This window comes from Streptomyces sp. NPDC104313 (assembly GCF_055583985.1).
The window spans coordinates 55433-110092 of record NZ_JBVJMW010000015.1; the positions used below are offsets into that span (position 1 = coordinate 55433).

Annotated in this window: 58 protein-coding genes and 2 pseudogenes (2 of these 60 only partly in view); 39 read left to right on the top strand and 21 right to left on the bottom strand. The window is 71.6% G+C overall.

Annotated elements, in window-relative coordinates; translation table 11 throughout:
* Together resB and ccsB are read left to right on the top strand one after the other, a co-directional pair.
* Positions 1-1591: the 3' portion of a cytochrome c biogenesis protein ResB gene (resB, locus tag ACZ60Q_RS28895; RefSeq protein ID WP_469640361.1), read on the top strand. 230 nt of this gene lie to the left of the window's left edge; the window shows 1591 of its 1821 coding nt (coding positions 231-1821); its start codon lies beyond the left edge, outside the window; its stop codon occupies positions 1589-1591.
* The gene (ccsB, locus tag ACZ60Q_RS28900; RefSeq protein ID WP_469640363.1) at positions 1588-2673 is read left to right on the top strand and encodes a c-type cytochrome biogenesis protein CcsB; all 1086 of its coding nucleotides are present in this window, start codon (positions 1588-1590) and stop codon (positions 2671-2673) included. The genes resB and ccsB overlap by 4 nt, the downstream gene beginning before the upstream one ends.
* 230 nt (positions 2674-2903) lie before the next feature.
* Here the strand turns inward: ccsB and ACZ60Q_RS28905 are convergent, their stop codons facing one another.
* The gene (locus ACZ60Q_RS28905) at positions 2904-3260 is read right to left on the bottom strand and encodes a PLD nuclease N-terminal domain-containing protein (protein ID WP_469640566.1); all 357 of its coding nucleotides are present in this window, start codon (positions 3258-3260) and stop codon (positions 2904-2906) included.
* Positions 3261-3467: 207 nt separating this feature from the next.
* Between ACZ60Q_RS28905 and ACZ60Q_RS28910 the strand changes: the two genes are divergently transcribed.
* Both ACZ60Q_RS28910 and mqnP read left to right on the top strand, forming a co-directional pair.
* Positions 3468-4925 (top strand): menaquinone biosynthesis decarboxylase, encoded by a 1458-nt coding sequence (locus tag ACZ60Q_RS28910; protein WP_469640365.1) that lies wholly within the window; start codon positions 3468-3470, stop codon positions 4923-4925.
* Positions 4922-5842: a menaquinone biosynthesis prenyltransferase MqnP gene (gene mqnP / locus ACZ60Q_RS28915; protein ID WP_469640366.1), complete on the top strand. Its 921-nt coding sequence runs from the start codon at positions 4922-4924 to the stop codon at positions 5840-5842. Before ACZ60Q_RS28910 ends, mqnP begins: the two co-directional genes overlap by 4 nt.
* Before the next feature lie 13 nt (positions 5843-5855).
* Here the strand turns inward: mqnP and ACZ60Q_RS28920 are convergent, their stop codons facing one another.
* Positions 5856-6482, bottom strand: coding sequence for a rhomboid family intramembrane serine protease (locus tag ACZ60Q_RS28920; protein ID WP_469640368.1), 627 nt, complete (start codon positions 6480-6482; stop codon positions 5856-5858).
* Between the two features lie 121 nt (positions 6483-6603).
* Here ACZ60Q_RS28920 and ACZ60Q_RS28925 point away from each other — a divergent pair, with 121 nt between their 5' ends.
* A complete protein-coding gene (locus ACZ60Q_RS28925; RefSeq protein ID WP_469640370.1) occupies positions 6604-7290 on the top strand; it encodes a UbiX family flavin prenyltransferase in 687 nt (228 codons plus the stop codon).
* A gap of 7 nt (positions 7291-7297) precedes the next feature.
* On the opposite strand, the gene ACZ60Q_RS28930 is transcribed toward ACZ60Q_RS28925, so the two are convergent.
* Entirely contained in the window at positions 7298-7444 is a 147-nt protein-coding gene (locus ACZ60Q_RS28930) for a hypothetical protein (RefSeq protein ID WP_007460445.1), read from the bottom strand.
* A gap of 121 nt (positions 7445-7565) precedes the next feature.
* Here ACZ60Q_RS28930 and ACZ60Q_RS28935 point away from each other — a divergent pair, with 121 nt between their 5' ends.
* From ACZ60Q_RS28935 to ACZ60Q_RS28955, 5 genes are all read left to right on the top strand, one after another.
* Positions 7566-8021 (top strand): Lrp/AsnC family transcriptional regulator, encoded by a 456-nt coding sequence (locus tag ACZ60Q_RS28935; RefSeq protein ID WP_469640567.1) that lies wholly within the window; start codon positions 7566-7568, stop codon positions 8019-8021.
* A 93-nt stretch (positions 8022-8114) separates the two neighbouring features.
* Positions 8115-9278, top strand: coding sequence for an aminofutalosine synthase MqnE (gene mqnE, locus ACZ60Q_RS28940; protein ID WP_469640569.1), 1164 nt, complete (start codon positions 8115-8117; stop codon positions 9276-9278).
* Between the two features lie 175 nt (positions 9279-9453).
* Positions 9454-9990, top strand: coding sequence for a GNAT family N-acetyltransferase (locus tag ACZ60Q_RS28945; RefSeq protein WP_469640373.1), 537 nt, complete (start codon positions 9454-9456; stop codon positions 9988-9990).
* 123 nt (positions 9991-10113) lie between these two features.
* The gene (locus tag ACZ60Q_RS28950) at positions 10114-10407 is read left to right on the top strand and encodes a DUF4229 domain-containing protein (protein ID WP_469640374.1); all 294 of its coding nucleotides are present in this window, start codon (positions 10114-10116) and stop codon (positions 10405-10407) included.
* Between the two features lie 475 nt (positions 10408-10882).
* Positions 10883-12253 (top strand): dicarboxylate/amino acid:cation symporter, encoded by a 1371-nt coding sequence (locus tag ACZ60Q_RS28955; protein WP_469640376.1) that lies wholly within the window; start codon positions 10883-10885, stop codon positions 12251-12253.
* A gap of 90 nt (positions 12254-12343) precedes the next feature.
* Here ACZ60Q_RS28955 and ACZ60Q_RS28960 read toward each other — a convergent pair whose 3' ends face one another.
* On the bottom strand, positions 12344-13585 hold the full coding sequence (locus ACZ60Q_RS28960) for an alpha/beta hydrolase family protein (RefSeq protein WP_469640378.1): 1242 nt from the start codon (positions 13583-13585) through the stop codon (positions 12344-12346).
* 199 nt (positions 13586-13784) lie between these two features.
* Between ACZ60Q_RS28960 and ACZ60Q_RS28965 the strand changes: the two genes are divergently transcribed.
* Positions 13785-14429 (top strand): TetR/AcrR family transcriptional regulator, encoded by a 645-nt coding sequence (locus tag ACZ60Q_RS28965; RefSeq protein WP_469640380.1) that lies wholly within the window; start codon positions 13785-13787, stop codon positions 14427-14429.
* Here the strand turns inward: ACZ60Q_RS28965 and ACZ60Q_RS28970 are convergent.
* Both ACZ60Q_RS28970 and ACZ60Q_RS28975 read right to left on the bottom strand, forming a co-directional pair.
* A complete protein-coding gene (locus tag ACZ60Q_RS28970; RefSeq protein ID WP_469640571.1) occupies positions 14426-15274 on the bottom strand; it encodes a MaoC/PaaZ C-terminal domain-containing protein in 849 nt (282 codons plus the stop codon). The genes ACZ60Q_RS28965 and ACZ60Q_RS28970 overlap by 4 nt on opposite strands.
* Before the next feature lie 17 nt (positions 15275-15291).
* A pseudogene (locus ACZ60Q_RS28975) lies at positions 15292-15846 on the bottom strand (3-oxoacyl-ACP reductase); the annotation flags it as partial.
* Positions 15847-15996: 150 nt separating this feature from the next.
* Here ACZ60Q_RS28975 and ACZ60Q_RS28980 point away from each other — a divergent pair.
* Together ACZ60Q_RS28980 and ACZ60Q_RS28985 are read left to right on the top strand one after the other, a co-directional pair.
* Positions 15997-16129 (top strand): annotated as a pseudogene (locus tag ACZ60Q_RS28980) (acetyl-CoA C-acetyltransferase); the annotation flags it as partial.
* A 134-nt stretch (positions 16130-16263) separates the two neighbouring features.
* Positions 16264-18222, top strand: coding sequence for an AMP-dependent synthetase/ligase (locus ACZ60Q_RS28985; RefSeq protein WP_469640382.1), 1959 nt, complete (start codon positions 16264-16266; stop codon positions 18220-18222).
* A 91-nt stretch (positions 18223-18313) separates the two neighbouring features.
* On the opposite strand, the gene ACZ60Q_RS28990 is transcribed toward ACZ60Q_RS28985, so the two are convergent.
* Positions 18314-18934 carry a hypothetical protein gene (locus ACZ60Q_RS28990; protein WP_469640384.1) on the bottom strand — a complete coding sequence of 207 codons (621 nt, stop codon included), beginning with the start codon at positions 18932-18934 and terminating at the stop codon, positions 18314-18316.
* Between the two features lie 180 nt (positions 18935-19114).
* On the bottom strand, positions 19115-20527 hold the full coding sequence (locus ACZ60Q_RS28995; protein WP_469640386.1) for an MFS transporter: 1413 nt from the start codon (positions 20525-20527) through the stop codon (positions 19115-19117).
* Positions 20528-21034: 507 nt separating this feature from the next.
* On the opposite strand from ACZ60Q_RS28995, the gene ACZ60Q_RS29000 reads away from it, so the two are divergent.
* Positions 21035-21787 (top strand): phosphotransferase family protein, encoded by a 753-nt coding sequence (locus ACZ60Q_RS29000; protein ID WP_469640388.1) that lies wholly within the window; start codon positions 21035-21037, stop codon positions 21785-21787.
* A 157-nt stretch (positions 21788-21944) separates the two neighbouring features.
* On the opposite strand, the gene ACZ60Q_RS29005 is transcribed toward ACZ60Q_RS29000, so the two are convergent.
* The gene (locus ACZ60Q_RS29005) at positions 21945-22367 is read right to left on the bottom strand and encodes an ATP-binding protein (RefSeq protein WP_469640390.1); all 423 of its coding nucleotides are present in this window, start codon (positions 22365-22367) and stop codon (positions 21945-21947) included.
* 194 nt (positions 22368-22561) lie between these two features.
* On the opposite strand from ACZ60Q_RS29005, the gene ACZ60Q_RS29010 reads away from it, so the two are divergent.
* Both ACZ60Q_RS29010 and ACZ60Q_RS29015 read left to right on the top strand, forming a co-directional pair.
* Positions 22562-23416 (top strand): helix-turn-helix domain-containing protein, encoded by an 855-nt coding sequence (locus ACZ60Q_RS29010; protein ID WP_469640392.1) that lies wholly within the window; start codon positions 22562-22564, stop codon positions 23414-23416.
* Complete coding sequence (locus ACZ60Q_RS29015; RefSeq protein WP_469640394.1) at positions 23413-23637, top strand: DUF397 domain-containing protein; 225 nt, start codon at positions 23413-23415, stop codon at positions 23635-23637. The genes ACZ60Q_RS29010 and ACZ60Q_RS29015 overlap by 4 nt, the downstream gene beginning before the upstream one ends.
* Before the next feature lie 113 nt (positions 23638-23750).
* On the opposite strand, the gene ACZ60Q_RS29020 is transcribed toward ACZ60Q_RS29015, so the two are convergent.
* Entirely contained in the window at positions 23751-24185 is a 435-nt protein-coding gene (locus tag ACZ60Q_RS29020) for an NUDIX domain-containing protein (RefSeq protein WP_469640395.1), read from the bottom strand.
* 383 nt (positions 24186-24568) lie between these two features.
* On the opposite strand from ACZ60Q_RS29020, the gene ACZ60Q_RS29025 reads away from it, so the two are divergent.
* The 3 genes from ACZ60Q_RS29025 (at position 24569) to ACZ60Q_RS29035 (ending at position 25503) form a co-directional block, all read left to right on the top strand.
* Complete coding sequence (locus tag ACZ60Q_RS29025; RefSeq protein ID WP_469640397.1) at positions 24569-24841, top strand: hypothetical protein; 273 nt, start codon at positions 24569-24571, stop codon at positions 24839-24841.
* A gap of 6 nt (positions 24842-24847) precedes the next feature.
* On the top strand, positions 24848-25255 hold the full coding sequence (locus ACZ60Q_RS29030) for a hypothetical protein (RefSeq protein ID WP_469640399.1): 408 nt from the start codon (positions 24848-24850) through the stop codon (positions 25253-25255).
* 77 nt (positions 25256-25332) lie between these two features.
* The gene (locus ACZ60Q_RS29035; protein ID WP_469640401.1) at positions 25333-25503 is read left to right on the top strand and encodes a hypothetical protein; all 171 of its coding nucleotides are present in this window, start codon (positions 25333-25335) and stop codon (positions 25501-25503) included.
* Between the two features lie 349 nt (positions 25504-25852).
* Here the strand turns inward: ACZ60Q_RS29035 and ACZ60Q_RS29040 are convergent, their stop codons facing one another.
* Together ACZ60Q_RS29040 and ACZ60Q_RS29045 are read right to left on the bottom strand one after the other, a co-directional pair.
* Positions 25853-26692: an aldo/keto reductase gene (locus ACZ60Q_RS29040; protein WP_469640402.1), complete on the bottom strand. Its 840-nt coding sequence runs from the start codon at positions 26690-26692 to the stop codon at positions 25853-25855.
* A gap of 74 nt (positions 26693-26766) precedes the next feature.
* Positions 26767-27210 carry a VOC family protein gene (locus ACZ60Q_RS29045; protein WP_469640404.1) on the bottom strand — a complete coding sequence of 148 codons (444 nt, stop codon included), beginning with the start codon at positions 27208-27210 and terminating at the stop codon, positions 26767-26769.
* A 251-nt stretch (positions 27211-27461) separates the two neighbouring features.
* Between ACZ60Q_RS29045 and ACZ60Q_RS29050 the strand changes: the two genes are divergently transcribed.
* The 6 genes from ACZ60Q_RS29050 (at position 27462) to ACZ60Q_RS29075 (ending at position 34280) form a co-directional block, all read left to right on the top strand.
* The gene (locus tag ACZ60Q_RS29050) at positions 27462-28406 is read left to right on the top strand and encodes an LLM class F420-dependent oxidoreductase (RefSeq protein ID WP_469640406.1); all 945 of its coding nucleotides are present in this window, start codon (positions 27462-27464) and stop codon (positions 28404-28406) included.
* A gap of 11 nt (positions 28407-28417) precedes the next feature.
* Complete coding sequence (locus tag ACZ60Q_RS29055) at positions 28418-29215, top strand: SDR family NAD(P)-dependent oxidoreductase (protein WP_469640408.1); 798 nt, start codon at positions 28418-28420, stop codon at positions 29213-29215.
* Between the two features lie 162 nt (positions 29216-29377).
* Positions 29378-30499: an LLM class flavin-dependent oxidoreductase gene (locus tag ACZ60Q_RS29060; protein ID WP_469640410.1), complete on the top strand. Its 1122-nt coding sequence runs from the start codon at positions 29378-29380 to the stop codon at positions 30497-30499.
* A 261-nt stretch (positions 30500-30760) separates the two neighbouring features.
* Positions 30761-32500, top strand: coding sequence for an N-acyl-D-amino-acid deacylase family protein (locus ACZ60Q_RS29065; protein ID WP_469640412.1), 1740 nt, complete (start codon positions 30761-30763; stop codon positions 32498-32500).
* Positions 32497-33993 carry an aldehyde dehydrogenase family protein gene (locus ACZ60Q_RS29070; protein ID WP_469640414.1) on the top strand — a complete coding sequence of 499 codons (1497 nt, stop codon included), beginning with the start codon at positions 32497-32499 and terminating at the stop codon, positions 33991-33993. The genes ACZ60Q_RS29065 and ACZ60Q_RS29070 overlap by 4 nt, the downstream gene beginning before the upstream one ends.
* 62 nt (positions 33994-34055) lie before the next feature.
* Positions 34056-34280 carry an SCO4225 family membrane protein gene (locus ACZ60Q_RS29075; RefSeq protein WP_469640416.1) on the top strand — a complete coding sequence of 75 codons (225 nt, stop codon included), beginning with the start codon at positions 34056-34058 and terminating at the stop codon, positions 34278-34280.
* Here ACZ60Q_RS29075 and ACZ60Q_RS29080 read toward each other — a convergent pair.
* Complete coding sequence (locus ACZ60Q_RS29080; protein ID WP_469640417.1) at positions 34265-34993, bottom strand: siderophore-interacting protein; 729 nt, start codon at positions 34991-34993, stop codon at positions 34265-34267. The two genes, ACZ60Q_RS29075 and ACZ60Q_RS29080, sit on opposite strands and share 16 nt — an antisense overlap.
* Positions 34994-35119: 126 nt before the next feature.
* Between ACZ60Q_RS29080 and ACZ60Q_RS29085 the strand changes: the two genes are divergently transcribed.
* Positions 35120-38035, top strand: coding sequence for a GNAT family N-acetyltransferase (locus tag ACZ60Q_RS29085; RefSeq protein WP_469640419.1), 2916 nt, complete (start codon positions 35120-35122; stop codon positions 38033-38035).
* 102 nt (positions 38036-38137) lie between these two features.
* Here the strand turns inward: ACZ60Q_RS29085 and ACZ60Q_RS29090 are convergent, their stop codons facing one another.
* Positions 38138-38614, bottom strand: coding sequence for a sel1 repeat family protein (locus tag ACZ60Q_RS29090; RefSeq protein WP_469640421.1), 477 nt, complete (start codon positions 38612-38614; stop codon positions 38138-38140).
* Between the two features lie 120 nt (positions 38615-38734).
* Between ACZ60Q_RS29090 and ACZ60Q_RS29095 the strand changes: the two genes are divergently transcribed.
* Positions 38735-39580: an LLM class F420-dependent oxidoreductase gene (locus ACZ60Q_RS29095; protein ID WP_469640423.1), complete on the top strand. Its 846-nt coding sequence runs from the start codon at positions 38735-38737 to the stop codon at positions 39578-39580.
* A gap of 214 nt (positions 39581-39794) precedes the next feature.
* Positions 39795-41279, top strand: a complete 1485-nt coding sequence (locus ACZ60Q_RS29100) for a peptidoglycan D,D-transpeptidase FtsI family protein (RefSeq protein ID WP_469640424.1) — start codon at positions 39795-39797, stop codon at positions 41277-41279.
* Positions 41280-41363: 84 nt separating this feature from the next.
* On the opposite strand, the gene ACZ60Q_RS29105 is transcribed toward ACZ60Q_RS29100, so the two are convergent.
* From ACZ60Q_RS29105 to ACZ60Q_RS29120, 4 genes are all read right to left on the bottom strand, one after another.
* The gene (locus tag ACZ60Q_RS29105; protein WP_469640426.1) at positions 41364-41573 is read right to left on the bottom strand and encodes a DUF397 domain-containing protein; all 210 of its coding nucleotides are present in this window, start codon (positions 41571-41573) and stop codon (positions 41364-41366) included.
* Positions 41574-41647: 74 nt separating this feature from the next.
* Complete coding sequence (locus ACZ60Q_RS29110; protein ID WP_469640428.1) at positions 41648-41857, bottom strand: DUF397 domain-containing protein; 210 nt, start codon at positions 41855-41857, stop codon at positions 41648-41650.
* Between the two features lie 259 nt (positions 41858-42116).
* Complete coding sequence (locus ACZ60Q_RS29115) at positions 42117-42326, bottom strand: DUF397 domain-containing protein (protein ID WP_469640430.1); 210 nt, start codon at positions 42324-42326, stop codon at positions 42117-42119.
* Positions 42323-43150 (bottom strand): helix-turn-helix domain-containing protein, encoded by an 828-nt coding sequence (locus ACZ60Q_RS29120; protein ID WP_469640432.1) that lies wholly within the window; start codon positions 43148-43150, stop codon positions 42323-42325. The genes ACZ60Q_RS29115 and ACZ60Q_RS29120 overlap by 4 nt, the downstream gene beginning before the upstream one ends.
* A 106-nt stretch (positions 43151-43256) precedes the next feature.
* Here ACZ60Q_RS29120 and ACZ60Q_RS29125 point away from each other — a divergent pair, with 106 nt between their 5' ends.
* From ACZ60Q_RS29125 to ACZ60Q_RS29145, 5 genes are read left to right on the top strand one after another with little or no spacing between them, the layout of a single operon-like run.
* Complete coding sequence (locus tag ACZ60Q_RS29125; RefSeq protein WP_469640433.1) at positions 43257-43523, top strand: hypothetical protein; 267 nt, start codon at positions 43257-43259, stop codon at positions 43521-43523.
* Positions 43520-43771 (top strand): hypothetical protein, encoded by a 252-nt coding sequence (locus ACZ60Q_RS29130; protein WP_469640435.1) that lies wholly within the window; start codon positions 43520-43522, stop codon positions 43769-43771. Before ACZ60Q_RS29125 ends, ACZ60Q_RS29130 begins: the two co-directional genes overlap by 4 nt.
* Positions 43768-44151 (top strand): hypothetical protein, encoded by a 384-nt coding sequence (locus ACZ60Q_RS29135; protein ID WP_469640437.1) that lies wholly within the window; start codon positions 43768-43770, stop codon positions 44149-44151. Before ACZ60Q_RS29130 ends, ACZ60Q_RS29135 begins: the two co-directional genes overlap by 4 nt.
* A 29-nt stretch (positions 44152-44180) precedes the next feature.
* Positions 44181-44603 carry a hypothetical protein gene (locus tag ACZ60Q_RS29140; protein WP_469640439.1) on the top strand — a complete coding sequence of 141 codons (423 nt, stop codon included), beginning with the start codon at positions 44181-44183 and terminating at the stop codon, positions 44601-44603.
* A complete protein-coding gene (locus ACZ60Q_RS29145) occupies positions 44600-44743 on the top strand; it encodes a hypothetical protein (protein WP_469640587.1) in 144 nt (47 codons plus the stop codon). The genes ACZ60Q_RS29140 and ACZ60Q_RS29145 overlap by 4 nt, the downstream gene beginning before the upstream one ends.
* Before the next feature lie 41 nt (positions 44744-44784).
* Here ACZ60Q_RS29145 and ACZ60Q_RS29150 read toward each other — a convergent pair whose 3' ends face one another.
* Positions 44785-45528 carry an HAD family hydrolase gene (locus tag ACZ60Q_RS29150; RefSeq protein WP_469640573.1) on the bottom strand — a complete coding sequence of 248 codons (744 nt, stop codon included), beginning with the start codon at positions 45526-45528 and terminating at the stop codon, positions 44785-44787.
* 160 nt (positions 45529-45688) lie between these two features.
* Here ACZ60Q_RS29150 and ACZ60Q_RS29155 point away from each other — a divergent pair, with 160 nt between their 5' ends.
* Together ACZ60Q_RS29155 and ACZ60Q_RS29160 are read left to right on the top strand one after the other, a co-directional pair.
* Positions 45689-48277: a bifunctional FO biosynthesis protein CofGH gene (locus tag ACZ60Q_RS29155; protein WP_469640441.1), complete on the top strand. Its 2589-nt coding sequence runs from the start codon at positions 45689-45691 to the stop codon at positions 48275-48277.
* A 143-nt stretch (positions 48278-48420) separates the two neighbouring features.
* Positions 48421-49086, top strand: coding sequence for a class I SAM-dependent methyltransferase (locus ACZ60Q_RS29160; RefSeq protein ID WP_469640443.1), 666 nt, complete (start codon positions 48421-48423; stop codon positions 49084-49086).
* A 23-nt stretch (positions 49087-49109) separates the two neighbouring features.
* Here the strand turns inward: ACZ60Q_RS29160 and ACZ60Q_RS29165 are convergent, their stop codons facing one another.
* A complete protein-coding gene (locus tag ACZ60Q_RS29165) occupies positions 49110-50063 on the bottom strand; it encodes a DUF5996 family protein (RefSeq protein WP_469640445.1) in 954 nt (317 codons plus the stop codon).
* 196 nt (positions 50064-50259) lie between these two features.
* On the opposite strand from ACZ60Q_RS29165, the gene ACZ60Q_RS29170 reads away from it, so the two are divergent.
* On the top strand, positions 50260-50982 hold the full coding sequence (locus ACZ60Q_RS29170; RefSeq protein WP_469640446.1) for a flavodoxin family protein: 723 nt from the start codon (positions 50260-50262) through the stop codon (positions 50980-50982).
* Positions 50983-51143: 161 nt separating this feature from the next.
* Positions 51144-51503, top strand: coding sequence for a UBP-type zinc finger domain-containing protein (locus ACZ60Q_RS29175; protein ID WP_469640448.1), 360 nt, complete (start codon positions 51144-51146; stop codon positions 51501-51503).
* 85 nt (positions 51504-51588) lie between these two features.
* Here ACZ60Q_RS29175 and ACZ60Q_RS29180 read toward each other — a convergent pair whose 3' ends face one another.
* A complete protein-coding gene (locus ACZ60Q_RS29180) occupies positions 51589-52176 on the bottom strand; it encodes a hypothetical protein (RefSeq protein WP_469640450.1) in 588 nt (195 codons plus the stop codon).
* 164 nt (positions 52177-52340) lie between these two features.
* On the opposite strand from ACZ60Q_RS29180, the gene ACZ60Q_RS29185 reads away from it, so the two are divergent.
* Positions 52341-52574: a sulfatase gene (locus ACZ60Q_RS29185; protein WP_469640452.1), complete on the top strand. Its 234-nt coding sequence runs from the start codon at positions 52341-52343 to the stop codon at positions 52572-52574.
* A gap of 49 nt (positions 52575-52623) precedes the next feature.
* Positions 52624-54660, top strand: the 5' portion of a protein-coding gene (locus ACZ60Q_RS29190; protein ID WP_469640454.1) for a tetratricopeptide repeat protein. 375 nt of this gene lie beyond the right edge of the window; only the first 2037 of its 2412 coding nucleotides appear in the window; its start codon is at positions 52624-52626; the stop codon falls past the right edge of the window.

Consider the following 54660-nt stretch of genomic DNA (forward strand, 5'->3'; position numbering starts at 1 on the left):
CATCCCGGGGTCGCTGATCCCGCAGACCAGCGTCGACGACATGAAGGTGCAGGCCTTCAAGGACCAGCACACCACCCTCACCCCGATCTACGAGAAGCTCCAGCTCTTCGACGTCTACAGCTCCGTGTGGTTCTCCGCGATCTACATCCTGCTGTTCGTCTCGCTCATCGGCTGCATCGTGCCGCGCACCGGCCAGTTCGTGGGCCAGCTGCGCAGCCGTCCGCCGGGCGCGCCGAAGCGGCTGACCCGCCTGCCCGCGTACACCACCTGGCGCACCGGGGCCGAGCCCGAGGAGGTCCGTGAGGCGGCCCTCGCCGTCCTGCGCAAGCGGCGCTTCCGGGCGCACGAGGTGGGCGACGCGGTCGCCGCCGAGAAGGGCTACCTCCGCGAGACCGGGAACCTGGTCTTCCACATCGCCCTGATCGTGATGCTGGTGGCCTTCGCCTCCGGGCAGCTCTTCAAATCCGAGGGCGGCAAGCTGATCGTCGAGGGCGACGGCTTCTCCAACACGCTCACCCAGTACGACGACTTCAAGTCGGGCTCGCTCTACGACTCCGACTCGCTGGCCCCGTTCAGCTTCGTGCTCGACGAGTTCGTCGGTACGTACGAGAAGAGCGGTCCCCAGCGCGGCACCCCGCGCACCTTCGAGGCCCGGGTGACGTATACCGAGGGTGCCGACGGCGCGGAGCGCAAGGACGTCATCAAGGTCAACGAACCGCTCGTCGTGGACGGCACCAAGATCTATCTGATCGCCCACGGCTACGCGCCCGTCGTCACCGTCCGGGACGGCAGGGGGAAGGTCGTCTCGCGGTCCGCGGTCCCGCTGCTGCCGATCGACAACAACGTCACCTCGTCCGGCGCCATCAAGGTGATGGACGGCTACAAGGACAAGAACGGCAAGAAGACCCAGCTGGGCTTCAAGGCCTTCTTCGTGCCGACGTTCGCCGGCGAGGGCAAGGGCCAGATGTTCTCGCAGTTCCCCGGCCTGGACTTCCCCGTGCTGGCGCTCAGTGCCTACCGGGGCTCCCTGGGCGTCGACTCCGGGCTGGCGCAGAACGTCTACCAGCTCGACACGTCCAAGATGAAGGAGTTCAAGGGCGAGGACGGCGAGCTCCTCAAGAAGATGCTGATGCCGGGCGAGAAGCTGGACCTGCCCGACGGTGCCGGTTCCATCACCTTCGAGGGAACCGAGGAGTGGGCCAGCTTCCAGATCTCGCAGCAGCCGGGCAACGGCTGGGCGCTCGGCGGATCCGTCGCCGCCATCGCCGGCCTCGCCGGCTCGCTGTTCATCCAGCGCCGCCGGGTGTGGGTGCGGGCGGTCCGGGGCGCCGACGGCGTCACGGTGGTGGAGATGGCGGGGCTGGGTCGCAGCGAGTCCGCGAGGCTCCCCGAGGAACTGGGCGACCTGTCGGCCGCTCTGGTCGCCACGGCACCCGTCGCCCCCGCCGCCGCCAAGGCCCCGGACACGCCGGAGAAACCGGTCACGCCGGACGGGCCCGGTACGACCGACGCCACGACCGACGCCACGAACGAGGCCGGGAGCCGGCCCGTACATCCTGCCGAAGCACCTGCCGAAGGGGCTGAGAAGTGAATCTCGCCGCCGCGACCAACGAGAGCCTGGCGAACACCAGCAATGTGCTGATCTATTCGTCGATGGCCGTCTACACCCTGGCCTTCTTCGCGCATATCGCGGAGTGGGTCCTCGGCAGCCGCAGCAAGGTCGGCCGCACCGCCGCCGCGCTGTCCGCCCCCGGGGCCGGTGCCTCCGCCTCCGCCGCCACCGCGGGGAAGGCGCGCGCCGGTGGCACGGCCGTGCTGGACCGGCCCGAGGTCATCACCCGCTCCGCCACCGGTACGCGTGACGTGCCCGACGGGCCGGGTGCGGCCGGCGGCACGTTCAAGGGCGACCTGTGGGGCCGGATCGCCGTCTCGCTGACCGTGGTGGCGTTCCTCGTCCAGGCGAGCGGCGTCGCCACCCGCGCCCTGTCGGTGCAACGGGCCCCCTGGGCCAACATGTACGAGTTCTCCATCACCTTCTCCACGGTGGCGGTCGGCTCCTACCTGGTGCTGCTCGCACTGAAGAAGAACGTCCGCTGGATCGGCCTCCCGCTGGTCACCACCGTCCTTCTGGACCTCGGCATCGCGGTCACGACGCTCTACACCGACAGCGACCAGCTGGTGCCCGCGCTGCACTCGTACTGGCTGTGGATCCACGTCTCGACCGCCATCATCTGCGGAGCCGTCTTCTACCTCGGCGCGGTCGGCACGGTCCTCTACCTCTTCCGCGACAGCTACGAGAACAAGCTCGCCTCCGGTGGCACGCCCGGGAAGTTCGCGACCTCGGTCATGGAGAGGCTGCCCTCGGCGTCCTCGCTGGACAAGTTCTCCTACCGGATCAACGCGGCCGTCTTCCCGCTGTGGACGTTCACGATCATCGCCGGCGCGATCTGGGCGGGCGACGCCTGGGGCCGGTACTGGGGCTGGGACCCCAAGGAGGTCTGGTCCTTCATCACCTGGGTCGCCTACGCCGCCTATCTGCACGCCCGCGCCACCGCCGGCTGGAAGGGCCGCAAGGCCGCCTACCTGGCGCTCGTCGCCTTCGCCTGCTGGCTGTTCAACTACTACGGCGTGAACATCTTCGTCTCCGGCCTGCACTCCTACGCGGGGGTCTGAGCCGCGACCACACACGGCAGCCCCCGGACGGGAATCCGTCCGGGGGCTGCCGTGTGTGCCGGGTCAGTGCGGCCCGGAGTCCAGGACCGCCGCGCGGTGGCCGAACGCCTCCGGGGAGTACGGGGGCCGTGGCAGCCGCCCGTGCCGCTCTCCCCGACCGCGCCGAACGGCGGTCCGAGGCGGCTGGACGGGCCTGCGGCAGCCCGGTGCCGACCGCTCCCGCCGGTCCGTCAGGACGCGGGCGGGGCCTTGTCGTCGGGGTTCGTACCGCTGTCGCGGCGGCCCCGCTCCTCCTCGGCGTCGGGCTCGGCGTCCTGGTCGTCCTTGAGCGACTTGAGGAAGTCCGGGTTGTCGTCCGGGGCCACCCACTGCCGGCGCCTGTTCCGCTGCCATGAGCCGGGTCCCGTACCCCCGGCCCTGTTGTGGCGGTTCTTGCCGGCGGCGAGCCACACGATGGGCCCGACGATCCAGAACAGCAGGATGATGAAGACCCAGGCGATCTTCGGCAGATGCTTGGTGTCCTCCTCCGTGGTGTTCAGGCAGTCGATGAACGCGTAGATCGTCAGAGCCAGCGGGACGATGAACATCAGGGCTCTCATGGTGCGTCCCCCAGGAAGCGGCGGCGGGCGGGATGAGCCCGGTGTCGCGGCCAGGGTACCGGCTCGGCATGAACGAACCGGGGCCCGGAGCCGGACCTGCCCGGGCGCGTGCGCGGACGCTCGGCGGACTTTCGGCGCGCGGCGCCGGGGGAGCCCCGGCGGGGCCGCGGGGGCGGGGATGACAAACTGGACCGCATGGCTTACGACGATCTTCGCTCCCTGCTCCGGGCTCTTGAGCGCGATGGTGATCTCAAGCGCGTCAAGGTCGAGGTCGACCCCCACCTGGAGGTCGGCGAGATCGTCGACCGGGTCAACAAGGCGGGCGGGCCCGCCCTGCTGTTCGAGAACGTCAAGGGCTCCTCGATGCCCCTGGCCATGAACGTCTTCGGTACCGACCGGCGCCTCCTGAAGGCCCTCGGGCTGAAGTCGTACAGCGACATCAGCGACAAGATCGGCGGGCTCCTCAAGCCGGAGCTGCCGCAGGGCTTCGTCGGGGTGCGGGAGGCCTTCGGGAAGCTCGGCTCGATGGTGCACGTGCCGCCGAAGAAGGTGAAGTCCGGCGACGCGCCCGTCCAGGAGACGGTGCTGACCGGCGACGACGTCGACCTGGACCAGCTGCCCGCGCTGTTCACCTGGCCCGAGGACGGCGGTTCGTTCTTCAACCTGGGCCTCACCCACACCAAGCACCCCGAGAACGGCGTCCGGAACCTGGGCCTCTACCGGCTCCAGCGGCACGACAAGCGCACCATCGGGATGCACTGGCAGATCCACAAGGACAGCGCCAACCACTACCAGGTCGCCGCCCGGCGCGGTGAGCGGCTGCCCGTCGCCATCGCCTTCGGCTGCCCGCCCGCCGTGACGTACGCCTCCACCGCACCGCTGCCCGGGGACATCGACGAGTACCTCTTCGCCGGGTTCATCCAGGGCAAGCGGATCGAGATGGTCGACTGCAAGACCGTGCCGCTCCAGGTTCCCGCGCAGGCGGAGGTCGTCATCGAGGGCTGGCTGGAGCCGGGCGAGATGCTTCCCGAGGGCCCGTTCGGGGACCACACCGGCTTCTACACCCCGCAGGAACCGTTCCCCGCACTGACCATCGACTGCGTCACCATGCGGAAGAGGCCGCTGCTCCAGTCCATCGTGGTGGGCCGTCCGCCGACCGAGGACGGGCCGCTGGGCCGGGCCACGGAACGTTTCTTCCTGCCGCTGCTGAAGATCATCGTGCCGGACATCGTCGACTACCACCTCCCCGAGGCGGGCGGCTTCCACAACTGCGCGATCGTCTCGATCGACAAGAAGTACCCCAAGCACGCGCAGAAGGTGATGAGCGCGATCTGGGGCGCGCACATGATGTCGCTGACCAAGCTGATCGTGGTGGTCGACGCCGACTGCGACGTCCACGATCTGCACGAGGTGGCCTGGCGGGCGCTCGGCAACACCGACTACGCCCGCGACCTCACGGTCACCGAGGGGCCGGTCGACCACCTGGACCACGCCTCGTACCAGCAGTTCTGGGGCGGCAAGGCGGGCATCGACGCCACCAGGAAGCTGCCCACGGAGGGCTACACCCGGGACGGCGGATGGCCGGAGATGGTCGTCTCCGACCCGGAGACGGCGGCGAAGGTCGACCGTCGCTGGAAGGAATACGGGCTGTGAGCAGTACGGCGGAAGCGGCGTCCGTTCCCGGGCCCGCGCCATCGGACAGCAGGGTGAAGGCCTTCCTGCGGCTCGTGATGATCGAGCACTCGGTCTTCGCGCTGCCCTTCGCGTACATCGCCGCGCTGACCGCGATGTTCCTGCTGGACGGCACCATCCACTGGGGCACGCTGCTGCTCGTCACGCTGGCGATGGTGGGGCTGCGGACGTTCGCGATGGCCGCCAACCGGATCATCGACCGGGAGATCGACGCCCGGAACCCGCGCACCGCGGGCCGTGAGCTGGTGACCGGCGCGGTGTCGGTGAAGTCCGCGTGGACCGGCGCGCTCGTCGCGCTGGCCGTCTTCCTGGGCGCGGCGGCCCTGCTCAACCCGCTGTGCCTGGTGCTCGCGCCGCTGGCCGTGGTGCCGATGGTGGTCTACCCGTACGGCAAGCGGTTCACGAACTTCCCGCACGCGATCCTGGGTCTGGCGCAGGCCATAGGGCCGGTCGGCGCCTGGCTCGCGGTGACCGGCAGCTGGTCGTGGGACGCGGTGATCCTCGGGCTCGCCGTGGGCATCTGGATCGGCGGCTTCGACCTGATCTTCGCTTGCCAGGACGTGGCCGCGGACCGGGCCCACGGGGTGCTCTCCTTTCCGGCGCACTTCGGGATTCCGGCCGCGCTGTGGGGCGCGCGGGTGTGCCACGCGGTCACGACCGGGCTGCTGGTGTGGTTCGGGCTGGCCACGGATGCCGAGGTCTTCTACTGGATCGGCATGGGAATCGTGGCGGCGGCGTTCGTCTACGAGCACCGGGTGGTGCGTCCGCACGACCTGTCCCGGCTGAACCGGGCGTTCTTCTCGGTGAACGGCTTCATCGGCATCGCGCTGTTCGCCTGCGCGCTGCTCGACCTGCTGGTGCGCGGCCTGACCCCGTGAGCGCAGGTCCGGCTCAGACCGTGACCAGGCTGTCCGGTGCGCGGCGGGGGCGGCGGAAGAGGAAGGCCGCCGCCACCCCGCCGGCCAGCCCGAACAGGTGGCCCTGCCAGCTGACGCCCGAGTCGGTCGGCAGGACGCCCCACAGCAGCGAGCCGTAGACCACGGCGACGCCGACGCCTATGAGGACGTCCCAGGGGCGGCGGTCCACGAAGCCGCGGACCAGCAGATAGCCGAGCAGCCCGAAGACCACGCCGGACGCGCCGAGCGTCACCGTGTCCGGCGGGGCGGTCAGCCAGACACCGAGGCCGCTGACCAGGATGATCGTCACGACGACGGCGGCGAACCGGCGCAGTCCCGCGAGGGCGGCGATGAAACCGAGGACCAGCAGCGGGACGCTGTTGGAGGCCAGATGCTCCCAGCCGCTGTGCAGGAACGCGGCGGGCACCACGTCCCGCAGCTCCGCCGTCTCTCGCGGGCTGATGCCGTAGGTGTCCAGGGCGTTGCCCGTGGCCGTGTCGATCCCTTCGAGGACCCACAGCAGGGCCACCCAGCCCGCCATCAGGAGCCCGGCGGTCAGGGCCCGCGCACCGCCGGTGGTGCCGTTGCGCGTGGTGCGGTCGGTGGTCCAGTAGTCGCCCATGGTCTGCCCCTGCCCCCGGATTGCCCGTCACCCGGTGAACGTCTGCGGCGCCCGACCGGTTCCGGGTGCCGGGCGTGAGGGCGTGCCGGATAGGCTCGCAGATGTGGAATCCAGGACTTCAGTGACTCATCAGCAGCGGCGGCCTTGGATTGTCGGGGTGTCCGGTGCTTCGGGTACCCCGTTCGCGGCCGCCGTTCTGCGCGGGCTGCTGACGGCGGGCGAGAGCGTGGACCTGGTGGTGAGCCGGGCCTCGCGGCTCACCCTGCTGGACGAGACCGGTATCGCGTTCCGGGACGGGCACTGGCGCGAGGATCTGCGGGCCTGGCTGGAGCGGGGAGCCGACGGGAAGCCCGACGCGTTCGCGGTGGGGGAAGCGGAGCTGGAGCGCGTACGTCATTGGGCCGCCGGTGATCTGGCCGCCGGGCCGTCCTCCGGGTCGTACCCGGCGAAGGGGATGCTCATCGTGCCGGCCTCGACGGCCTGTGTGGCCGGAGTGGCGCTCGGTCTGTCGAAGGATCTGCTCCAGCGGGCAGCGAGCGTGACGCTCAAGGAGCGCCGCCCGCTCGTCGTCGCGGTGCGCGAGACTCCGCTGAGCGGCCAGACGCTGAAGCAGATGGTGGCCCTGGACGAGGCGGGCGCGATCGTGCTGCCCGCCTCTCCGGCGTTCTACGCGGGTGCGACGCATATCCAGGATCTGGTGGATTTCGTCGCGGGGCGGGTGCTGGACGCGGGAGGCGTGCCGCACCGGCTGTACCGCCGTTGGGAAGGAGAGCTCGGTGGCGGTTCCCGAGGCCCTGTGGACCGATAGGTCCTGGTCAGCGCTTCTTGTGCGCGCGCGGGGTGCGGGTCTTGTCGACGCGGTGCGCGGCGGCGGGCTGGTGGGCACGCGAGCGGTTGGCCAGGTCCTGCAGCTCGCGCATCCGGGCGTAGGCCATCTCGATCGTGTACACGGTGAAGTTCACTCCTGAAGATTCGAAAGCGTTTTTTGGATTTTGTAGAAGATTTGCAGGGTGTCAGCCCTGCATGCCTTAGATTCTACACGTAAACTCGCGGTACTGCTGAACAATGGAAGGCTTCAGTCATATGGACGCGGTGGACAGGCAGCTCATCCAGGCCCTCAGGGAGAACGGCAGGGCCTCGTACGCCGAGCTCGGACGGCTCGTGGGGCTCTCCGGGCCCAGCGTCACCGACCGCATCAACCGGCTGGAAAGCGCCGGGGTCATCATCGGCTACCGCGCCAACGTCGACTCCGCGTCGCTGGGGCTCGGCGTGACCGCGCTGATCGGGATCTCGCTCTCGGACGCGGCCGACCACGAGGACGTGGCGCGCCGGCTCAAGGACCTCGCGGAGATCGAGGACTGCTGGTTCATCGCGGGCGACGACTCGTACATGCTCAAGGTCCGGGTCGGCGACGTGGACGGCCTGGAGAAGACGATCCGTCGCCTGAGCGGCACGAAGGGCGTCTCGCGGACACGGACCACGATCGTGCTCTCGACCAAGTGGGAGAACCGGGTCGGGGAACTGCCGGAAGAGGAGTAGGGCGGAGTGCCGTAGAGGGGGCCCCACCCGCCTGAACAGTGGGGGAGTACGGTTGGCCGGAGTCTGATACACGGAGAAATGGGAGGCGGCCTAGTGGACGCGGGACTCAAGCGCGAGCTGGAGGAGAAGGTCCGGGCCGGCGAGCGGCTGACCCGCGAGGACGGGGTCGCCCTCTACGAGTCCGACGACCTGGCGTGGCTGGGCGGGCTGGCGCACGAGGTGCGTACGCGCAAGAACGGCGACGTGGTGCACTTCAACGTCAACCGTCACCTCAACATGACGAACGTGTGCACCGCCTCGTGCGCGTACTGCTCGTTCCAGCGCAAGCCGGGCGAGAAGGACGCGTACACGATGCGTATCGAGGAGGCCGTCCGCCTCGCCAAGGCGATGGAGGGCGAGAACCTCACCGAGCTGCACATCGTCAACGGACTCCACCCGACACTGCCGTGGCGCTACTACCCGCGCTCGCTCAGCGCGCTGAAGGAAGCCCTCCCCGACGTCGCGCTGAAGGCGTTCACCGCGACGGAGATCCACCACTTCGAGACGATCTCCGGCCTCTCGGCCTCCGACATCCTCGACGAGCTGATCGAGGCCGGTCTCGAATCGCTGACCGGCGGCGGCGCGGAGATCTTCGACTGGGAGGTCCGTCAGCACATCGTCGACCACCGCACCCACTGGGAGGACTGGTCGCGCATCCACCGCCTCGCGCACGAGAAGGGGCTCAAGACCCCCGCGACGATGCTGTACGGGCACATCGAGGAGCCCCGTCACCGCGTCGACCACGTGCTGCGGCTGCGGGAGATGCAGGACGAGACCGGCGGCTTCCAGGTCTTCATCCCGCTGCGCTACCAGCACGACTTCGTGGACATGAAGGACGGCAAGGTCCGCAACAAGCTCCAGGCCCGCACCACGATGGCGACCGGCGCCGAGGCGCTGAAGACCTTCGCCGTCTCCCGGCTGCTGTTCGACAACGTGCCGCACGTCAAGGTCTTCTGGGTGATGCACGGTGTGCAGACCGCCCAGCTGGCGCTGCAACACGGTGCGGACGACATGGACGGCTCGGTCGTCGAGTACAAGATCACGCACGACGCCGACGACTTCGGCACGCCGAACAAGCTCGGCCGCGAGGATCTGCTGGACCTGATCCGCGACGCCGGCTTCCGGCCGGTCGAGCGGAACACCCGGTACGAGATCCTGCGCGAGTACCCGGGCCCCGAGGCGGACCGGCGCGAGTCGCCGCAGCCGATGCGCGTCTGACGCCCGACCGCCCTGCCCGCCCTGCCCGACCCCGCTCCGGGCGACCCCGCAACTGAGCTCCTGCTACTGAGCGACCCCGCCACTGAGCGAAAGCCCCGGCTGCCGTCCCCGCCGGGGCTTTCTCGCGTTTCGGACAGGGTTGAGCCATGCAGGGTGTAATGGTTAGTGTGCTGCTATGGCGCTTACGTTCGAGCTGGATCCCCCGTTCATCCCCGCCCTGCGCGACGGCGTCACCGCCCTCTGGGCCGATGTCACCAACGCGGGCGGAGCCGTCGGCTTCGTTCCGCCCGTCACGGCCGAGGAGATCCGGCCCGAGCTGCTCAAGCACCTCGTGGCCATCGAGCAGGGCCGTGCCCGGCTCCTCGTCGGCCGCGACGAGGAGGGCGCCGTCGCCGCCACCGCCTTCCTCACCCTCAACGACCACCGGCTGATGAAGCACTGGCTGTGGCTCTACACCGTCATGGTCCACCCCCGCCACCAGGGCAAGGGGTACGGCCGCGACCTCATGGCCGCCGCCGCCGGGTCCGCCCGCTCCGTCGAGGGCGTCGAGGCGATCCGCCTCACCTGCCGGGGCGGCACCGGCGCCGACCGCTTCTACGCCGCCTGCGGATACAAGGAGGTCGGCCGGGTGCCGGACGCGATCCGGGTCGCCCCCGGCGATGACCGGGACGACATCGTCATGCTTCTCCCGCTGGGCCCGGCGGCCCCCTGAACCGAGGGCTCCCGCCGGGGGCGTCCCCGGCCCGGCAACCCCCTGAACCGAGAGAATTCGGGCCATGCTTCACTGGACGGGCAGAAGTGTGTCGAGAGTCCATGGGAAGAGGGAGGGCCAGCCGTGTCCGCTGCCAAGCCGAGCGCGTTGATCCGTTACACGGCGTTGCGCCTGCTGATCTTCGTCGGCTGCTTCCTCGCCGCCGGTGTCGCCGTCCACTTCGGGCTGGTGCCCTCAGGACTCGGCGGGGCCAACGCCGTCTGGGTGATCCTCCTGGGCCTCCTCCTCTCCGCCCCGCTCAGCTACGTGCTGCTGCGCAGGCAGCGCGACGAGATGTCCGAGCAGATCGTCTCCACCGTCGATCGCACGAAGGCGCGCCTCGATGCCAACCGCACCCGCGAGGACGCGGTCCAGTAACGCCCGTTCCGTGGCGTCCGGCGCACCCGATGCGGCTGTAGGCGCCACGTAAGCTTCCTCACACACGCGCGCCGCGCGCACCCCTTCTCCGCCGGACCCCGGGCGGGAGCCACCAGGCTCCGGCCCGGGGTCCCTGGCGTTCTCCGCTGTTTTACAGCGCTTTCCGGCCTTTTCTGCCCGGCGAAGCCATGCGAGGGAGCCAAAGAAAGGCTTTGAGGTTCCCAAAGTTCAAGTGTTAACGTATTCGACGTGAAGACAGCCGTGCGCCCCCGTCATGCCGTGAGCATCCCGCTCGTGGCGCGCCTGCATGTCGATCTCTGCCGCTGTATGTCCGCGGTCTGTTGCCGCGAGGTCTGATACGGCATCATGCAGCGGCGCCGCCCCCGACGCGGGCGCCGCGACCCCGTCCCCGTTCCGCCGCACGACCGCACGGATGGATCCGTGTGTCCCGATGCGTCCCAGTTGGAGTGTGTCCGTGTCCGCGAACCCCGCGTCCGCCGCCCCCGAGGCCGAGCAGCCCACCGGCTCCGGCCCCGGTTTCCGTATACCCAGGGTCCCGTTCTGGGCCCAGATCGTCGCCGGTCTGGTCCTCGGCGTACTGCTCGGCTGGCTGGCCCGCAGCCAGGATCTCGGCTGGCTCGTCACCACCCTCGACCAGATCGGCTCGCTCTTCGTCCAGCTGCTGAAGCTGGCCGTCGCCCCGCTGGTCTTCTTCGCGATCCTCGTGTCGATCACCAACCTGCGCCAGGTCAACAACGCCGCCCGGCTCGCGACCCGCACCCTGCTCTGGTTCATGATCACCTCGCTGATCGCGGTCGCCATCGGCCTCGCGATCGGTCTGATCACCAACCCGGGCTCCGGCACCGGCCTCACGCCGAAGGACGGCGCGCTCTCCGAGACCAGGGGCAGCTGGATCGACTTCCTGACCGGCATCGTCCCGGACAACGTGATCACGCCGTTCACCGAACTGAACGTGCTCCAGATCGTGTTCATGGCCGCCGTCGCCGGTATCGCCGCCCTCAAGCTCGGCGACAGGGCCAAGCCGATCCTCACTCTCAGCCAGTCGATCCTGGAGCTGCTCCAGAAGGCCCTGTGGTGGGTCATCCGCCTCGCCCCGATCGGCACCGTCGGCCTCATCGGCTACGCCATCGCCGACTACGGCTGGGACCTCATCGGCAAGTACGCGACCTTCACCGCCGACGTCTACATCGGCTGCGCCCTGGTGATGTTCGGCGTCTACCCGCTGCTCCTGGCCACCGTCGCCAAGGTCAGCCCGCTCCAGTTCTACAAGGGCGCCTGGCCCGCGATCCAGCTCGCCTTCGTCTCCCGCTCCTCGGTCGGCACCATGCCGGTCACCCAGCGCGTCACCGAGCGCCTCGGCGTTCCGAAGGAGTACGCCTCCTTCGCCGTCCCGTTCGGCGCGACCACGAAGATGGACGGCTGCGCCGCGATCTACCCGGCGCTGGCGGCGATCTTCATCGCGCAGATCTTCGACGTGCAACTGGGCATCGGCGACTACCTCCTGATCGCCTTCGTCTCGGTGATCGGCTCGGCGGCCACCGCCGGTCTCACCGGTGCGACGGTCATGCTGACCCTCACCCTGTCCACGCTGGGCCTTCCGCTGGAGGGTGTCGGCCTGCTGATGGCCATCGACCCGATCCTGGACATGATGCGCACCGCCACCAACGTGGCCGGCCAGGCGCTGGTCCCGGTGATCGTCTCGGCCCGGGAGAAGATCCTCGACCACGACGCGTACAACTCGGCCTCGTCCTCCCCGATCGACCTCTTCGGTCAGGACGACGTCCGTGATGCCGGGCAGAAGGTGACCCTGCCGGCGCCTGCCTGACCCCGCGGGCTCCATCCGCCCCGCACGACCGCGCCCCCGGTCCACGTTCCGTACGTGGACCGGGGGCGCGGCCGTGGACCGGGGCGGCGGTCAGGGGCGCTGGAAGAGGACCTCGGGGTTGGCCGGGGTCGGGCTGTTCAGCAGCAGGGCCGGCCGCCCGCGCAGGCTCCGGTCGAAGAAGGCCGTCACATAGCTCCTGGTGATCGTGGTCGAGCGGGCGGCGGAGAGCGGCGCGTCCGGGTCCTCGATGCCGAGCTGCTCACCGATCACCGGGGTGTCCGTGAAGGTGAAGTGCCCGGCGTCCCGCACCGTCAGCCACCGCTTCCAGCCGTCCAGCCGGTCCCAGGCGTCGTCCCAGGACGTGTCGGAGCCGGGGCCGTGCCCGGGGTCGGTGCCCAGCATCAGGAACGGCCGCCCCTCCAGCCCCCGCACGGGAGCCGGGTCGAAGAACGTGCCGTCCATGTTGACCCCCGCGTCCACCCGGCGGTCGGCGGCCATCGTGGAGGAGGCCGCGTTGCCCCCGATGGAGTGGCCGGCCATGCCCACCCGGTGCGGGTCGATCGTCCGGGCGTGCCGCCACGCCGGGTCCGGCCCGGTCAGCCGGTCCAGCAGGAACGAGAAGTCGGCGGCCCGCCCGGCGGCGACGGAGGCCAGGACCTTCCGCGCCGAGGCCTCGTCGGGCTGTGCGGACACCTTCTCGCAGGCCGCACAGGTGAGGACCCGCCCGTCGGGCAGTTGCGTGCCGGTCGACTCGTACGGATGGTCCGCGGTCGCCACGACGTAACCCCGGCCGGCCAGTTCCTCGGCGAGCCCGGTCAGCGTGGCCCGGGGCGTGCCGAAGCCGGGGGAGAGCAGGACCAGCGGGAAGCGTCCCGGGGCCGGGCGGGCCGCCGTACGGGAGTGGGTCCGGGTGGCGGCGACCAGGCCGGGCCACTTCGGGTCCTCCATCCCGCGCTGCGCGAGCATCAGCCGCGCCTCCTCCTCCGGTATGTACGGGGCCGGGCCGCCGCCGGTGCCGGGGCGGGCCGGGTAGTGCAGCGACACCAGCAACCGGCGCGGCCCGGCGGCCGGTACCCACGGGTCGGTGCGCTCGTGGTCGGTCAGGAACAGGGTGTCGCGGCCGGTGGCGTGGCGGCCGGTGGGGCGGGGGAGCGCCGGCGGGGACAGCGCGGCCGGGTCGCCGGGGGCGGCGGAGGCGGGGGTCGAGGCGGTGGCCGGCGCCGGGCCGGACGCCGAGGCCGCCGGGGCCGAGGCCAGGGAGGCGAGGGCGGCCAGGGCGAGCGCCGCGGCGGCGGCGACCCCGGCCGGTCTGCTGCGAAGGGAGATCGTCATGTCCGCAACGCTAGGGAGGCGACCGGGCGGGCACATCGGACGCCGGGTGGACCTGCTGTCGGACCGGGGGATGACCGCTCTCCTCCGCTGGTCGCACCGGGCCGTGCCCGCCGTTGTGATCGCTCCGCACGACGCCGGGCCGCGCGCCGCCGTTACCCTGGGGCGGAGCAGGGCAGTGGGGGCGGGGAGGAATCCGGACGTGGGTGCAGTGAAGAGCAAGCGGATGCCGCGTGCCGTGCGCGAGCGGCAGATGATGGACGCCGCGGTGCGGACCTTCGGGCAGCGTGGCTACCGGGCTGCCTCGATGGACGAGATCGCGGAGCTGGCGGGCGTGTCCAAGCCGTTGGTCTACCTGTACCTGAATTCCAAGGAAGAGCTGTTCTCCGCCTGTATCCGGCGGGAGGCGAACGCCCTGCTGGAGGCGGTGCGGGCCGGGGTGGAGCCGGGGCTGCCCGCCGACGGCCAACTGTGGTCGGGGCTGCGGGCGTTCTTCCTCCACACCGCCGAGAATCCGGACGGCTGGTCGGTCCTGCACCGCCAGGCGCGTTCGCACGGGGAGCCGTTCGTCAGCGAGCTCGGCGGAATGCGCGACGAGATCGTGGCGTACGTGACGGGGCTGATCGGGGCCGCCGCCCGGGAGGCGCACCGCGACCCCGCACTGGCGGACCGGGACGTGGTGGGGCTCGCGCAGGCGCTGGTGGGGGCCGCGGAGTCGCTGGCGGGCTGGGCGAACGACACCCCGGACGTCTCGGCGAGGGAGGCCGCGGCGACCCTCATGAACTTCGCCTGGGCGGGCCTGGAGAACCTGCTGCACGCCCGCCCCTGGCAGCCCCCGGCTTCCTAGGGGGCCTCTCGGGTCACCGACCCCACGAGGTGCACGCGCCCGTCGGGGCCGCGCAGTTCGAAGGCGTCTCCGGCGGCGTCGGCCGCGTAGGTCACGGTGCCGGGCAGCAGGACGGGGGCCCTGAACCCGGCCCGTACGGAACGGATTCCGGCCGGGTCGCCGGCCTCGGCCAGGCAGCGGGCGACCGTCCACATGCCGTGCGCGATGGCCCGGGGGAAGCCGAACAGCCGGGCGGTCAGCGGATGCAGATGGATCGGGTTGCGGTCCCCGGAGACGGCTCCGTACCGCCGCCCGAGGTCGCCGGTCAGCGGCCACTCGGCGCGGGCGGGCAGACCCTTAGGGGCCGGGTCGGCGGCGGGGCCCCCGAGGGGTGCCGCCGTCTGCGCGCGCCGCGTCGCGTGCCGGGACAGATAGCCGCTGCGAGACTCCCACACCAGCTCTCCGGCCACCCGCGCCTCGGTCGACATCGTGACCTCGGTACCCCGTCGGTGTGGCGTCAATTCCTTTGCGCGCACCGTCAGTTCGAGTGATTCTGCGGGCCTCGTGGCCCGGTGCGGGGTGATCTCGATCCAGGTGTGGACGAGCCCGAGCACCGGTAGCGGGAAGGCGCGGCCGGTCATCAGTCGCATGGTGAGCGGGAAGGCCAGCACCTGCGGATACGTGAGCGGCAGCGGCCCGGCTTCCGTGAACCCGCAGATCCTGCGGTACGCGGCGAGGGGGCCGGGCGCGACGGGCGCGGCCGGGCGGGTGAGCCGGTCGGGGGGCAGTGTGGCGTCCGGCCGTCCCGCGCGCTTGAACGGCGAGGTGAGGGCCGCGCGCGCGAGCGAGGCGCTGAGCGAGGTCATCGGGCTCACGCCCCCAGCGGGCTCTGGCCGCGGACGCGCGGCACCTGGCCGTTGACGGCGGTGGAGCCGGGCCCCGCGAACCAGGCGGCGGCCTCGGCGACGTCGGCCGGGAGCCGCGGGAGCTGGACCGTGGAGCCCCGCCCGACCTCCTTGCCCAGCGACCGGACGAAACCCTCCAACGCCTGCTGGGCAGCGGCCTGATGGTGGTCCTCGGGGGACGGCGGCGTGCCGAGGACGACGATCCGGCCACCGGGAGCCGGCGACCGTACGACGGGATGGAGGGCGGCGTGCACCTCGGAGAGGCCCTGGGCGGAGGCGGCCCGGGTGGCGTCCGGGACGATCCCGGCGGGCCGCGCGGGCCGCTCCTCGGCGGTGAGCCCGGTCGTGGCCGGCACCTTCGTCAGCCCGTCCCGGATCGTCGAGGCCCCGGCGGTCAGGTGCGGCAGCGGCCCGTCCAGGCGCGGGGTGTCCAGGGTCCGGCGGCGCGGCGGGGCGGGTTGCGGCAGGCCGAGCCGCCGGGTGAGGAAGCGGCCGGGTGCTGTGCCGGTGAGGTGCAGATGGCGATCGGCCATTGTCCTGACTCCCTGCTCGGCCGTAGATTTACTCTTGAGTAAGGTTACTTAGGAGTCAGGAGCTGGTCGAGATGAACACTCCCGGACCGACCGGGACGAGATGGTCACGGTGACGACACCGCGCCCGTCGATTCCCCTCGCCCCGCCCCGGCCGCGACGGTCGCCCGGATTGTCGCCACCCCTGGCCAAGCTCCTCGCGGAACGGGACGCGCCGGGCCGGGGCCTGATCTCGGTCTGCGCGGCCGGAGGCCAGGGGGTGACGGCCATCCTGGAACGCCCCTGATCCGCCTGTCCCTCGACCCGCCTGTTCCTTCCGCATTCCCTGCCGCACCCGGCGACCGGGGCACCGATGAAGCCCCCTGCCGGACGGACGACCCGGCGAACCGATCCGCCCTTCCCCGAACCGAGGAGCCGCACGTGCCAACACCACCCTCAGCCCCCGCTTCCTCCGGATCCGTCCCCGCACCCTCCGGATCCCCTCCCGCTCCGGCCCCCGTGCCCGCCCTGGTCGAACCGACGAAGAAGCGGGGTCCCGACGGGCGGGTCCAAGAGGTCTCCGTACCGAAGTTCGCACCGGTCGTGGAGCGTGGCTCGCTGGCCGAGATCCCGTTCGACAACGCCCGACAGGCCCCGTCGGACCCGGTGCTCAGCCGTAAGGACGCCCAGGGCACCTGGCAGGACGTGACGGCCGCCGATTTCGCCGCCGAGGTGCTGGCGGTGGCCAAGGGCCTGATCGCGGAGGGGCTGATGGCGGGGGACCGGATCGCGATCATGGCCCGGACGACGTACGAGTGGACGCTGCTGGACTTCGCGTCGTGGGCGGCCGGCCTGGTGACGGTCCCCATCTACCCGACCTCCTCCGCGTTCCAGGCCCGCTGGATCCTCCAGAACTCGGGCGCGGTGGCGTGCGCCGTGGAGACGAAGGAACAGGGCCGGGTGATCAGCCAGGAGCGCAAGCAGCTCGGCGGCCTGGCGCATCTGTGGCAGTTCGACACGGGGGCGATCGGCCAGCTCAAGGTCCTCGGCAAGGGCATCCCGGACGCGGCGGTGACGGCCCGCCGCGCCTCCCTGGGACCGGACACCCCCGCCACCCTGCTCTACACCTCGGGCACCACGGGCCGCCCGAAGGGCTGCGTCCTGACCCACGGCAACTTCTTCGCCGAGGTCGACAACGCGATCGAACTCCTCCACCCGGTCTTCACATCGGCCTCGAAGGACCCCGCCTCCACCCTCCTCTTCCTGCCCCTCTCCCATGTGTTCGGCCGCATGGTGGCGATCGGCTGCATGCGGGCGAGGGTGCGCCTGGGCCACGCCCCCTCCATCCGGACGGAGGACCTCCTCGCCGACCTGGCCGGCTTCCGCCCCACGTTCCTCCTCGCCATCCCGTACGTACTGGAGAAGGTCTACAACACGGGCCGGGCGACCGCCGAGAAGATGGGCCGGGTCTCCTCGTTCGACCGCGCGGCCCGCATCGCCCAGCGCTACGGCCAGGCGGTCGAGGCCGCCGAACACGGCACAGGACCGGGCCCCGGCCTCGGCCTGCGCGCCGCCCGCGCCGTGTACGACCCGCTGGTCTACCGCCGTATCCGGGCGGCGCTCGGCGGCAGGGTCCGGTACGTGATCTGCGGCGGCTCCCCGCTGGGCAGCAGGCTCGCCGCGTTCTACGAGGGCGCGGGGATCAGCGTCTTCGAGGGCTACGGCCTCACGGAGACCACGGCCGCCCACACGGTGACCCCGCCCCTCAAACCCCGTCTGGGCACGGTCGGTTGGCCACTGCCCGGCACGTCGGTGCGCATCGCGGAGGACGGTGAGGTGCTGCTGAGGGGCGGCCAGGTGTTCCGGGGCTACTGGGACGCCGAACGGGCGGAGGTGACCCCGGCGCTCCTGGCGGACGACTGGTTCCCCACGGGCGACCTGGGCGCACTGGACGAGGACGGCTATCTGACGATCACGGGCCGCAAGAAGGACATCATCATCACGTCGGGCGGCAAGAACGTCACCCCGGCCCCGCTGGAGGACTGGCTGCGCGCGCACCCCCTCGTCAGCCAGTGCATGGTCGTCGGCGACAACCGCTCCTTCATCACCGCCCTGATCACCCTGGAGCCGGACGGCCTCCAGCACTGGCGCCGGATGACCAGGAAACAGGACATCCCGATGCGGGAACTGGTCCACGACGAGGACCTGCGCACCTTGCTCCAGAAAGCGGTCGACGAGGCCAACCGCCTGGTCTCCCGCGCGGAGTCGATCCGTAAGTTCACCGTCCTGCCGGTGGACTTCACGGAGGTGAAGGGGCATCTGACGCCGTCGCTGAAGCTGAAGCGGGACGCGATCGCGTGGGACTTCGCGGGGGAGATCGAGACGTTGTACCGGAAGTGAGGGGCGGGGTCGGGGCGGGGCTCACCACGAGGGGCGGGGGCGGGGCTCCCCGCCGGACCCGCCCCACCCCGCCGGGCGTGGGCGGAACCGGTCAGGACGCCTGGAGGACGTCACAGGAGCAGTGGCGGAATTCCAGGCCGAGTTCGCTGTCCACGGCCGCGCTCGAGCGGGTGGCGGCTTCGGAGACCTTCTCCCAGGAGCCGTACTTCAGGTACAGCTGGTCCGCCGTCGGGCCGAGCGGGTTCCCGTACTTCTTCTGGTTGCGCGCCTCCAGCTCCGCGACCTGTTCCGGGGACATGCCGGCGCGGACGACGTCCTTGGCGTCGTTGCGCATCTCGACCAGAGCGCGGGCGATGTCCTCCTCCGAGCGGCCTTCGGCGCGCATGGCGCACTCCGTGCGTTCCATGTCCTCAAGGAGGTCGTGATAGCGCATCCGCTGTGCGCGGGCGATCTCGCGCTCCTGCGGTGTCTCGCTCCGGATCAGGCACACGACCGGTTCCGGACTGGTGCAGTCACCGTGATCCGGGGCCGCCTGGGAGACGGGCGCGACGACGACCGAACCGCAACCGGCGGACGACGCGCACGGGTGCGCCGTGTGCCCGGCGGCAGCGGCGGACTGAAGGGGAAGGAGAGCGACTTGGGCGACCAGCAGCGCGGGAACCACCCGGCGGGCCAGTGACCACAGACCGCGTCGTGACGTGTTCGATGACATGCGCTCATCGTTCGGCACGCCCCGACAGGACCGAGGCGTGGCGAGGCCGGACCACCCTTGCGGGCGGCCGACTCCACTCCGGCGGGTGAAGCCGGACCGGGGGCCGACCCGCCGGCAGTCCCCGCCCGCCGGGTCGCGCGGCCCCGGCCGGCGGGGGCGGCGCGACCCGGCGGGCGCAGGTCACCCCTGCTGTTCCCGCCGGTCCGCCTCGGGGGCGGTGGAGGGGGCGGGCTCGGGTGAGGGGTTGGGGTTGGGGTCGGGGTTGGAGTCAGGCTCGGGCGCGGGCATGCGCCAGGCCACGACCGCACCCGCCACGAGACCCGCGGTGGCCAGCCCCGTGGCCACCAGGAACGGGTCGAAGGAGTGCAGGGTGGGCGCGAAGCCGAGCCCGACGAAGACCGCCACCCCGGCCGCACCGCCCATCTGGTCGGCGGCGCGCTGGACGCCCGAGGCGATTCCGGCGTCGTCCTCGGTGACGCCGGTGACCGCGACGTACTGGAGTCCGACGACGCCGAACCCCATGCCGGCCGCGATCATGAGCATGGCCGGGACCAGCGCCGCCCCGCCGGCGGACGAGGCCGAGACCAGCGCGATCGCGGCCATCGCCGCAGCGGTGAACCCCATGCCGGCGAGCACGCAGGCGCGGGCCCCCCAGCGGACCAGTAGGCGGGGCACCAGCATGGAGAACACGATCAGCGAGACCGCCAGCGGCAGCATCTTCAGCCCCGCGCCCAGCGGGCCCATGCCCAGCCGGTCCTGCAGCGAGAACGTGAACAGCAGGAACGACGTCGACAGGGCCCCGCTCAGCAGCATCGTGGCCAGGTTGGCCGCGACCCGGGTGCGATGGGCGAAGAAGCGCGGCGGCACCAGCGGGTTGCGCGAGCGCGCCTCGACCCGTACGAACCCGATCCCGGCCGCCACCGCCCCGGCCAGTGCCGCCGGGACCACCCACGGGGACGTTCCCGGCTCACCGGCCTCGACCACACCGAACGTGAACAGCAGCGGGCAGGCGGTCAGCAGCAGTGCGCCGGGAAGGTCCAGCGCCCGCCGGTCCCTGCCCACGGGCCGGTCTCCGTCGACCAGGCAGACGGCCGCCAGCAGAACGACCAGGATGAACGGGACCGAGATCAGGAAGATCCACCGCCACCCCAGGTGAGCGGTGATGACGCCGGACAGCACGAACCCGAGCACGAGACCGCAACTGGCCACCGCCGCCCATACGCCCAGGGCCCGCGACCGGCGCGGCCCCTCGGGGAACATCAGGACGACGGTGGCCATCGCGGCAGGCAGCGCGACGGCCTCCCCGACACCTTGCAGCAGACGCATGACCACGAGCAGGCCGAACGTGGGGGCCAGGCCCGCCAGCAGCGACGCGACGCCGAACAGGCCGGTGCCCAGCAGCAGTACGCGCCTCCGCCCGAGGAGGTCGCCCAGCCGGCCGCCGAGCATCAGCATCCCGCCGCCGGTGACCGTGTAGCCGACCACGACCCAGGTCAGGGAGTGCCCGTCGACGCCGAAGTCGGCACCGATCGAGGGCAGGGCGATGTTGACCACGGTCACGTCGACCGCGATGAAGAACTGCAGCATGGACATCGCGCACAGCACCAGCCATGCGCGTACGGGGGACGGGTGTCGCCCGCGGGAAGAGAGGATGCCTGAGAACATCAGGTGCTCCGTAGCTCAGAGGTGGCTCCGAGCAGCACGAAGAGGCCGCCCGGATCTGATCACGAAGCGGCTGGACGCCCTGGAAGATGTGTGAGCAGAACGCCCCGCCGCTAGCGGAGCGCCCTGGTCACCGCGGCGCAAGCGGCCGCACACGAAGCTGCAGACATGCGAGGGACGCTATCAGGGCGGCCGGGATGGGCGGGGGCGGGCCGAGGGGCGCGGGCGCTGACGGGCGGTCAGTAGCCCCGGATCATTCCCCGGCCGGGGCTCGCGATGCCTGCCTCCGCGGTCCCGAGCACGGGCGTGCCTTCGCCGGCGCTGTACGGAGGGCGGCGCCGTGCATGAGGACGCGGGGGGAGCGGAACGCGGTCAGCCGAGTCATCGCACGCGATAATTCCGGCGACGCGGCGATCTTCTCCGGGATACTGGTCGCCCATGGATGAGGTTCGCGTGGTCGTCGCCCATTCCGAGCGTGTGACTCTGCGCGTCGGTGACGTGTTCTTGAAGGTGGACTCCGATCAGGCGCGTATCGACGTCGAGGTCGAGACGATGGCTCTGGCGCCGGTCCCGACCCCGGAGGTCCTGTGGCGCAAGCCGCCCGTGCTCGCGATCGCCGCGCTCCGGGGGGCACCGCTCGGGCGTCTCGGCGGGCCGTCGACCGGGTCGTCGGCGGCGTGGGCCGCGGCGGGCGCCGCCATCCGGAAGCTGCACGACGCGCCGTTGCCGCCCCGGCCCGGCCGGGCCGGGCGGAGCATCGTCGAGTTGGCGGCGGAACTCGACGGTGAGTGCGAGTTGCTCGTGGCGCACGGACTCCTGCCCGCGGACCTGGTCACCCGTAATCGCCGGGTCGCCGAGGCCGCGCTCCGGCCGTGGACTCCGGCATTCACGCACGGCGACCTGCAGATCGCACACGTCTTCGTCGACGGCGACGAGGTCACGGGCATCATCGACTGGTCCGAGGCGGGCCAGGGCGATGCCCTGTGCGACCTGGCCACCTTCACGCTCGGCCACGAGAAGCGCCTCGACGACGTTCTCGCCGGCTATGGCACCGGCATCGACATCGACCTCGACGTGATCCGCGCCTGGTGGGCGATGCGAAGCCTGCTGGCGGTTCGCTGGCTGAGCGAACACGGTTTCGACCCGTTCGCGCCGGGCTGCGAGGTCGACGTGCTGAGATCCCGGATGTGAGGTCGCCCGGGCCCGATGGCCGACGCGACGAGCTCGGACTGGTGGAGGGCGGAGACCTGGTACGCCGTCCAGCGCCAGATCCCCTCGTGGGCGGGCAGTTCGTATGCGTACCCCGAGGTGTCCGCGTGACACCCATAGGCGCGCGGCAGCGTGCTGTTCACGCGGTGCACGAGGGTGTAGTGGCGAGGATGTCGGCCCAGACGTCCTTGCCGTCCCGCCGCACCACCGTGCCGCACTGGGCCGCGAGCGCGGCGATGAGGAGGACGCCGCGCCCGCTCTCCTCGCTCCACTCGGGGTCGCGGCGTTCGGGCGGCCGGGTGTCGGAGTCGCTGACGGTGACGCGTACGCCGTCGAGCCTGCGGCGGAGCGTGATCGTGCAGAGCGGCGACCCGGTGTGCCGCATGACGTTGGTCAGCAGCTCGTGGGCGCAGAGCGTGGCGGCGTCGCTGAGTTCCCGCAGGTCCCACAGGTCCAGGTGCGCGCTGACGATGCGCCGCATGATCGCGAGCGTTTCGGGGCGGGCGACGAGTTCTTGGTGGTAGTCGGGCGGGGCGGGTTCGGCGGTGGGGGTGACGGCCATCGGTTCCTCCGGAGCGAAGTGAGTAGCGCACCACTGGTCAACAGCTCGTGATCGATCGGGCGCGTTCGGTCACGGGAGGGATGGTGCCGCGCGAGGCATCACTTAGGCAAGTATTCCTTCACCATGTCATCCGAGAGGGTGCAAGTTTCTGAAGTGTGTTGTGCCTGCGCGAACTTGGCCTTCAAGATGGCGCCATGGCCCAGAGCGACATGCCCACGATGCGGAGCCGCCGACTCGGCGGTGAACTGCGACAGCTACGACTGAACGCCGGCCTCAAGGTCCAGGACGCGGCGGAGTCGCTGGAGTGCGGGCAGCCCAAGATCAGCCAGATCGAGAACGGCAAGCGGGGCATCCGCCCGCTCGACCTGACGACCCTCCTCAACCTCTACGGAGTGGAGGACGAGCGGCAGCGAGCCAGCCTGAAGCGGCTGGCGAAGGAGATCCACAAGGTCGACTGGTGGACCGGGCAGGGGCCGTTCCTGCACGACGTGCTGAAGGACTACTTGATGTTGGAGGCGGACTCGCAGGCGGTCCGCACGTTCGAACCGATGGTCATTCCGGGGTTGCTGCAGACCGAGGCGTACATGCGCCACCTGTACGAGGTCGCGTCTCCGGCGGACCAGGTGGATTCGCTCGTCGCGACCCGGATGAAGCGCAAGGAACTGCTGGACAACAGGCTCGGCTTCCGGCTCCGTGCCGTGATCGACGCTCCAGCGCTGCACCGCATCGGCGGTGGGCCGGATCTGGTCGTTGGGCAGCTGGCCCATCTGCTGGAAGTGGGTGCGGCGTCGAATGTCAGCATTCAGGTGCTGCCGCTGAACTCCGCCTTACCGATGGAGCAGTACGCACCGTTCACCGTCTTCGGACTGCAAGCTGATCCGCCGGTGGAAGTGACGTGGTTGGAGCACATCACCGGTGGTACGTTGCTGGAGCAGCGGCCTGATGTGCAGGCGTACATCAAGGCGTGGGACGAATTGACTGCTGCGGCGCTGTCACCCACCGCTTCCCGGCAGTACATTCACAACCTCACCGAGGACACCAGATCATGATCGAGGAATCGGCTCCCCGGAGTTCGGAGACCGAGCTTGAACGTGCACGCTGGCACAAAAGCACGTACAGCGGGTCGAACAACGGCTGCGTCGAGCATGCCTTCTTGGCTTCCGGCCGTCACGCGGTTCGCGACACCAAGGACCGCGCCCTGAGTGCGCACACCTTCGGCCCGGCACAGTGGCAGGCCTTCGTCATCGCCGTACGGGACGGCTCCCTCTAGGCAACGCTGACGGCCAAGCCCCGCCTGGATCATTTCCTAGGCCGGGGCTTACGGTGCCTGCCCCGGCTTGTCGTGAGCTGCTGGCCCCAGGAGTGGCCAGTACGCCGCTGAAGTTACGGCGAGTTGAGCAGCTCACCGGAGTCGAGCGCCTCGCAGAGCACGGTGGAGATCTCTTCGGGCAGCAGGTTGAGGGCTGCGATGGCCGGCCGGGTGAGGGGAATCTCGTCGAGGATGTACTCGCCGCGGCCCTCCTGCTGAAACTCGGGGCCGCCACGTTCGGCGAAGTTCCATTTCGTGACCCGGGCGACGTAGAAGAACTCCGGCTCGCCGGCCCGGTTCACGAGTTGGTGGAGCGGCCGGAGAATCTCGGCCTCACCGGCGATCTCCTCCCGGATCTCACGCAGCAAAGCTTCCTCGCGGCTTGCGTCGGACTCCTCGACGCCCCCGCCGACGACGACCCAGTAGGCGGCGATGCCGGGGCGGATGCGTTTGATCAGGAGCATGGTGTCGTCGGGGGTGATCAGGATGGCGCGGACGCGCTGCTTCATCGGGTCGCTCCTCGGGGTGTGGTGGGCGGGCAGGCTGCTCTTGGCGTCGGCCTAGAGGACTCTCGCAGAAGGTCGCAGCGTAGGAGGCCATCTCGCTCGGAGCGGTAACGGTCAGGTAGCTGGCTGCCCCGGTCCGCCGCGCGGGACAATATCGGCATCGTCCCGTGAGCGCCGGCCGATGGAAGGCTTCTGGATCTATGGAACCGAACCGACTTCCTGCTCCGCCCGGACGGTCTCCTCGTCCGCCTCCCAGGACTGGATGATCAGGTCGCTGGTCGTCTCCTCCAGCCAGATGGTGGGAGATCCGTCGTCGGGAGTGCTGGGCCAGATCCCGAGGAATTGTCAAGCCATGCTGTGCTTCTTCAAGGAGTGTTCGGGTCGATGTGACTGAGGAGGAGGCCGAGGCCGTCCCGCTCGAACGGCCCGAGGCCTCGGATCAGTTCCCCGCGTGCGAGTGCCCCGAGCAAGACGCCCGGCCGGTGACGAGGTGCTACGCCGACGGCGGCGCGCACAACTTCCCCGTCGAGGACGACACCGGTGCCTACTGCCCTGAGCACGGGGCGACGCTGATCTGGCGTGATGTCTCGCCTGCGCTCGTCCCGCCCAGGCACCGGGCCACCCCGCCTAGACTGACCCGGCCGCCACGGAAGGAATGATCACAAATGCGACCCGCGCGATTCCAGGACTACGTCCTCGACCTGGCCAAGAACACCCCCGGCGTGACCCGCGTCCAGACGGCCGCCGAGGCCGGTGAGAACCGGTTCCCGTTCGGTCTCGTCATCGTCGCCGCCGGAGGTGAATCCCGGTGGCAGATCATCGGACAGCTCACCGACGGCGAGAAGCACGACATGGCCGACACCCCAGTCGAGTACGACCCGCTCCCCGCCGGCCCCGAACCCCAGCCCGGCGACAGCCCGGAGGCATGGCTGGCCGCGGTGATCAGCCGGTCCGAGTCCCGCGAGATCGCGAGCATCACCCGCTGGTCGACCCGCGAGGGCGAGCGCCCGGACAACCTCGGCATGACCGTGACGTTCCACAACGGGTCGAAAGCTTTCGTGCGGAAGGCGTAGAGACTCCCCGCCCGGGTGACCGGGCCGGGGCGCAAGTGCACCACCTGTCAGCACCACCCCACCGAGGAGGAACTGATATGTGCAGTCACGCCACCCCCGGCCACCGGTTCGACCCCGCCCTCGCCGAGGGCTACTGCCCCGTGTGCGGCGCGGGCGTCGGCAGCGCGCCGGGCACCCCGACCACCAGCCACCAGGCCGGCGGAACCGGAACGGAGATGTGCCCCGGTAGCGGCTCACCTGCACTGTAGGAGACGCTCGCCCAGCGGCCTGGACGGTACCGAGCAGCCCCTGCCTCGCGCGCGGCAGGGGCTGCTTCGTGTCCGTTTCGCACCCCAACCTTGGTCCGCGCTCGCCGCCGCTCCCGGCTCGGTGCTGTAGCAGGGCATGGCGTTGTCGGTGGTGGGTGAGCGGATTCATGTGACAGGACCGAACTCGTCCAGGGAGCAGCGCACCGTGAAAAACTGGCCCGCCGCCGATCCGGAGGAGGCCGTTCGGGACCTGGTGACCGTCTCCGGCGAGCCCGGGAGGTGAGACAACCGGCCGCTGTCCGCTGTCACACCGCCGCCGGGCATCCCCCGGTATCGGCTCCTGCCGAGGTCACGTGTCCTCCCCGACCCCGTCCAGCCGCGCCCGCAGCTCCGGAGTGAGCACGAGGTCCGCCGCCGCCGTGTTCTCCTCCAGGTGGGCGACGCTGGACGTGCCCGGGATCGGGAGCATCACCGGGGAGTGGTCCAGCAGCCAGGCCAGGCAGACCTGGGTGGCGGTGGCGTTCAGTTCGGCGGCCACCGCCGCCACCTCCGCGCGGTCGCCCGCCTTGCCCCAGGCCACCGTGCGCCAGGGCAGGAACGCGATGCCCGCCGCCTCGCACGCCGCGAGGACCGGTTCGTGTTCGCGGTCGGTCAGGTTGTAGCGGTTCTGGACGCTCGCGATGCCGACGATCTCCCGGGCCTCGGCCAGCTCGGCGACCGTCACCTCGGAGAGGCCGATCCGGCCCACCTTGCCCTCGTCGCGGAGGTCCCGCAGGGTGCCGAGCTGGTCGGCGAGCGGGGTCTCCGGGTCGATGCGGTGGAGCTGGAGCAGTTCCAGGCGGTCGACGCGGAGGCGCCGCAGGGCGTGGTCCACCTGGTCGCGGAGGGCCTGGGGGCGGCCGTCCAGGGCCCATTCGCCCGTCTCGGGCGAGCGGGCCCACCCGACCTTCGTGGTGATCAGGAGGTCCTTCGGGTAGGGGTGGAGCGCCTCGGCAAGGACCTCCTCGTTGGCCCCGGCCCCGTACAAGTGGGCCGTGTCGATCAGGGTGATGCCCAGCTCGACCGCCCGGCGGGCCACGGCGACGGCCGCCTCCCTGTCCTCGGGCTTCACGGTGGGCAGGTGCATCGCGCCGAAGCCCAGCCGCCCCACGGTCAGATCTCCCGCGATACGGAACGTTGTTGGTGGCATGTTTCCTGAACTCCCCTTGTCCGAATGGCTCGACCCTAAGGGTTGTGGTCAACGGCATTACGGACAGCGTACGTTCAGGGAGTTCCGGGTCCCTGGAGGATCTGGATGTAGTTGCCGGCCGGGTCCACGATCGTGGAGAAGAACCAGCCGCCCCCGGTGTCCTCGACCGGCCGCACCCAGGTCACTCCCAGGGAGTCGAGGTGCCGCTCGGCCGCATGGATGTCACGCACGGTGAGGTTGATCAGCTGCCGGCCCGGTTCGGTGGCCTTGTCCGCCAGGTCGTCCCGTTGGTCGAATCCGATGATCGCGCCGGGGCCGACGATCAGGAAGTGCTCCGCCCAGCGGGCGCCCAGAGGCTCCAGTGCGGCGCGGTACCACGCGATCAGTGCGTCGGAGTCGGTGCTGCCGAGGATGACCCCGAGGCCCGTGATGCCCGCGGCGCCCGTGGTGCCCGCAGCGCCAGTGGCGTCCGCAGCGCCAGTGGCGTTGCCGGTGTTGTCGTCGGTGGAAGCTGTCATGGCTGTTCCCTCGCTCTGCTGACGCGGCGCGCGCCGCGTGTCGCGTGCGCCGGGCCGCCCCGGTCGCTCGGAATGTCCTGCCTACCACTCATGACCGTCACCGGGCGGGAAGCTCATCGGTGCCTCGCCGCTGATGCGCCCCGATGCGCCCCGATGCACCCCCGCCCCTTGTCTGATGAGTCGTCAGGTATGACGATGGCGGCCGTCACCCGGGGCGGTACCGTCCCGGGCCGGAGGGGAAGGAGGCCGCCGTGCCGATACTGCCCAGCGGGCCGCTGTCCTACGGGATGCAGCTGCCGATCCAGTCGCAGAGCGTCATCTACGCGGAACCCTGGGAGGCGGCGGCGACCCCCGCCGATCTCGTCCGCACAGCCCGCGCCGCCGATCGCGGCGGCTTCTCCTACATCGCCGGCTGCGACCACGTCGCCATCCCGCGTCGGCTGGCGGAAGGCATGAGCACCGTCTGGTACGACCCCGTCGCCACGCTCGCCTTTCTCGCCGGGGTCACGAGCCGTGTGCTGCTGATGAGCCATGTCGCCGTCGTCGGGCTGCGCCATCCGCTGATCACCGCCAAGCAGTACGCCACCCTCGACCACCTCAGCGGCGGGCGGCTGATCCTCGGGGTCGGGGCCGGGCACGTACGGGAGGAGTTCGAGGCGGTCGGGGCGGACTTCGACGGGCGCGGGCGCGTCCTCGACGAGAGCATCGACGCACTACGGGCGGCGCTCGGGCCCGAGGAGTACCCGGAGTTCGCGGGGGAGCGGTTCTCGTTCAGCGGGCTCGGGCAGCGGCCCCGGCCGGTCCAGGAACGGGTGCCGATCTGGGTGGGCGGCTCCTCGCCCGCCGCCACGCGCCGGGCCGCGGTGCGGGGCGACGGGTGGCTGCCGCAGGGCGATCCCCGGGACCGGCTGCCGGCGGGGATCGCCCGGGTGCACGCCCTGCGGGAGGAGGCGGGCGTCGAGGCGCCGATCGTCATCGGCGCGATCACCGAACCGCTGTACGTGGGTGAGCCGGGGTGGCCCGTGGGGCGGCGGACGCTCACCGGGAAGCCCGAGGTGCTCGCGGAGTCGCTGCGGGAGTACGCGGCGATCGGCGTGCACCAGATCCAGGTGCGCTTCCGGAGCCGGAGCGTGGACGAACTGACCGATCAGATGGCGGCGTTCGGTGCGGACGTGGCCCCTCATCTCGACAGGTAGGGGAGAGCGTTATGGGCAAGCTGGACGGGCGGGTCGTCCTGATCACCGGGGCGGCGCGCGGGCAGGGTGAGCAGGAGGCACGGCTTTTCGCGGCCGAGGGCGCGCGGGTCGTCGTCGCCGATGTGCTGGTCGGGCAGGGGGAGGCGCTGGCGAAGGAGCTGGGCGAGGAGTTCGGTGAGGGCGTCGCCCGGTTCGTCCGGCTGGACGTGGGGTGCGAGGAGGACTGGGCCGCCGCCGTCGACATGGCCAAGGGCGCCTTCGGGAAGATCGACGGGCTCGTCAACAACGCGGGCATCCTGCGCTTCAACGAGCTGGTCGACACCCCGCTGGCCGAGTTCGAGCAGGTGGTGCGGGTCAATATGACGGGTGCGTTCCTCGGGATACGGGCCGTCGCGCCCGAGATCGAGGCCGCGGGCGGCGGGACGATCGTCAACACGTCCTCGTACACCGGTCTGACCGGCATGCCCCTGATCGGCGCGTACGTCGCGACCAAGCACGCGGTGCTGGGGCTCACCAAGGTCGCCGCCATGGAGCTGGCGGGGAAGGGCATCCGGGTCAACGCCGTGTGTCCGGGGGCCGTCGACACCGCGATGACCAACCCGGCCCTGCTGGACGCGGACGCCGACCCGCTGACGTCCGGCGCCGCGCTGGACGCGTACTACCGCAAGCTCGTGCCGATGGGGCGGATCGGCCGGCCGGAGGAGGTCGCCGCGCTGGTCCTCTTCCTGACCGGCCCGGACTCCTCGTACGTCACCGGGCAGCCGTTCGTCGTCGACGGAGGGTGGCTGGCCGGGGTCAGCCCCTTCTGACGGGGCCGGCCGGGGTCAGCCCCTTCTGGCGCACGGACCGAGGCATCAGCTGACGAGGTGTCAGGTATTGACGCCTCGCGGCGGCGGTGGAACAGTCGGTCGCATCGCAATCTGACGGTCCGTCAGGTGATTTCGGAAGAACTCAGAGGACGGTGAACCTCCGTGGAATTCGGGCTCTTTGTTCAGGGGTACGTGCCCGCCGCGCGTGCCAAGGTCGACCCCGAGGCAGAGCACAAGGCGCTGATCGAGGAGACCGAGTACGTCATCCAGGCGGACAAGTCCGGCTTCAAGTACGCCTGGGCCTCCGAGCACCACTTCCTGGAGGAGTACTCGCACCTCTCCGCCAACGACGTGTACCTCGGCTATCTCGCGCACGCCACCGAGCGCATCCACCTCGGCTCCGGCATCTTCAACCCGCTCGCGCCCGTCAACCATCCGGTGAAGGTCGCCGAGAAGGTCGCGATGCTCGACCATCTCTCCGAAGGGCGCTTCGAGTTCGGCACCGGGCGCGGGGCGGGCAGCCACGAGATCCTCGGGTTCATGCCGGGCATCACCGACATGAACCACACGAAGGAGCTGTGGGAGGAGACGATCGCCGAGTTCCCCAAGATGTGGCTCCAGGACGAGTACGTCGGCTTCCAGGGCAAGCACTGGTCGCTTCCGCCGCGCAAGATCCTGCCGAAGCCGTACGGGAAGTCCCACCCGGCCATGTGGTACGCGGCCGGGTCGCCGTCCTCGTACGCCATGGCGGGGAAGAAGGGCCTCGGCGTGCTGGGCTTCAGCGTGCAGAAGGTCTCCGACATGGAGTGGGTCGTCGAGTCCTACAAGAACGCGGTCAAGGACGCCGAGCCGGTGGGCGCGTTCGTCAACGACAACGTGATGGTCACCTCCACCGCGATCTGCGCCGAGACGCATGCCAAGGCCGTGGAGATCGCGGTCGGCGGCGGGCTCAACTACCTCCAGTCGCTGCTGTTCCGCTACCACGACACGTTCCCCCGGCCGGAGGGGATCCCGGAGTGGCCGCAGCTGCTGCCGGAGTACACCGAGGAGATCGTGGAGCTGCTCATCGCGGAGGAGCTGATGATCTGCGGGGATCCCGACGAGGTCCTGAAGCAGTGCCGGCGGTGGGACCGGGCCGGGGCGGACCAGTTGAGCTTCGGGCTGCCGATCGGGATCAGTCCCGAGGACACGATGAACTCGATTCGGCTGATCGGGGAGCATGTGATTCCGCGGATCGATACGGATCCCGTGCATCGGACCTCGCGGTTCCGGGCCGCGGGCTGACCTCGCGGGGCTCCGCCCCGGGCCCTCACGCACGGGGCTCCGCCCCGGACCCGCACGGGGCTCCGCCCCGGACCCCGCTCCTCAAACGCCGGAGGGGCTGAAAGGACTCGCCTCAAGCGCCGGCGGGACCCCCTCCCATGGCCGGGCGGCGTCTTCCCGGACCGTCGCCCAGATGAGCCGGGGTGCGCACCGCGGCCGTAAGCGTGCGCGCCCCGGCTGTCCCACCCGAGCCGGAGAAGGCACCCCGAGAAGGGAACCGTCATGCTCGACCACCTCATCCGCCGCGCGACCGTCGTGGACGGCACCGGCGGCCCCGCCCACATCGCCGATGTCGGCATCCGCGAGGGCAGGATCGCCGTCGTCGCCGAGCCGGGGACGATCACCGAAGAGGCCGTCACCAGCGAGGACGCCGACGGGCTCGTCCTCGCCCCCGGCTTCGTCGACCCGCACACCCACTACGACGCCCAGCTCTTCTGGGACCCCTACGCCACCCCCTCCATGAACCACGGCGTCACCACCGTCGCGGGCGGCAACTGCGGGTTCACCCTCGCCCCGCTCCACCCCGACCGGCCCGAGGACGCCGACTACACCCGGCGGATGATGTCGCGGGTCGAAGGGATGGCGCTCGCCGCGCTGGAGGACGGCGTCGACTGGACCTGGTCCACCTTCGGCGAGTACCTCGACGCCCTCGAAGGGCGCATCGCCGTCAACGCCGGGTTCATGGTCGGGCACTGCGCTCTGCGCCGGCACGTCATGGGCGCCGACGCGGTCGGCGGGCAGCCCACCCCCGCGCAACTGGACGCCATGCTCGCCCTCTTCCACGACGCGATGGACGCCGGGGCCTGGGGGCTCTCCACCACCCAGTCCGCCACCCACGCCGACGGCGACGGCGAGCCCGTCGCCTCCCGGCACGCCCGGCCCGAGGAACTGCTCGCCCTCTCCCGAGCGGTCGGCGAGCACGAGGGGACCCAGTTGGAGGCGATCGTCGCCGGGTGCCTGGACCAGTTCTCCGACGCGGAGATCGACCTCCTCGTCGACATGACCGCCGCCGCCGGACGCCCGCTCAACTGGAACGTCCTCACCATCGACGCCGCCGTCCCCGAACGCGTACCGCGCCAGCTGATCCCCAGTGAACGCGCCCGCCGCGCGGGCGGCCGGATCGTGGCCCTCACCATGCCGATCCTGACGCCCATGAACATGTCGCTCGGCACGTTCTGCGCCCTCAACCTCATCCCCGGCTGGGGCGAGATCCTCGCCCTCCCCGTCCCCGAGCGCATCGAACGCCTCCGGGACGCCGGCACCCGCGCCGAGATGCTGCGCCGCGCCGACAGCAAGGAGGCCGGGGTCTTCCGCCGGCTCGCGAACTTCGGCCGGTACGTCATCGGGGACACCTACAGCGCCGCCAACGAGGGGCTCGGCGGGCGCGTCGTCAACGACATCGCCGCCGAACGCGGCCAGGACGCCTTCCACTGCCTGGTCGAGATCTGCGCCGCCGACGACCTGCGTACGGTGCTGTGGCCGATGCCCACCGACAACGACCCGGACTCCTGGGTGCTGCGGCAGCGGACCTGGGAGCACGAGGACGTCCTGCTCGGCGGCTCCGACGCGGGCGCGCACCTGGACCGGATGTGCGGGGCCCCGTACACCACGCGCTTCCTCGGCGACTGTCTGCGCGGGCGCGGGCTCGTCCCGCTGCCCGCCGCCGTCAAGATGCTCACCGACGACCCCGCCCGGCTCTTCGGGCTGCGCGAGCGCGGCCGGATCGAGGAGGGTTTCCACGCCGACCTCGTCCTCTTCGACCCCGAGCGGATCGACGCCGGGCCCGCCACCCTCGTCCACGACCTGCCCGGGGACAGCCCGCGCCTGGACTCCAAGGCCATCGGGATCGTCTCCGTACGCGTCAACGGGATCGAGACCCTGCGGGACGACAAGGTGACGGGTGCGGTGCCGGGGACGGTGCTGCGCTCGGGCCGCGACACCCGGACGGTGAGCACCGCGTGAGCCCCGGACCCGAGAGCCCCCACGGCGGTGCGAGCCCCGAACCCGGGCGCCTCTTCATCGGCGGGGAGTGGACCGAGCCCGACGGCGGCCACTACGAGGTGATCGACCCCGCCTCCGAGGAGGTCGTCGGCCTCGCCCCGGAGGCGAGCCGCGCCCAGGTGTACGAGGCCGCGGCGGCGGCGCGCGAGGCGTTCGGTCCGTGGTCGCGGACCCGGCCCGAGGAGCGCGCCGCGATCCTCGACCGGGCGGCCGACCTGATCCAGCGGGACTTCGCCGCCCACGCCGAGATCGCCCGGCGGGAGAGCGGGGCCACCGCCTCCACCGCCCGGGGCATGCAGGTCGCGGTGGGCGTCGCACGGTTCCGGCGGTACGCGAGGGGGGCCCTGGAGCCCGTCGAGGAGGCCGTCGCGCCCCAGATCAACGAGGCCGGGCCGATGGGGCGGGCCGGGGTCTTCGGGGCGCTGGCCGTACGCCAGCCGGTCGGCGTGGTCACCTGCGTCACCTCGTACAACAACCCCTGGGCCAACCCGGCGGGCAAGATCGCGCCGGCGCTCGCGATGGGCAACACGGTCGTGGTGAAGCCCGCCCCGCAGGACCCGCTCTCCGTCTACCGGATGGCCGCCGCCCTCGCGGAGGCGGGCGTTCCGCCGGGCGTCGTGAACGTCGTCACCGGGTCGGGCGCGGAGGCCGGGGAGGCCGCCGTGGACTCCGGGGACGTCGACATGGTCAGCTTCACCGGCTCCACCGCCGTCGGGCAGCGCATCGCGCAGGTGTGCGGGCGCGGGATGAAACGGCAGCTGATGGAGTTGGGCGGCAAGGGGGCGGCCCTGGTTCTCGAAGACGCCGATCTGGGCTCCGCCGTCGCGGGCATCGGCACGACGTTCTCGTTCTACAGCGGACAGATCTGTACGGCTCCGACCCGCGTCCTGGTCCACCGGTCCCGCCAGGACGAGCTGATCGCCGCGCTCGCCGCGTACGCGAACCGCCTCACCGTCGGTGACCCCCGCGACCGGGCCACCGTGGTCGGCCCGGTCATCTCCGCGACCCACCGCGACCGCGTCGAGGCGTATGTGGAGCTGGGCCGGAAGGAGGGCGCGCGGGTCGTCACGGGCGGCGTCCGGCCCGGCAACCTGGACCGGGGCTTCTACGTGGCCCCCACGCTGCTGGCCGACTGCACCCCGGACATGCGGGTCGTCCGCGAGGAGATCTTCGGGCCGGTCGTCGTGGTCGTCCCCTTCGACGACGAGGAGGAAGCCGTGGCGCTGGCCAACGACAGCGACTACGGCCTCATCGACTACGTGTGGTCCGGCGACGTGGCCCGCGCCTTCCGGATCGCCCGCCGGCTGCGCGCGGGCGGGGTCGGCGTCAACACGGTCGGGCGGAACATGGAGGCCCCGTTCGGCGGGTTCAAGAAGAGCGGGGTGGGGCGGGACGTGGGCTCCTACGCGCTGCACGCCTACAGCGAGACGCAGGCGATCGTCTGGCCCGGCTGAGGTGGCTTCCATGCGGCGCGGGAAAATTTGAATCGGCACAAAACGGACCGTGCTGCGAGGCTGTGCTGCGAGGCCGTGACGCGAGGTACGGCGCGCCGGTTTCCTGTTCCTCGCCACCCGCCCCCACCGGTTTCCTGTTCCTCGCGCTGCCGGCGCGCGGCGTCGTGTTCTTCGCCGCCGTCCTTGTCGGGGCGGCGGTCAACGCCTGGATCATCGGCTGGTGCACCCGCGCACTGCGCCGAGGCGGGCGCCCGCCCGAGCGTCCGGAGCCCTACGGCCGCCAGTAACCCAACGCGTGCACGCGGTCCTTGGGCAGGCCCAGCTCCTTGCGGAGGTACGCCGACAGGGTCCGGGTGGTCGCCGTGTCGCAGGCGACCCAGACGTACGCGTCCGTGTGGTCCTCGCCCAGCAGCTCCGGCAGGGCCGTTTTCACCTCGGTGACGAGCCGTGCGCCCGCCTCGCGGCGCTCCACGTGGTGCAGGGTGTGGTGGGCCTCGTCGAGGCGGAGCGGCAGTTTCCTGTCCTCCTCGTGCGCGGTCTCGAACCAGATCGTCGCCGGGGTCGACGGGATCGCTTCCAGCAGGGAGTTGATCGCGGGCAGCGCCGCCGCGTCACCGATCACGAAGAGCCGTGAGGGCGCCGGGTCGGGCAGGGTGAAGCCGGTGCCCTGGAGGGTCGCGTCGATCGTTCCGCCGACCCCGACGGTCCTCGCCCAGTCGCAGGCGGGGCCCTCGTGCAGGGCGAATTCCAGACTGAACGTGCCCGCCTCCGGGTCGGGGTCGACCAGGGTGTAGGCGCGCTGGTGCGGCTTGCCGTCCTTCTCGAACCACAGCCGCACCCACATCGTCGGGTGGGCCCCGCCGGTCGCGGCGAGCAGCCCGCCGTCGGTCACGCGCACCCGGTGGAAGCGGGCGGTGACCTGCTCCGTGCCGGTCACCGTGAACGTGAAATCACGCCCCCGGAACAGTTTGAGAACGACGCCTTCCCAGCCATGCCCCACGGTGTCTCCTGCCTCGCCCCGGCGCCCCGGCCTACTGCCCGAAGGGTCGCTTTAGGTTAGGTTAACCTAAGTTCCGGGGGCTGGGGAGTGGCTGAAAACCACCGGAAGCAGGGGATGGGTGAAACGATGACCAATGGCGTCGGCAGTGAGAGACCGGGCGCGGGCGCGCACGGCGGCTCCCAGGCGTTCCGGGGCGACGCGGCAGCGTCCCGCGACGACTTCGAGGTGTTCCGGGACGACTGGGGGATACCGCACCTGCGGGCCGCCGACGCCCTCGCGCTGGCCCGCGCCCAGGGGTACGCCACCGCCCTCGACCGGGCCTGGCAGCTGGAGACCGAGCGGCACCGGTCGCTCGGCACCGGCGCCTCCCTCCTCGGTGCGGAGGCCGTCGGCTGGGACCGGTTCGCCCGGCGGGCCCGGCTCGCCGACACCGCCCGCCGCTGCTTCGACCGCCTCGCGCCGGAGACCGCCGCCTGGGTGGCCGCGTACGTCGACGGAGTCAACGACGGACTCGCCGAAGGGGCCGCCCACACACCCGAGTTCGCCGCGGTGGGCCTCGCCCCCGGCCGCTGGGAGCCCTGGACCCCACTCGGCGTCTGGCTCTCCACACACATCCTGTTCGCCGGCTTCCCGACCAAACTCTGGCGCGAAGAGGTCGCCCGCCGGCTCGGCGACGACCAGCTGAACCTCTTCGCGACCGACGGCCCCGGCACCGCGGGCAGCAACGGCTGGCTGCTCACCGGCGCCCGCACCGCCACCGGCGCCCCGCTCCTCGCGGGCGACCCGCACCGCTTCATCGAGGCCCCCGGCGTCTACCAGCAGATCCGGCTCGCCTGCCCCGAGTTCGACGTCGTCGGCCTCGCGGTCCCCGGCGTCCCCGGCATCGCCCACTTCGGGCACACCGGCGGCGTCGCCTGGGCGATCACCAACGCCATGGCCGACTACCAGGACCTCTACCGCGAGCAGTTGCGCCGCACCCCGGACGGCGGGGTGGAGGCGCTCGGCCCGGACGGCTGGTACCGGGCCCACACCCACACCGAGACGATCGAGGTGGCGGGCGCGGACCCGGAGACGGTCGAGGTGATCGAGACGGACCGGGGGCCGGTGATCATCGGAGGCCCGGACGGGGGCGCACCCGCTGTCGCGTCCCCACCCGCCGACGCCGACGCCGACGCCGATGACGATGCCGACGCCTCCGTCGATGCTTCCCTCGGCGCCTCCACCGAGCGCCCTTCCATCAGCCTGCGTCACCTGCCGCGCGTCACCGGCGAGTTGGGCTTCGAGGTGCTGCCCGCGCTGCTCCGGGCCCGCACGGTCGCCGATCTCGACGCCGCGCTGGACCGCTGGGTCGAACCCGTCAACGTGGTCCTGGCCGCCGACACCGCCGGGGGCACCCTGCACCGGGTCGCCGGACGCGTTCCCGTGCGCCCGGACGTCAACCGGCTGCGGGTCGTCCCGGCCGAGGACCCCGCGTACGGCTGGCGCGAGGGTGAGACCGCCCCCCTGCCCCGTACCGAGGTGGACGGCCCCGGCGGGATCGCCGTGATGGCCAACGAACGCGGCCTCGCCGCCCCGCTCGGCGTCGAGTTCGCGCCCCAGCACCGGGCCCGCCGCATAAGGGAGTTGCTCGCCGCCCGCACGGACTGGTCGCCCGCCGCCATGGCCGCCGTCCACACCGACACCCACCTCGCCTCGTCCCGCCCGCTGCTGTCCCTGCTGGCCCGGGCCCCCGGTCTCGGTCCCGCCGCCGAACGGCTCCGGGACCGGCTGCTGCGCTGGGACCGCCACATGGACGCGGACAGCACCGAAGCGACCCTCTACGCCCGCCTGCGCACCGATGTCGTCCACCGACTGGCCGGCCACCCCGCCCTGAAGGGCGTCACGGGAGCGGACGACCCGTGGCGCTCGGCCGCGTACCCGGAACTCTTCCGCCCCTGGCTCGCCGCCGTCCCCCGGATCGGCTACGCGCTGGAGAGCCTGCTCGGCGTCGGACTCCTGCCGTACGAGGACCGGCTGGCGGTGGTCGCGGCCTCGGCCGAGACCGTCGCGGCGGCGGCCGAGGAGACGCCGCCCGACCCGTGGGGCGAGCTGCACCGGCTGTCCCCCTGGCAGGCCCTGCCGGAGCCCGCGCCCGACGAGGAGGCCCGGCCGGGGCTGGCGGGCGACCACGACTGCGTGCTGTCGACCTCCGCCGTCCCCGGCGTCACCGACCTGTTCGCCCGGGGCCCGGCCGCCCGCTACGTCTGGGACCTGGCCCGCCGCGAGGACAGCCGGTGGGTGGTCCCGTTCGGCGCGTCCGGAGTCCCCGGAGCCGCCCACCACCGCGACCAGACGCCCCGGTGGGCGCGGGGCGAGCTCATCCCGGTCGTCACGGACTGGAACCTGCTGCACCCGATGATCCGCCACCCGGAGGAGACCCCCGCCATGACCGCCGCCGAACCCACCGCCGAACCCACCGCCGAACCCGCCGTTCCCGCCCTTCGCGCAGCCGTCCACGAGCAGAAGGTCGAGGGCTTCGGAACGGTGCGCCTGGTGCCCGTCGACCCCGCGGCCGATCTGGACCTGCTGCACGGCTGGGTCACCGCGGAGCGGGCGCGGTTCTGGGGCATGGGCGGCCACACCCGCGAACAGGTGCTGGAAATATACGAGTTCGTGGACTCGCTCGCCACGCACCACGCCTACCTCGCCCTGCGCGACGGGGTCCCGGCCGCGCTCTTCCAGACGTACGAGCCGGACGCCGACCCGGTCGGCGAGTGCTACGACGTACGGCCCGGCGACTTCGGCATCCACCTGCTGATCGCGCCCGCCGAGAGCGAGGGCACGGTGAACGGGTACACCAACGCCCTCCTCACCGCGTTCATCGGCTTCGTCTTCAGCGACCCGGCCCACCTGCGGATCGTCGTCGAGCCCGACGCCCGCAACGAGAAGGCCCTCGCCCGGATGGGCCGGGCCGGATTCGAGCTGGGCCCGGAGATCGTGAAGCCGGAGAAGACGGCCCGGCTCGCGTTCCTGACGAGGGAGGTCGCGCTGCGACGCGCGTAGCGCGCCGGAATCGGCCCGCCGGCGGCCGGCCACGGTGAGCAGGTGTCACGGCAACCCCTCCGCGTCACCGCGCGGAGGGGCCCCGTCGCTGCGCGGAGGGGCCTACGGCGCCGGGTCCGCCCCGTCCGGGTGCAGCGGGCCGCCCGGCCGGAACAGCCTCCTGGCCACCGCGTGCCCGGCCTCCGCCGCCATCCGGAACCACGGCTCCGCCGCCGCCGGCCCCTCGCGCTGCTCGACCAGGCGGCCCAGCTCCCACATCGACTCCACGTCACCGGCCTTCACCGCCTGCCGCAGCAGCCGCTCGGCCGCGTCGGGACGCCCCTCCGCCCGCGCGGTCAGGGCGAGCGCCCGCAGCCCCCGTACGGCCCGGGCGTCCCCGGCCGCGGCCGCCGCCACGAGCTTGCGCGGATCGACGGGGCGGCGGGAACGGCTCCGGAACAGCAGCAGGATCCCGAGCACCCACATGATCCAGCTCAGGCTGATCAGCGTGCCGCTGCCGGTGACGACCCCGGTCAGGCTCAGCGCGCCGCCCGCCGGCAACAGGAAGTACCCCAGCCCCGGTCCCAGTCCCGGCCCCATCGCAACTCCTCTCCGTCCGATCCCGCCGCGCACGGGCGACGGTCTCGGATTTCCTTGTCGTACGGCATACCTTGGCCCTTCGCACCCATGACGCGCTGACGGACGACGGAGGTGTTCTCGATGCGGATCTCCACAACGATCTTCCTCACCGATGAGACGGTGACCCCGGTCAGGCTCGCCCGCGAGCTGGAGCGGCGGGGGTTCGGCGGGCTGTATCTGCCCGAGCACACGCACATTCCGGTGATCCGCAGCACGCCGTACCCGATGGGCGGTGAGCTGCCCCGGGAGTACGGCCGCACCCTGGACCCGTTCGTCGCCCTCGGCCAGGCCGCCGCCGTCACCGAGCGCCTCGCCCTGGGCACCGGCATCACCCTGGTCGCCCAGCACGACCCGATCGGCCTGGCCAAGCAGGCGGCCACCCTGGACCACCTCTCCGGCGGCCGGTTCACCCTCGGCGTCGGCTACGGCTGGAACGTCGAGGAGGCGGCCGACCACGGGGTGGAGTGGTCGACGCGCCGGGACCTGGGGCGGGACCGGATGGCCCTGATGCGGGCCCTGTGGGCGGACGAGCCGACCGGATACGAGGGCGCGTTCGGGTCGGTACGGGCGAGCGAGGCGCACCCCAAGCCGGCCCAGCGGCCGCGCGGCCCGGTCAACGGGCCGCGCACCCTGATCGGCGGCGGGGCGGGCCCGAAGCTGTTCGCGCACATCGCGGAGTACGCGGACGGCTGGCTGCCCATCGGCGGTGGGGGCCTCACCGAGTCCCTGCCGAAGCTGCGGACGGCCTGGGCAGAGGCCGGGCGCGATCCGAAGGACCTCCAGGTGGTGCCGTACGCGGTGCTGCCCAGCCCGGGGAAGCTCGCCCACTACGCGGATCTGGGCATCGACGAGGTCGTGCTCCAGCTGCCCCCGGCGGACGAACCGGAGGTCCTGCGGACGCTGGACGACTACGCCGCGTACCTCTGAGCAGGGCCGCGCGATAGGTTCGAGCAGGGCCGCGCGTTACCTCTGAGGAGGGCCGCGCGGGCCCTGTGAGATGGATCGCTCGGGCCCGCGTGCGGGACCGCCCGTGCAACCGGGCACGCCCACAAGGCATCCTTACTCACCGGGGAACGCATACGCGGGCCCGGTCGGCGGGCACCCCGCCGTGCGGACCGGAGCCCGCCCGGTTGGGAGTGGAATGAACAGGCCGTTGCGGCACATAGCCATCTTCTGCGGGCTGCTGGTGCTGGCCCTGCTGCTGCGGGCGAACTGGCTCCAGCACGTCGACCGCCAGGAGCTGGCCCAGCACGAGAACAACGCCCGGGTGCGGTTCGAACGGTTCTCCACCCCGCGCGGCGACATCATCGTCGGCGGCAAGGCGATCACCGGATCGAAGGAGACCGAGAGCCGGGACTACGCGTTCCTCCGGACCAACAAGAACGGCGCGATGTACGCGCCCGTCACCGGGTACGCCTCCCAGTCCCGGGGCACCTCGCTGCTGGAGCGGACCTACGACAGCGTCCTCAGCGGCCAGGACGACCGGTTCGCCTTCCGGCACGCCAAGGACGTCCTGACGGGACAGCCCCGGCGCGGCGGCGACGTGATCACCACGATCGACGCCAAGGCGCAGAAGGCGGCCTACAAGGGCCTGACGGACCTGGGCGCCCGGGGCGCGGTGGTCGCCCTGGACCCGCGCACCGGCAAGGTGCTGTCCCTGGTCTCCACGCCCTCGTACGACCCCGAGGCCTTCGCCGGCATCTCGTTCAAGGAGAGCGACCGCTTCACGGCGCTGGAGAAGAAGAAGGCCAAGCCGCTGGCCAACCGCCCGCTACGCGAGACCTACCCGCCCGGCTCCACCTTCAAGATCCTCACGGCCGCGGCGGCGCTGGAGCACGGCGTGGTCACCGACGTGGACGCCCGGACGGACGCGGTCTCGCCGTATCCCCTGCCGCTCTCGACCAACAAGATCGGCAGTGAGGCGGGCGACGGGTTGTGCAACAAGGCGTCGATGAAGACCGCCATGCAGTACTCCTGCAACAACGTCTTCCTCGACGCGGCGTCCGAACTGGGCGAGGACCGGATGCGGGAGACGGCGGAGAAGTTCGGCTTCAACGAGGACGTGTACGCGGAGGAGTTCGGCGACCTGCTCGCCACGAAGAGCCTCTACCCGCCGAAGCTCGACAAGCCCGGCACGGCCCTCACGGGCATGGGCCAGGGCAGCCTCACGAGCACCCCGATGCAGATGGCGATGGTCACCGCCGCCCTCGCCAACGACGGCAAGCTGATGCAGCCCTTCATCGTCGACGAGCTGCGCGGCCCGGACCTCTCCACACTGGAGAAGAACGAGCCGAAGGAGATGAGCCAGGCCGTCTCGTCCGAGACGGCGAAGAAGGTCCAGGAGATGATGGAGCACACCGCGAAGGAGGGCAGCGCCCAGCGCGCCCTGATCGACGGTGTGACGGTCGGCGGCAAGACGGGCACCGCCCAGCGCGGCGTCAACGTCCGCGACGAGGTCCCGTACGGCTGGTTCGTCAGCTACGGCAAGAAGGACGACGGCCGTTCGGTCGCGGTCGCCGTGTTCATCGACCCGACGGACATGGACATCTCCCGCTCCGACATCTCGGGCGGCCGGCTCGGCGCCCCGATCGCGAAGAGCGTGATGCAGGCGGTGCTGGGGGACTAGGGGTTTCCTGAATCCCCGTCGTCGGCCGAGCAGCAGGGGCCCCCACCATGGCACGCATGGTGGGGCCCCCTGCTGCTCGGTTCGTCAGACGGTGTCGAACGTTCCGTCCTGGACGCCTGCGACGAACGCCGTGAAGGCGGTGGCGGGGACGGCGATCACGGGGCCGTTCGTGACCTTGGAGTCTCGGACGGGGACGGTGCCGCCCGTGGCGGCGAGGTTGGCGGCGACCTCGACGCAGTCGCCGCCGTTGTTGCTGTACGAGGACGTGATCCAGCACGGGGATTCAGGCATCACGGGTGCCCCTTCTCTCCGAGCAGCAGGATGCCTCACCGTGCGGGGCAGGGTGGGGCATCCGGTTGCTCGGTTCGTCAGATGGTGTCGAACGTCCCGCCCTGGACGCCTGCGACGAACGCCGCGAAGGCGGTGGTGGGGACGGCGATCACGGGGCCGTTCGTGACCTTGGAGTCTCGGACGGGGACGGTGCCGCGCGTGGCGGCGAGGTTGGCGGCGACCTCGATGCATGCACCGCCGTTGTTGCTGTACGAGGACGTGATCCAGCACGGGGATTCAGGCATCACGGGTGCCCCTTCGCGTAGGAGGCACCACCATGCACGATGCCGTGGGCCGGGCACCAGAGGGCCTCGGGGCGGTCAGGCGCCGCAGGCGTACTCCGCCGCAGCCCCCTCACGCACCTTTACGTCGTCCACCACCGGGTCCCGGCCTGCGAGGTCCGCCTCCCGGACGGAGTGCCCGGTCCCCCCAAGAGCGCCCCTTCTCTCCGAACAGCAGGATGCCCCACCGTGCGGGGCAGGGTGGGGCATCCGGTTGCTCTGTTCGTCAGATGGTGTCGAACGTCCCGCCCTGGACGCCCGCGATGAATGCCGCGAAGGCGGTGGCGGGGACAGTGACCACGGGGCCGTCCACGACCTTGGAGTCTCGGAGGGGGACGGTGCCGCGTGTGGCGGCGAGGTTGGCGGCGACCTCGATGCAGTTACCGCCATTGTTGCTGTACGAGGACTTGAACCATCGGGGGGATTCGGTCGTCACTGGGTGCCCTTTCGCAACTGGCTGATCTTGGCCACAGACGCCGTCTGCGATAGCGACGCGCCCTGAAGTTGATGGTAGGCCGTCAACATGGGGAGGACGAACGAACTTTCCCGGTCAAGATGCCCCAGGGTTTGCGACTCGGCGTAGCAGATCACGGACCGGTCCGGCAGCGTCAGAATGTTGACCGGCAGGTCGAACGTCCGCTGTTCACCGATCTCGTACGGGGCCACCTGAAGCAGGGTGTTGGGGAGCTCGGCGAACTTCATCAGCAGGTCCAGCTGGGCATCCATGACGGCGGGGCCTCCCACCGGACGGCGAATGCAGCTTTCGTCCATGGTCACGAAGAGCATGGGTGGATTCGGCCGCAACAATGCCGCCTGGCGTTCCGCCAGGAAGGCCACCCGATCGTCGGCCTGCTCCGGCGTGATCGCTCCCCGCCGTACGGCGCTGTCGGCCAGGACCCGTGCGTACTCGGGCGTCTGCAACAGTCCAGGGATGATCCCGACTTCGTAGAGCCTGATCTCCACCGCCCGGCCCTCGTAGCGCACGTACTCCGGGAAGCCCTCCAGCATGGTCAGGTCCTTCATCGCCTGGACCATGCGACTGAACTTCTCCCCGGTCCCCAGCGCCCTGTCAACACTTCTCGCGAAGCGTGGAGTCGGAGAGCGCCGACCAGTTTCCACGGCCGAAATATGCGTCCCCGAGCACCCCATACGTCCGGCCAACTCGTCCTGCGTCCAGCCGCGCGCGTCTCTGGCCTGCCTCAACTGCAAGCCGAAGGAAACATCCGGATCGTCGGGATCGAGCTGCTTGCGGTTCACCATGCCGAAGCCCTAACTCTCTGAGCGAAACTCGCAGGTTGAAGACATTTCGACCCTAGGTCACGCTGAATCGCCCCGGTAGCCAAACGGCTACGGAGAGGAGCGATCGATGTACGGCGAGAACGTACGCCCGAATACACCCACGCCCTCCAGCACTCCCACCCCTGCCCTCGGAACCCTCCTGGTCGACACCAGCCGCGCCGACCGCGTAGGGGAGTTCCGTGGGGTCGCCGGCCCCTACTGGTCGCTCCGGCCCGTAGGGGGCGGCGCGGAGTGGGAGGCCGAGCCGGGCCAGGTGCGGCCCGCAGTCCTGATAGAGCAGCTTCGCGCCCGTACCGCGCGGCTCAACGCCCGTAGCCGGGGTGAGGTCCTGTGACTCCGGGCCCCCTCGCCCGGTTACGGGTCCGGCTCGCCCGACGCCCGCACCGGGCCGCCGCCCCGCCGCTCGCCGAACTCGTGCGCATCGAGTCCGATCCCGCCTACCGGGCCTTGTTCTGCGCCGAGTTGGACGCGGCCATCCAGGATCGTTTCGCGCACCGTGCCGCCGTGGTGGCCGAGGTCGAGGCGGCGGCCGAACGTCTGCGGGAGCTGATCCGGCACGGCGGACCCGGGCGGTCCGTATGACGCGCGCGGCGGTCTACGCGGCTGAGGGCACCCTGTCCGACGGGCAGCGCCTCGCCTCGCTCGGCGGGGTCGTCCTCGTACGGAACCGGCGGCTCGTCCTCCTCTGGCTCCGGCGGCAGGCGCTGCGCCTGGCCAACTGCCATGGGCTGCCTGCCGTGACCGATTCCGTGACGCTGCCGACCGGCGACGTGCGTCCGGTCCGCTTCCACGGCTCGGGCGCGCCCGAGGAGTTGCGTCGCTGGGCCACGGAGGGCGCGCACCAGGACCAGGCGATACGGGCCCTGGAGGCGGGGTTTCCCGCGTTGTTCACCGTTCTCGATCCCGCCGTCGGGCTCAGCCTGACGCTCGCCGGGTGGCGTGGCCACCCGGCCGACCGGTAGTCCCGCCATCCGAACCGGAGTTGAACACCGTGCTCCAGTGCACCGCCGTCACGCTTCTGCCTCCCGATGCCGTGCTCCGGCTCCTCGCCCCCGGGGTGGACGACCCCGAGGACCCGGAGCCGTACGTCCTGTGCGAACTCGGCGAGCACGCCGGCGGGCATCCCGGCCCGCACGCCGAACACGCCGCCTTCCTCCGGCCGGGCCGGACACCCGACTCACCCGCCCTGTGGTTCTTCTGGACCGGCGACGGACCCGAACGCACCCACCGGGCCGACACCGTGCCCTGGTGCCCCGCACTCCTGCGCCGACTCGACACGGACATCGTGCGCCAGTGCTCCTTCTCCGACCACCACCCCGCACCCCACTCCTGGGACGTGACCGACCCGCTCGGCGACCTGATCGCGGAGCGGCTCCTGTCAGGCGACTCCCCGAAGGGTGACCTGTCCCCATGAACCAGTGCACCGCCGTCGCGTTACTGCCTCCCCCGGACCACGTGGTCGCCCGGCCGGTCCCCGGACACCGCCCGGAAGCCGGACACGTACTCTGCGAACTCGGGGAGGGCCACGACACCGAGCACGCGGCGATGCTGTAGGCCGAGGGACGTACCCCCGGAGTCCTTCGCGGCGACGACTTCTAGCGCACCGACCTCAGCGCTCCGCGCCGTACCCCCTTCGCCCCCTCGCCGGGCGAAGCGGCGGACGCGGGCGACACGTCCGATGCCCCCGGGACAGTGGCCTCCTTCACCCCCACCAGCCCCACCAGCTCCGTCAGCGCGTCGACGCGGAAGTCCGCCGTCTCCACCACATCCGGGTGTTCCGCCCACCAGTGCCCGTACGGCCCCCGCCGCAGATGCGCCGTCCGCATCCCCGCCGCCGCGGCCGGGAACAGGTCCTCGGCCGGGTGGTCGCCCACGTACAGCGTCGCCACCGGGGCCGCGCCCGCCACCTCGGCCACCCGCGCGAAGAACTCCGCGTCCGGCTTCCGCACACCCCACTCGTCCGAGGTGACCACCAGGTCGGCGGGCAGGTCCAGGCCCCGCAGCAGCTCCCCGGCCCGGACCGTGCCGTTCCCCGCCACCACGACCCGGACGCCCGCGGCCCGCAGATCGGCCAGCGCGGGCCGGACGTCCTGGTAGAGGTCCGACTCGTCGAGGTGTTCTCCGCGCCCGGCGGCGGTCCGCGCGCGGCAGGCCTCCTCGACGTCCATGTCGGGCCTCAGGACGCGCAACGCGTCCGTGGCCTCGCGGCCCTGGGCGACGGCCGCGCCCACCAGCGCACTGAGCGTGTGCGGCGGTACGCCGAGCCAGTTGGCCCACGACGCCCAGTGCCGGTCGTCGCGTACGAGGGTTTCGCCGATGTCGAGGACGATCGTTTCCATCACCGTTCCGACACTAGGCGCGAGGACACCGTCGGCGCGCTCTCATCCGGGTGAGTCGGCCCGCACGAGTGACCACGGGCGTCCCGCGACCGGCGAATCCCGGACAAGCCGCCCCCGATGCCCTGGTCCGGCGCACGCACCTCGCTCGTATGCTCGGTTCATGACCCATCCCGATCCTCAGAGCGGACGCCCCACCTCCAACGCCATGCGGCGCGCGCTCAAACGCGCCCGTGACGGTGTCGCCCTCGATGTCACCGAGGCCGCCGTCCTGCTCCAGGCGCGCGGCGACGATCTGATCGACCTCGCGGCGTCGGCCGCCCGGGTCCGGGACGCGGGCCTGGAGGCGGCGGGCCGGCCGGGCGTGATCACGTACTCCCGCAAGGTCTTCATCCCGCTCACCCGCCTCTGCCGTGACAAGTGCCACTACTGCACCTTCGTCACCGTCCCCGGCAAGCTCCGCCGGGCCGGACACGGGATGTTCCTCTCACCCGACGAGGTGCTGGCCATCGCCCGCGAGGGTGCGGCGATGGGCTGCAAGGAAGCGCTGTTCACGCTCGGGGACCGCCCCGAGGACCGGTGGCCCGAGGCGCGGGAGTGGCTGGAGGCGGAGGGGTACGACGACACGCTCGCCTACGTACGGGCGATGGCGATCAGGGTCCTGGAGGAGACGGGCCTGCTGCCCCACCTCAACCCGGGCGTGCTGAGCTGGACCGACCTCCAGCGGCTGAAGCCAGTGGCCCCCTCGATGGGGATGATGCTGGAGACGACGGCGACCCGCCTGTGGTCCGAGCCGGGCGGCCCGCACCACGGCTCCCCGGACAAGGAACCGGCCGTACGGCTGCGGGTCCTTCAGGACGCGGGCCGCTCCAACGTCCCCTTCACCACCGGCATCCTGATCGGGATCGGCGAGTCGTACGAGGAGCGCGCCGACTCCCTCTTCGAGCTGCGCAAGACGGCCCGTGCCTACCACGGCATCCAGGAAGTCATCGTGCAGAACTTCCGCGCCAAGCCGGACACGGCGATGCGCCAGATGCCCGACGCGGAGCTGGAGGAGCTGGCCGCCGCCATCGCGGTCGCCCGGCACATCCTCGGTCCGTCCGCCCGGATCCAGGCCCCGCCGAACCTGGTGGACGCCGAGTACGCGCTCCTCATCGGCGCGGGCATCGACGACTGGGGCGGGGTCTCACCGCTCACACCCGACCATGTGAACCCCGAACGCCCCTGGCCGCATATCGACGAACTGGCCCTGAAAACTGCGGACTCGGGCTTCACCCTCCGTGAACGCCTCACCATCTACCCGGAGTTCATCCAGCGCGGCGAACCCTGGCTCGACCCCCGCCTCCTTCCGCACGTCCGTGCCCTGGCCGACCCGGAGACGGGCCTGGCCCGCGAGGACGCGATCCCCGCCGGCCTGCCCTGGCAGGAACCGGACGAGGGCTTCAGCTCCTTCGGCCGCACCGACCTCCACGCCACCATCGACACCGAGGGCCGCACCGGCGACCGCCGCGACGACTTCGACGAGGTGTACGGGGACTGGGAGGCGCTCCGCGAGGCGGCGGCCCCCGGCATGGTCCCGTCCCGCATCGACACCGACGTACGCCAGGCGCTGAGCCAGGCAGCCGACGACCCGACGAGGCTCACCGACGACCAGGCCCTCGCCCTGCTCCACGCGGACGGCCCGGCGCTGGACGAGCTGTGCCGGATCGCGGACGCGCTGCGCAGGGACGTGGTCGGCGACGAGGTCACGTACATCGTCACGCGGAACATCAACTTCACCAACGTCTGCTACACCGGCTGCCGCTTCTGCGCCTTCGCCCAGCGCCGCACGGACGCCGACGCGTACACCCTCTCCCTGGACCAGGTCGCCGACCGGGCGGCGCAGGCGTGGGACGTCGGCGCGGTCGAGGTCTGCATGCAGGGCGGCATCCACCCGGACCTGCCCGGGACGGCGTACTTCGACATCGCGCGGGCGGTGAAGGAGCGGACCCCCGGTATACACGTGCACGCGTTCTCGCCGATGGAGGTCGTCAACGGGGCGACCCGCACCGGCATGTCGATCCGCGACTGGCTGACCGCCGCCAAGGAGGCCGGGCTCGACTCGATCCCCGGCACGGCGGCGGAGATCCTGGACGACGAGGTCCGCTGGGTCCTCACCAAGGGCAAACTGCCCACGGCCACCTGGCTGGAGGTCATCAGGACCGCGCACGAGGTGGGCCTGCGTTCGTCCTCGACGATGATGTACGGGCATGTGGACCAGCCCCGCCACTGGCTCGGCCACTTCCGTACCCTGTCCCGACTCCAGCAGGAGACGGGCGGCCTGACGGAGTTCGTGACGCTGCCCTTCATCCACACCAACGCCCCGGTCTACCTGGCGGGCATCGCCCGCCCGGGCCCGACCGACCGGGAGAACCGCGCGGTGACGGCGATGGCGCGGCTGCTCCTCCACCCGCACATCACCAACATCCAGACGAGCTGGGTGAAGCTCGGCACGGAGGGCGCGGCCCAGATGCTCCGCTCGGGCGCGAACGACCTGGGCGGCACCCTGATGGAGGAGACCATCTCCCGGATGGCGGGGTCGAGTTACGGCTCGTACCGCTCGATCGAGGGCCTTCAGGCCATCGCCGAGCTGGCGGGCCGCCCGTCCCGCCCCCGCACGACCCTGTACGGGGAGGTCCCGGCCGAACGCGTCGCGGCGGCCATGTCCTCGGACGGGCAGCTGCCGGAACTGCTGCCGGTGCTGCCGAGCTGAGGGGGAGGGCGGGGCGCGGGCCGGTTCCCGTCCCGCCCCGCCCCGCCCCGGTCCGCCGACGGTGGGCGGGCCGCCCGGGAGTCGATCGGCGCATCTCGGTCACCCCCGTGGCCGCCTGTCCTGGGTCGCCGTAACGTCACGGGGTGACCGAAGCCCCGCACCTGAAAGCGATCCGGCAGTCGTACGACGCCGTCGCCACCGACTACGCCCGGTCCGTCAAGGACCCTGCCGAGCTGGACCCGCTGTCGCGAGCCGTGCTGGCCGCGTTCGCCGAGCTCGTCATGTCGGCGGACCTCGGGCCGACGGCGGATGTGGGCTGCGGACCCGGCAAGGTCACGGCGTACCTGTCCGGGCTGGGGGTCTCCGCCTTCGGGGTCGACCTGTCGCCGAGGATGGCCGGGCTGGCCCGCGCGGCCTATCCGGACCTGCGCTTCGACGTCGGCCCGATGTCCGCGCTGGAGGCCGACGACGGTGAACTCGGCGGCGTCCTGGCGTTCTGCTCCACGCACCATCTGCCGCCGGCGTCGCTGCCCGGGGTGTTCGCCGAGTTCCACCGGGCGCTGGCGTCCGGCGGGCACCTGCTGCTCGTCACCCGGGTCGGCGACGAGGGGCACCAGCGTCGGACGTACGGTTACGGGGGCCCTTCCGCCTCCTTCGACAGCTACCGGCTGCCGGCGGACCGGATCGCCGAGCTGCTGGAGCAGGCGGGGTTCGCGGTCACGGGGCGAACGCTGCAAGCACCCGAGGAGGGCGCGACGCGTCCGGTCGCCGGCTTCATGGCCCACAAGCCGGACACCCCTCGGACGTAGTCGGCCCCCGCCTCCTCGGTGGTTCAGGGCCGAGGATCTGCCGTGACCGGGGCCTGGGGGTCGGTCACTCCACCCGGGCAGAGCCGGTCCGTGGTCCAACCCGCCAAGCGTGCGCCGGCCGCGTAGGCGGTGTCGTAGAACCGAAGGATCTCGGCGGGCGCGTCCGGTGCGGTGCGCACCTCGTCGTAGGGCAGCAGGGCGAGGTGCGAGCCGTTGCTCTCCGTCCACCGCGCGGCTGCCGGTTCCAGCGGCTGCCGCTGCATTTCGTCGGGTTCCGGCGCCGTGTACGAGTAGAAGGCGGGTTCGGGGTAGGACCGTTCGTCGCCGAACCAGAAGCCGCTGCTGATCACCTCACGCGAGTACGCCTCACGGGTCACGGGATCGACGGACGGTCCTTGTGTCACGTGCCGGTCGGAGAACCGGGTGACGGCGATGTCGAAGGTGTGCCAGAAGTGATGGACGGGGCTGGTCTTCCCGGAGTACCCGGCCGCGTACTCCTCCAGAACCAGCATGACCTGGGTGAGCACGATCCAGTAGCTGTTCACGGCGGCCGGATCGTACGTGGCGTGTTCGTCGTCCTCGGCGAACGGCCGGGCGGCATCGGGCAGGTCGAAGGGGTACGGGTGCTCCGGAAGGGTGCTGATGCCCAGGTGGGCCAGTGCGCTGGTGAACTCGCGGTAGAAGTCGCCGACCGACAGGCCCATCAGGGAGAACGACAACCGGCGCCCGTCGAGGGTGAGAACTCGGAGACGGTGGGTGGTGAAGTCGAAGTCGACGGTGAACACGGTGCCGTCGCCGAGCGGCCCGCTGGGCCGGGTGGTGATGCCGTTTCCGGTCAGGTGGAAGGGAACGTTCCACCAGTGGTTGCGGCGGATGCTGGCCGCCAGCCGCACCTTCCCGACGATCTGGAGGAACCGGTGCAGCGTCTCCTTCGTCGGCGCCCAGGACTCCCTGGGCAGCGGGGGAAACAAGTCCATCGGAGGTGCCTCCCGGAGGCCCGCCCCGACCTGGACGGCCGAGGACACATGCTTCCACTCTCGCTCCCGGCGCCTGGGGCCGCATCCGCTGGGTGCGGGGCACGTACCACGTACCACGTTCGCCGCACTGCGATGGCTGTTCCCGTCCCCGTCTTCCAGGCTCATGTCATCAGCCACCGCGAAGGGAACCGCACCCGTGCCGTCCACCATCCCGCCCCGCTACGACGATCTCCGCGCCCTCTACCTCAACTGCACCCTCAAGCCGTCACCGGAGACGAGCAACACCCAGGGAGTGATCGACGCCAGCACCGCGGTGATGCGTGCGGCCGGCGTGCACACGGAGGTGATCCGCCCCGTCGACTGGGACCTCGCGGTCGGAGTCCAGCCCGACATGACCGAGCACGGCGCCGCCACCGATGCCTGGCCGGGACTGTACGCCAAGGTGATGGCCGCCGACATCCTGGTGCTCTGCGGCCCGATCTGGCTCGGTGACAACAGCTCCGTGATGAAGCACGTCATCGAACGGCTCTACTCCAACTCGGCCGAACTCAACGACGCGGGCCAGTCCGCCTACTACGGGCGGGCCGGCGGCTGTCTGATCACCGGCAACGAGGACGGCCTCAAGCACTGCGCCATGAACATCCTCTACAGCCTCCAGCACATCGGCTACGCCATCCCCCCGCAGGCCGACGCGGGCTGGATCGGCGAGGCGGGTCCAGGGCCGAGCTACCTCGATCCCGGCTCCGGCGGACCCGAGAACGACTTCACCAACCGGAACACAACCTTCGCGGCCTGGAACCTCATGCACCTCGCCGCTCTCCTGAAGCGGGCCGGAGGTATCCCCGCCTACGGCAACCAGCGCCCCGAGTGGAACGCCGGCTGCCGCTTCGACGCACCCAACCCGGAGCACCGCAGCTGACGGACACCCGCCCAGGGGCGATCCGGCCTTCGGACAGATCCGGCTGCCGCGTTCTCCTCCGCTGGCCTCCCACCACGACCGGGCGCAGCCTGGAAAAGGGCCGGCCGCCCCACGCCGTGTGGAGGTACCGCCCGCCACCGAACCGAGCGAGGAGCACGTCCATGGCTGAACCAGCGATTCCCGGCATTGACCCGCAGGCCGTTCCGAGCGGCCCGGGATGCGCCGACTGCCTGGCGGGGGACGGCCCCGGCTGGTGGTTCCACCTGCGGCGTTGCGCCGCCTGTGGCCGCGTCGGCTGCTGCGACTCCTCCCCGTCCCAGCACGCCACCAGGCACTACCGGACGGTCGGCCACCCCTTCATCACCAGCTACGAACCGGGCGAGGAGTGGTTCTACAACAACGAGACCGAGCAGTTCTACGACGGTCCGCAGCTTGCCCCGCCCACCTCCCACCCGGCCGACCAGCCCGTTCCCGGCCCGGCCGGAGCAGTACCCGGGGACTGGCAGCAGCGGTTGAACTGAGCCAGGGTGTCTCCGCACGGTCCGGGAGACGGGGTCGTGCGGCATCGCCGACCGGAGCGTGTCAGGTCTTGAGAAGGTCCGGCGCTCAGCCCAGGGTGAGCTGGAAGTAGGCCGTCTCCCGGTAACCGGCGTCCGGAGGAGTGACCTCCACGGTGACCGGGGCCCCCTTCCGTTCCGGCTTCAACCGAACCGGGACGGTGCGCTCCTCGCCCTCGGCGAGGGGAGGCGCGAGGGCAGAGGCGGATTCCTGCCGGTTCAGCCAGTTCACGTCGTAGCCGGGGGCGTAGTCCTCGCCGGATTCGCCGGACTCGACGTCAAGCGTCTCGGAGAACCCCTCCTCACCGAGGCGCAGTTCCTCGTCGGCGCCGTTCTCGAAGGTCACGGTGAGGCTGTAGGCCCCGTCGCTGTCGGGCCGGGGGCGGCTGACGGTGACCCACAGCCCGTCCTCGTACCGGGCCGTGGTGCCGGGCCCGAGCGGCTGGGACACGCTGCCCGAGAGGCCGGGCTGCTCCATCTGCCCGTCGCCGTCGAGGCTCTTCTCGAACTCCGTGACCGCGGCCGCACCCAGCATGACCAGTACGAAGAGGGCGATCACCGCGATCGAGCAGCCGTAGAACCACCGAGAGCTGTCGGCGGGTGGCGTGTCTGCTGCGGTGGTCGCTTCCGTGTCCATGTCGGACACGCTAGGCAGGGACCGGGGCGGGTTCATGAGCGCCCGTACTCAAGCCGGTTGAGTAGGCGCGAGGGCCCGCGCCCCCGCCCGCTGAGGACGGCTGCGCGGGCCCTGCGTCGTATGGCGGTGGGGTCGGGCGGGGGCAGCGACCGATCCCGTGCCCGATGAGCACCGGCGACCCGAACAGCAGGCTCTCCCGCCTCGCCGACGACATGGAGGAGGAGCGGATCGAGTGCGGGAACGGCGTGCCGGAGGGGGCGCGGGACGTGCCGGCCGACCGGGCGGCCGGTGAGGTCGCCGTACGGTTCGCGCTGACGCAGACGGTCCTGTCCCTGCGGGAGGTGCTGCTCGTCGCGCACAGCCGGGGGCAGCGGCTACCGCACACCGGTGACCGATGACGGGCGGCGGCGGCTCCCGTGCGCGCGGGCCCGCTGACAGACTGGGCCCATGCCTCCGACCAGCCCCCGCCGCCTCTCCCTCCAGCAGATCGTCGAAGGGCAGCGCCGTGCCGCGTTCGTCGGCCGGGAGGCCGAACTCGGTCTCTTCCGGGCCAACTTCACTCTTCCGCCCGAGAATCCCCGCCACCGGTTCGTCTTCCATGTGCGGGGGAACGCCGGGGTCGGCAAGACCTCGCTCGTGCGGGAATGGCGAGAGGCGGCGGGGGAGTTCGGGGCGCTGACCGCGTCGGTCGACGAGAGCGCCGACTCCGTGCCCGACGTACTCGCGTCCTTCGCGGCGCAGTTCGCCGAGCAGGGGTATCCGCTCAAGGCGCTGGACCGGCTGCTCGACACCTACCGGCGTGTGCGCCACGACGCGGCCGGCCGGCTCGCGGCGGACAGCGAGGCACCGGCCGGGGGCCCTTCGCCGGGGGCGCTGGCCGCCGCGCAGGCCGGGCTGATCGCGGCCGGGGCGATACCGGTCGTGGGGGCGCTCGCCGGGGGCATCGACCCGGCGGTCGTGGCGCGTGGCGCGGGCGGGCTGCGTGCGGTGTTCGGGGGGCGGGTCCGGCAGCAGGAGGAGGCCCGGCTGCTGGCCGAACCGGTACGGGTCCTCACCCCGGTCTTCGTCGCCGAGCTGGACCGGGTCGCGGACGCCGTGCCCTGGATCGCCCTGTTCCTGGACACCTACGAGCGCACCGCACCCCAACTGGACCGGTGGCTGGCGGACCTGCTGACCCCCGGGCGGTACGGCGACCTGCCCGCCAACCTGGTGCTCACCCTGGCCGGTCAACGCCGCCTGGACCCCGTGCACTGGGGCGACCGGGGCCGCCTGGTCGCCGACGTACCGCTCGCGACGTTCACGGAGGCCGAATCGCGCCAACTCCTGCACGCGCGCGGGGTGGTGGCGGAGTCCGTCGTACGGGAGGTGCTGCGGCTGTCCGGCGGGCTGCCGGTCCTGGTGTCGACGCTCGCCGCCAACCCCGGCGCGGCCGGGGAGGCGAACGCCACCGCCGTCGAACGCTTCCTGGCCGGGGAGAGCGACCCGGCCCGCCGGGCGGCCGCGCTCGCCTGCGCGCTGCCCCGCCGGTTCGACGAGGACCTGGTCGCCGTCGCCGTGGCCGCACCGCGGAACGGGCCGCACGCCGTGCCCGATCTCTACGACTGGCTGCACGAGCTGCCGTTCGTCGCCGAGCGGCACTCCGGCCACTCCCGCTACCACGCCGTCGTCCGGGCCCCGATGCTCCGGCTCCAGCGCACCGGATCGCCCCGGCGCTGGAAGGCGGCGCACGACCGGCTGGCCGAGGCCTTCGTGGCCCGGCGGGACGCGGCGGCCGAGGGCATCGACCCGGGACGCCTCTGGGCCGAGCAGCCCTGGCGCCGGGCGGCCCTGGACGTGCTGTACCACCGGCTCTGCGCCCGCCCCCGCACCGCGCTGCCCGAGGCCCTGCGCGCCGGTATCGAGCTGTGCGGGCAGGCGCCGTCCCGCGCCCGCCACTGGGCCCGGACCCTCGCGGAGGCGGGCGAGGACGCCGACAGCGCCGTACTGCGCGACTGGGGCCGGGACCTCCTGGCCGCCATAACGGACCACGGCCCCCGCCCCACGGCCGCCCTCGGGCTCCTGCTGACCCGGGCCGAGCTGACCGACACGGACCGGGCTGCCGCCCTCGTGGTGCGCGCCTGGGACCGCTTCCGCGCCGGGGAGCTCGACGCCGCGCTGTCCGACCACGGGCGGGCGATCGCCGTGGACCCGCGCAGCGAACGCGCCCACCAGGGGCGGGCGGTGATCCTGCGCTCGCTCGGCCGCCACGAGGAGGCCCTCGCCGATCTGGACCGGGCCGAGGAGATCGCGCCCGCCTGGGCCTGGGCGGTGCGTGAGCGGGGGGAGACCTATCGGCGGATGGGCCGCCTGGAGGAGGCCCTGACCGTCCTGGACCGGGCGCACGCCCTGGACCCGTCCGACGCCGTGCCGCTGGGCAGCCGGGGCCTGGTCCGCCATGTGCTGGGCCGGCCCGAGGAAGCGCTCGACGACTTCGACCGGGCGATC

Excerpts from the sequence above, each read along its gene's own strand:
- ACZ60Q_RS28905 (WP_469640566.1), bottom strand. The coding sequence starts at position 3,260 with ATGTTCATCGTCCCGCTGGCTCTGACGATCTACGCGTTCATCGACTGC.
- ACZ60Q_RS28910 (WP_469640365.1), top strand. The coding sequence starts at position 3,468 with ATGGCTTACGACGATCTTCGCTCCCTGCTCCGGGCTCTTGAGCGCGAT.
- ACZ60Q_RS28920 (WP_469640368.1), bottom strand. The coding sequence starts at position 6,482 with ATGGGCGACTACTGGACCACCGACCGCACCACGCGCAACGGCACCACC.
- ACZ60Q_RS28935 (WP_469640567.1), top strand. The coding sequence starts at position 7,566 with ATGGACGCGGTGGACAGGCAGCTCATCCAGGCCCTCAGGGAGAACGGC.
- ACZ60Q_RS28945 (WP_469640373.1), top strand. The coding sequence starts at position 9,454 with ATGGCGCTTACGTTCGAGCTGGATCCCCCGTTCATCCCCGCCCTGCGC.
- ACZ60Q_RS28960 (WP_469640378.1), bottom strand. The coding sequence starts at position 13,585 with ATGACGATCTCCCTTCGCAGCAGACCGGCCGGGGTCGCCGCCGCCGCG.
- ACZ60Q_RS28970 (WP_469640571.1), bottom strand. The coding sequence starts at position 15,274 with ATGACCTCGCTCAGCGCCTCGCTCGCGCGCGCGGCCCTCACCTCGCCG.
- ACZ60Q_RS28990 (WP_469640384.1), bottom strand. The coding sequence starts at position 18,934 with ATGTCATCGAACACGTCACGACGCGGTCTGTGGTCACTGGCCCGCCGG.
- ACZ60Q_RS28995 (WP_469640386.1), bottom strand. The coding sequence starts at position 20,527 with ATGTCCATGCTGCAGTTCTTCATCGCGGTCGACGTGACCGTGGTCAAC.
- ACZ60Q_RS29000 (WP_469640388.1), top strand. The coding sequence starts at position 21,035 with ATGGATGAGGTTCGCGTGGTCGTCGCCCATTCCGAGCGTGTGACTCTG.
- ACZ60Q_RS29005 (WP_469640390.1), bottom strand. The coding sequence starts at position 22,367 with ATGGCCGTCACCCCCACCGCCGAACCCGCCCCGCCCGACTACCACCAA.
- ACZ60Q_RS29010 (WP_469640392.1), top strand. The coding sequence starts at position 22,562 with ATGGCCCAGAGCGACATGCCCACGATGCGGAGCCGCCGACTCGGCGGT.
- ACZ60Q_RS29015 (WP_469640394.1), top strand. The coding sequence starts at position 23,413 with ATGATCGAGGAATCGGCTCCCCGGAGTTCGGAGACCGAGCTTGAACGT.
- ACZ60Q_RS29020 (WP_469640395.1), bottom strand. The coding sequence starts at position 24,185 with ATGAAGCAGCGCGTCCGCGCCATCCTGATCACCCCCGACGACACCATG.
- ACZ60Q_RS29030 (WP_469640399.1), top strand. The coding sequence starts at position 24,848 with ATGCGACCCGCGCGATTCCAGGACTACGTCCTCGACCTGGCCAAGAAC.
- ACZ60Q_RS29035 (WP_469640401.1), top strand. The coding sequence starts at position 25,333 with ATGTGCAGTCACGCCACCCCCGGCCACCGGTTCGACCCCGCCCTCGCC.
- ACZ60Q_RS29040 (WP_469640402.1), bottom strand. The coding sequence starts at position 26,692 with ATGCCACCAACAACGTTCCGTATCGCGGGAGATCTGACCGTGGGGCGG.
- ACZ60Q_RS29045 (WP_469640404.1), bottom strand. The coding sequence starts at position 27,210 with ATGACAGCTTCCACCGACGACAACACCGGCAACGCCACTGGCGCTGCG.
- ACZ60Q_RS29055 (WP_469640408.1), top strand. The coding sequence starts at position 28,418 with ATGGGCAAGCTGGACGGGCGGGTCGTCCTGATCACCGGGGCGGCGCGC.
- ACZ60Q_RS29065 (WP_469640412.1), top strand. The coding sequence starts at position 30,761 with ATGCTCGACCACCTCATCCGCCGCGCGACCGTCGTGGACGGCACCGGC.
- ACZ60Q_RS29085 (WP_469640419.1), top strand. The coding sequence starts at position 35,120 with ATGACCAATGGCGTCGGCAGTGAGAGACCGGGCGCGGGCGCGCACGGC.
- ACZ60Q_RS29090 (WP_469640421.1), bottom strand. The coding sequence starts at position 38,614 with ATGGGGCCGGGACTGGGACCGGGGCTGGGGTACTTCCTGTTGCCGGCG.
- ACZ60Q_RS29095 (WP_469640423.1), top strand. The coding sequence starts at position 38,735 with ATGCGGATCTCCACAACGATCTTCCTCACCGATGAGACGGTGACCCCG.
- ACZ60Q_RS29100 (WP_469640424.1), top strand. The coding sequence starts at position 39,795 with ATGAACAGGCCGTTGCGGCACATAGCCATCTTCTGCGGGCTGCTGGTG.
- ACZ60Q_RS29120 (WP_469640432.1), bottom strand. The coding sequence starts at position 43,150 with ATGGTGAACCGCAAGCAGCTCGATCCCGACGATCCGGATGTTTCCTTC.
- ACZ60Q_RS29125 (WP_469640433.1), top strand. The coding sequence starts at position 43,257 with ATGTACGGCGAGAACGTACGCCCGAATACACCCACGCCCTCCAGCACT.
- ACZ60Q_RS29135 (WP_469640437.1), top strand. The coding sequence starts at position 43,768 with ATGACGCGCGCGGCGGTCTACGCGGCTGAGGGCACCCTGTCCGACGGG.
- ACZ60Q_RS29145 (WP_469640587.1), top strand. The coding sequence starts at position 44,600 with ATGAACCAGTGCACCGCCGTCGCGTTACTGCCTCCCCCGGACCACGTG.
- ACZ60Q_RS29150 (WP_469640573.1), bottom strand. The coding sequence starts at position 45,528 with ATGGAAACGATCGTCCTCGACATCGGCGAAACCCTCGTACGCGACGAC.
- ACZ60Q_RS29155 (WP_469640441.1), top strand. The coding sequence starts at position 45,689 with ATGACCCATCCCGATCCTCAGAGCGGACGCCCCACCTCCAACGCCATG.
- ACZ60Q_RS29165 (WP_469640445.1), bottom strand. The coding sequence starts at position 50,063 with ATGGACTTGTTTCCCCCGCTGCCCAGGGAGTCCTGGGCGCCGACGAAG.
- ACZ60Q_RS29175 (WP_469640448.1), top strand. The coding sequence starts at position 51,144 with ATGGCTGAACCAGCGATTCCCGGCATTGACCCGCAGGCCGTTCCGAGC.
- ACZ60Q_RS29180 (WP_469640450.1), bottom strand. The coding sequence starts at position 52,176 with ATGGACACGGAAGCGACCACCGCAGCAGACACGCCACCCGCCGACAGC.
- ACZ60Q_RS29185 (WP_469640452.1), top strand. The coding sequence starts at position 52,341 with ATGAGCACCGGCGACCCGAACAGCAGGCTCTCCCGCCTCGCCGACGAC.